The organism is Pseudomonas laurylsulfatiphila (assembly GCF_002934665.1).
Classification (GTDB): domain Bacteria; phylum Pseudomonadota; class Gammaproteobacteria; order Pseudomonadales; family Pseudomonadaceae; genus Aquipseudomonas; species Aquipseudomonas laurylsulfatiphila.
In genome coordinates this window covers 517,001-574,050 of record NZ_NIRS01000003.1, presented here as the reverse complement: position 1 = coordinate 574,050, position 57,050 = coordinate 517,001, and the positions used below count along the sequence as shown (strand labels likewise).

Here is a 57,050-nt window from a genome sequence, read left to right as displayed (position 1 = left end):
CCTTTGCCGAAGGGCAGGGCAGGGGCCGGAACGGTGAAGATGCCATCCTGCTCGCTCAAGGATGATCCGGGGATCAGCAAACTGTGGCGAATGCCCGGCTTGATACCCAGGCGACGGTGCTTTGCATCCAGATAAGTGCGCACGCCACCGCTGGCAGGGGCGTAGAACATGGTGATGTCAGCGATATGCACGATGAACGATCCTCCGGTCCCGGTACTCCCTTGGTTGACCTTTATGAAGGATAGATGTTCGGTTGGGGTTGTGCGGGAGGGATGTCAGCGGGTTTTGTAGTGTTTGACAGGCCGCCTTCGCGGGCAAGCCCGCTCCTACAGGCGTCAAAATACCTGTAGGAGCCGGCTTGCCGGCGATGAGGCCAGATCAGGCGTTAGATCCTGAAACTGCCCACCAACTGCTTCAACCGCGCCGCCTGCTGCTCAAGGTCCGAGCACGCGCGCAAGGTCGATTGCAGGTTTTCCACGCCTTCCTGGTTCAGCGTGTTGATCTCGGTGATGTCGACGTTGATCGACTCCACCACGGCGGTCTGTTCTTCGGTCGCGGTGGCCACCGACTGGTTCATGCCGTCGATTTCCCCGATACGCAAGGTCACGCTGTTCAGACGTTCGCCCGCGAGGTTGGCGATTTCCACACTGTCCTGGCTGTGGCGCTGACTGTCGCTCATGGTGCTCACCGATTCCCGGGCTCCGACTTGCAGCTCCTCGATCATGGTTTGCACCTGTTGCGCCGATTCCTGCGTGCGGTGTGCCAGGTTGCGCACCTCGTCCGCCACCACGGCAAAACCCCGACCGGCTTCACCGGCACGGGCGGCTTCAATCGCGGCATTGAGTGCCAGCAAGTTGGTTTGCTGGGAAATGCTGGTGATCACTTCGAGAATCTGCCCGATGTTCACCGTTTTACTGTTCAGCGATTCGATGTTGGTGCTCGAGGCGCTGAGCATGCTCGACAGTTGATTCATCGCCACGATGCTGCGGTCCACTACTTGCTGGCCGTCTTCGGCCAGGCTGCGGGCATCGCTGGCCTGGCTCGAAGCCTGAGCGGCGTTGCGGGCGATTTCCTGGGCAGCGGCGCCGAGCTGGTTAATGGCGGCCGCGACACTGCTGGTGCGCGAGGCTTGCTGGTCGGAGTTGAACATCGACGAGTTGGAAGCCGCGACCACGCGCAACGCCACTTCGTTGACTTGCCCGGTGGCCGAGGACACTTCGCGGATCGAGCCGTGAATGCGCTCGACGAAACGGTTGAACGCGGTGCCGAGGGTGCCGAATTCGTCATTGTTCTGGATGGTCAGGCGTTTGGTCAGATCGCCTTCGCCGTCGGCGATGTCGGCCATGGCGCGGGTCATGACGTGCAACGGCTGGATCAGGATGCGAATCAACATGCCGAGGAGGGCGATGATGATGGCCACGGCAATGATGGTTGCAACCACAGCCGAGGTGCGGAACTCGCTGAGCATCGAGTAGGCTTTTTCCTTGTCCACCGACAGACCGATGTACCAGTTGACCGAAGGCAAGCCCTTGATCGGGGTAAAGCTGACGATGCGGGTCTTGCCGTCGACGTCCACTTCGCTGAAGCCGTTGCCGATGCGCGGGGTATCTTTCGGATACGCCTCGCTCAGGGACTTCATCACCAGCGCTTTGTCCGGGTGAACCAGGATCTTGCCGTCGGCGCTGACCAGAAACGCGTAGCCCATGCCATCAAAGTCGCGGGCGCTGAGGGTCGCGATCAGGGTTTGCAGGCTCAGGTCGCCACCCACCACACCGACGCTCTGTCCGGCTTTTTTCGAAGCCGTGGCCATCGAGATGATCAGTTGACCGGTTGCCGCATCGATGTAGGGTTCGGTCAGGGTCGGCGTACTGCTGTTTTCGGCGCCTTTGTACCAGGGGCGAACACGCGGATCGAAACCGTCCGGCATCTTCGCGTCCGGACGAATGGTGAAGTGCCCGGTGGCGTCACCCAGGTAGGACGCCATGAAAGTCGACGTCAGGGTTTTCTGCTCAAGCAGGCTGGCGACATTGGCTTGTTCGGGGTTGATGGCGATGTTTTGCGAGAGGTTCTCGATCAGCAAAATACGCCCGGCCAGCCAGGTCTGGATGTTGTTGGCGGTGACGTCACCCATCTCGTTGAGATAGTTATCGAGGTCCTCGCGGATGGCATTGCGCTGCAAATAGTCGTTGTACAGCGTGAACGAGGCGAAGGCGGCAATAACAATGAGGGCGGCGGCAAGCAGGATTTTATGGCTGAAACGCAGATTTTTGTTCATGGCTTGGGGTTCCGCTAAGGTCTTAATGTCCAGCGCGTGCTTTTATAAAGGAACGCACGACGGGCAAGGTTGAAAGCAATTGAATTTTCCGACTCTCCTTAGGGAAATTTCCTACCAGATCGTGTCTGACTGCTTTGTCGTTATCTCTATCGGCCGTGTAGGACCAAAGATTAATCATGGGTGACCAAATGCCTGACTCACTGCAACTCGTTATCGGCGCCGACCTCAAGGGGCAGCCGATTGCCCAGGCCATGCGCCTGGCGAATCGCCACGGTTTGATCGCGGGCGCGACCGGCACCGGAAAAACCGTGACGTTGCAACGAATGGCCGAAGCTTTCAGCGATGCCGGCGTGGCGGTGTTCGCCGCCGACATCAAGGGAGACCTGTGCGGCCTCGGTGCCGCGGGCAACCCTCAGGGCAAGATCGCCGAGCGGATTGCCGGGATGCCGTGGCTCAACCACAAGCCTCAGGCTTATCCGGTGACGTTGTGGGACGTACAGGGTCAGTCCGGTCATCCTTTACGCACAACCTTGAGTGAAATGGGGCCGCTGCTGTTGGGCAGCCTGCTGGAACTGACCGACAGTCAGCAGTCGGCGTTGTACGCGGCGTTCAAGGTGGCGGACCGCGAAGGCCTGTTGTTGCTCGATCTCAAGGATCTGAAGGCGTTGCTCAATCACCTGCGGGACCACCCCGAGTTGCTGGGCGACGATGCGGCATTGATGACCACCGGCTCCAGCCAGGCGCTGCTGCGACGTCTGGCGACCCTGGAGCAACAGGGCGCCGAAGCCTTGTTCGGCGAACCGGCGCTGCAACTCGAAGACATCCTCCAACCCACTGCCGATGGCCGCGGGCGTATCCATTTGCTGGATGCCAGCCGTCTGGTGCATGAAGCGCCGAAAGTCTACGCGACGTTCCTGCTGTGGCTGCTGGCCGAGCTGTTCGAGCAACTGCCGGAGCGTGGCGATGCCGACAAACCCTTGCTGGCGCTGTTCTTCGACGAGGCCCACTTGTTGTTCAACGGCACGCCCCAGGCATTGCGTGATCGCCTGGAACAAGTCGTGAGGCTGATTCGTTCAAAAGGCGTGGGTGTGTATTTCGTCACCCAGTCGCCGGGTGACCTGCCGGATGATGTGCTGGCTCAGTTGGGCTTGCGCATCCAGCATGGTCTGCGTGCGTTTACCGCCAAGGAGCAAAAGTCCCTGCGCGCAGTGGCCGAAGGTTTCCGGCCGAATCCGGCGTTCGATACGTTGTCGGTGTTGACCGAACTTGGGATCGGCGAAGCGCTGGTCGGCACGCTGCAGGAAAAAGGCACCCCGGAAATGGTGCAGCGGGTGCTGGTCGCGCCGCCGCAATCGCGGATCGGGCCTTTGACCGGTGCCGAGCGTACGGCGCTGATTGCCGGTTCGCCGTTGCAGGGGCGTTATGACAAGCCGATTGATCGCGAATCGGCCTATGAAGTGCTGATGGGGCGCAAGGGCCTGGCGCCCGAGCCCGAGGCGGAGCAGGGCAAACAGGAACCGAGTTTCACCGAACAGGCCGGGGAATTCCTCGGCACGGCAGCAGGGAAGGCGCTGAAGTCGGCGATGCAACAGGCGGCGAACCAGCTTGGCCGACAGTTGGTGCGCGGCTTGATGGGCTCATTGCTGGGCGGCAGCAAACGCCGCTAGTGAGTGGACACAATCTAACTGTGGGGGCGAGCCTGCTCGCGAATCGGTGTGTCAGGCAACATCATTGTTGAATGTTATGCCGCCTTCGCGAGCAGGCTCGCTCCCACAGAGGGCGCCTATGAGGTTTTGGTCTTGGAGTGCGCCGCCAGTCGCTCCAGCGCTGCCCGCAGATTCGGGTCGCTGATCCCGTCGGCCGTAGCCTGGATGGTCGCGGCCGCATCGTCCGACAGATCCATGGTATGCCCGACCGCGCCCCGCTGGACGGTCGGTGGCTGCACCTTGAACAGGATTCGCGTCAAGTTGGCAAACTCGTCGAACAGTTGCAGTTGCCGCTGCAGGCGCTTCTGCTGGTAGCGCAGGCGGGTTGCCCAATGACCGTCGGTGACAATCAGCAACAAACTGCCTTCGCGCCAGGACGCTACGTGGCAATGCTCGCGCGCGGCGGGTTGCAATTGGCTTTCGAGCAAACGTTGCAAATGGCCCAGGCGTTGAGCGTGGCCCAGAATGGCTTTCAGCGGCTTGGCTTCGCGTAATAGAACGGCGGGTACTTTGGCCGTAAGTGGGCGAAATGCCATGATCAGACACCTGAAGTAACAGAGGCGCCATGGTAGCAGAAAGCACCGGATGCACCCGCCCATTGCTTTTGTGGGTGCTTTACCCATTAAATCAACAACTAACTTCTGCCTTGAACGGCTTGAAGTTGAGCAAAACGCCCCTATTTTAAGTGAGCCCCGTCAAAGCGCTGTGCCAGCATCGTGGAATATCGCCACTTTCCTCACCACCGTTTCCGGGTAGAATGCTCGTTCGCATGCGGCCATGAGGGCTGCACGGGCGACTCACGGGGCCGCCCTCCATCCCTTTAGTGTGGAAGATCCTGCCGATATGTTTGCGCCTTTGTTAAAGAAACTTTTTGGAAGCAAGAACGAGCGTGAAGTCAAGCGCATGCTCAAGACGGTGCAACTCGTCAATGCCTTCGAAGAGCAAATGGTGGCCCTTTCGGACGATCAATTGCGTGCCAAGACCAGCGAGTTCAAGGCCCGCATCGCCAAAGGGGAATCCCTCGACAAACTGCTGCCAGAAGCCTTTGCGGTCGCCCGCGAAGCCGGCAAGCGTGTCATGGGCATGCGCCACTTCGATGTCCAGCTGATCGGCGGCATGACCTTGCATGAAGGCATGATCGCGGAAATGCGTACCGGTGAAGGCAAGACCCTGGTGGCAACACTGGGCGTTTACCTCAACGCGCTGTCCGGCAACGGCGTGCACGTTGTGACAGTGAACGACTACCTGGCCCGCCGTGACGCCAACTGGATGCGCCCGCTGTATGAATTCCTCGGCCTGACGGTCGGCGTTGTCACGCCGTTCCAGCCGCCGGAAGAGAAACGTGCTGCCTACGCCGCCGACATCACCTACGGCACCAACAACGAATTCGGGTTCGATTACCTGCGCGACAACATGGCGTTCAGCATGGAAGAAAAATTCCAGCGCGAACTCAATTTTGCCGTGATCGACGAAGTCGACTCCATCCTCATCGACGAAGCCCGTACGCCGCTGATCATCTCCGGTCAGGCCGAGGACAGCTCCAAGCTGTACATCGAGGTCAACAAGCTGATCCCGCAGCTCAAGCTGCACGTTGAAGAAGTCGAAGGCGAAGTGACCCAGGCCGGTCACTACACCGTCGACGAGAAGACCCGTCAGGTCGAACTCAACGAAGCCGGTCACCAGTACGTCGAAGAAACGCTGACCCGCATCGGCCTGCTGGCTGAAGGCGAAAGCCTGTACTCGGCGCACAACCTGAGCCTGCTGACTCACGTCTACGCCGGCCTGCGCGCGCACAAGCTGTTCCATCGCAACGTCGAATACATCGTGCAGGACGGTCAGGTCGTACTGGTCGACGAACACACCGGCCGTACCATGCCGGGTCGCCGTTTGTCCGAAGGCCTGCACCAGGCCATCGAAGCCAAGGAAAACCTGAACATCCAGGCCGAAAGCCAGACGCTGGCGTCGACCACCTTCCAGAACTACTTCCGTCTGTACAGCAAACTGTCCGGCATGACCGGTACGGCCGACACCGAAGCGTTCGAGTTCCACCAGATCTATGGCCTGCAGGTCATGGTGATTCCGCCGAACAAGCCGCTGGCCCGTAAAGACTACAACGACCTGGTGTTCCTGACCGCCGACGAGAAATACGCGGCAATCGTGGCCGACATCAAGGAAAGCATGGCCGCCGGTCGCCCGGTGCTGGTGGGTACCGCCACCATCGAAACCTCCGAGCACATGTCCAACCTGCTCGTGAAGGAAGGCATCGAACACAAGGTTCTGAACGCCAAGTTCCACGAAAAGGAAGCCGAGATCATTGCCCAGGCCGGTCGCCCGGGCGCACTGACCATCGCCACCAACATGGCCGGTCGTGGTACCGACATCCTGTTGGGCGGTAACTGGGAAGTGGAAGTGGCTTCCCTGGAAAACCCGACCCCTGAGCAGATTGCCCAGATCAAGGCCGACTGGCAGAAGCGTCACCAGCAAGTGCTCGAATCGGGTGGTTTGCAGGTGATTGCGTCCGAGCGTCACGAATCGCGCCGTATCGACAACCAGCTGCGTGGTCGTGCCGGTCGTCAGGGCGACGCCGGTTCCAGCCGTTTCTACCTGTCGCTGGAAGACAGCCTGATGCGCATCTTCGCCTCTGACCGGGTGAAGAACTTCATGAAGGCACTGGGCATGCAGCCTGGCGAGGCGATCGAGCACCGCATGGTGACCAACGCCATTGAAAAGGCCCAGCGCAAGGTTGAAGGCCGCAACTTCGACATCCGCAAGCAACTGCTCGAGTTCGACGACGTCAACAACGAACAGCGTAAAGTGATCTATCACATGCGTAACACGTTGCTGGCCGCCGACAACATCGGCGAGACCATCGCTGACTTCCGTCAGGACGTGCTTGACGCCACCGTCAGCGCACACATTCCTCCGCAATCGCTGCCTGAACAGTGGGACGTGGCCGGTCTGGAAGCTGCGTTGCAGAGCGACTTCGGTGTGACGCTGCCGATCCAGCAATGGCTCGACGAAGACGATCACCTGTACGAGGAAACCCTGCGCGAGAAGCTCATGAACGAGCTCATCGCGGCGTACAACGAGAAAGAAGACCAGGCGGGCGCCGAAGCGCTGCGCACCTTCGAGAAGCAAATCGTTCTGCGCGTTCTGGACGACCTGTGGAAAGACCACCTGTCGACCATGGATCACCTGCGTCACGGTATCCACTTGCGTGGTTATGCCCAGAAGAACCCGAAACAGGAATACAAGCGCGAGTCGTTCACCCTGTTCTCCGAGTTGCTGGACTCGATCAAGCGCGACTCGATCCGCGTGCTGTCCCACGTTCAGGTTCGCCGCGAAGATCCTATCGAGGAAGAGCAGCGCCTGCGCCAGGAAGCCGAAGCATTGGCCGCTCGCATGCAGTTCCTGCATGAAGAAGCTCCAGGCCTGGACCAACCGGAAGTGCTGGGCGAAGAAGTCGATGTGGCGCTCGCCGCTGCCCCGGTTCGCAGCGAGCATAAGCTGGGTCGCAATGAGCTGTGCTACTGCGGTTCGGGCAAGAAGTTCAAGCATTGCCACGGGCAGATCCAGTAAAACCCGTTTCAATCGCTGAAATACCCGCGCCGCGACCGGCTTCTGCCGTCGCGGCGTTTTACCATTCGAACCACCGTCTTCCTGAAACGGTGCTGACATCATTTATAAAGGAGCGCATTCATGGCTGTTGGTCTTGGTCCTTTGCCAACGTTGCACCCGGTTGCCGGTTTTGAACTCGGTATCGCCTCGGCTGGCATCAAGCGCCCGGGGCGCAAGGATGTTGTGGTCATGCGCTGTGTTGAAGGCTCCACGGTAGCCGGCGTGTTCACCCTGAACGCCTTTTGCGCCGCCCCGGTGATCCTGGCCAAGCAGCGCGTACAAGGCCCTGTGCGTTACCTGCTGACCAACACCGGCAATGCCAACGCCGGTACCGGCGAGCCAGGCCTGGCCGCCGCCGAACGCACTTGCGCCAAACTGGCCGAACTGACCGGTGTCGATGCCAGCCAGGTGCTGCCGTACTCCACCGGTGTGATCGGCGAACCGTTGCCTGTGGAGAAAATCGAAGGCGCGCTGCAAGCGGCCCTTGACGACCTGTCGATCCACAACTGGGAAGCTGCCGCCACCGGCATCATGACCACCGACACCCTGCCCAAAGGTGCCAGCCGTCAGTTCCAGCACGACGGCGTGACCGTCACCGTGACTGGCATCAGCAAAGGCGCCGGCATGATTCGCCCGAACATGGCGACCATGCTCGGTTACATCGCGACCGACGCCAAAGTCTCCCGCGATGTGTTGCAAAACCTGATGCTCGATGGCGCCAACAAGTCGTTCAACCGCATCACCATCGATGGCGATACGTCGACCAACGACTGCTGCATGCTGATCGCCACCGGTCAGGCTGCGCTGCCGGAAATCACCCGCGCCGAGGGCGAACTGTTCGCCAAGTTGAAGCAGGCGGTGTTCGAAGTGTGCATGGACGTGGCCCAGGCCATCGTTCGCGACGGCGAAGGCGCGACCAAGTTCGTGACCGTTGAAGTCAACGGCGGCGGCAATCACCAGGAGTGCCTGGATGTCGGCTACACCGTGGCTCACTCGCCGCTGATCAAGACCGCGTTGTTTGCTTCCGATCCGAACTGGGGCCGTATCCTGGCCGCCGTTGGCCGTGCCGGTGTGCCGAACCTGGACGTCAGCAAGATCGACGTGTTCCTCGGTGACGTGTGCATTGCCAGCCGTGGCGCGCGCGCCGCGACCTACACCGAAGCCCAGGGCGCGGCGGTGATGCAGCAGGAAGAAATCACCATTCGTATCGAGCTGGGTCGTGGCGATTGCAGCGAAACCATCTGGACCACCGACCTGTCCCACGAGTACGTGAAGATCAACGCCGAGTACCGTACGTAAGATCGGGTCGACCCGATCGCGGGCAAGCCCGCTCCCACAGTGACCGCGTTGAACACAACCTTTGTGTACGCCGCTGAACCTGTGGGAGCGGGCTTGCCCGCGATGACGGATGACCAGACGCTAGAGATTTTGGCCTGTCCCCCCTCATCAAAAGGTCCCGAACATGAGCCTGCACCTGATCATCGGCGACAAACTGCTTTCTTCCTGGTCCCTGCGCGGCGCCCTGGCTCTGGATCTGACCGGCGCGGCCTACACCGAAGAACTGATCAAACTGAACCAGCCGGACACCCGCGAGCGTCTGCTCAAGCATTCGCCGACCGGGAAGGTCCCGCTGCTGAAGACCGAGCACGGCACCATCGCTGACTCTCTGGCGATTGCCGAATACCTGGCAGAACGGTTCCCCGACGCGAACCTGTGGCCCAAAGACACCGCCGCCCGTGCCCAGGCACGTTCGGCGTGCGCGCAGATGCACAGCGGATTCTTCGCCATGCGTGGCAACATGCCGTTCGACCTGAGCCATGACGCCCCTTTGTCGCCGGTCCCGGCTGACGTTCAGGGCGACATAGAACGCATGTCGGCACTGTGGGCCGAGTGCCGTGCTGTCGCGACCGAGAGCGGTCCGTACCTGTTTGGCCGCCTCACGTTGGCCGACGCGTTCTTTGCACCCATCGCCGTGCGCCTGCGCACCTATCGGGTGAAGCTGTCCGCGGCTGACGAAGCCTATGTTGAAACCCTCTACCAATGGCCGGCGTTCAAGGCCTGGCAGAAGGCCGGACTGGAGGAGTTGGAAAAGTGAAGCGAGTCCATGTCGCCGCCGCCGTCATCCGCGATGGCAGTGGCCAGATCCTGATCGCCCGCCGTGCCGATTCACAGCACCAGGGCGGCCTGTGGGAGTTTCCCGGGGGCAAGGTCGAGGCCGACGAGTCGGTCGAAACCGCACTGGCCCGCGAGCTCCATGAAGAGCTGGGCATCGTGGTCGACGCGGCGCGCCCGCTGATCAAGGTTCGGCACGATTACCCGGACAAACAGGTGTTGCTGGATGTCTGGGAAGTCTCGGCGTTTAGCGGCGAGCCCCATGGCGCCGAAGGCCAACCGCTGGCCTGGGTGTCGCCCCGGGATCTGTCGGGTTACGAGTTCCCGGCGGCCAATCAGCCGATCGTCGCGGCGGCCCGATTGTCATCGCAGTACCTGATTACCCCGGAAGATCTGGAAACTCCGGCGTTGTTGCGTGGCATCCAGAAGGCCATTGCCGGTGGTATCAAGCTGATCCAGTTGCGCGCACCGAACGGTTACGACCCCAAGTATCGCGACCTGGCTGTCGATGCGGTGGGCCTGTGTGCCGGCAAGGCACAATTGATGATCAAGGGGCCGTTCGAGTGGTTGGGCGATTTCCCGTCCGCGGGTTGGCACATCACTTCGGCGCAGTTGCGCAAATACGCAGCGGCTGGTCGACCGCTACCGGCATCGCGCTGGCTGGCGGCCTCGTGCCATAACGCTGAAGAGCTGGCGCTGGCCGAACAGATGGGCGTGGATTTCGTGACCCTGTCGCCGGTTCAACCCACTCTGACGCATCCTGGCGCGGAGCCGTTGGGTTGGGAGCAGGCGTCGAGCTTGATCGAGGGCTTCAGTAAGCCGGTGTTCCTGCTGGGTGGTGTTGGCCCGGCCGAGGTCGAGAAAGCCTGGGCGGCGGGTGCGCAGGGTGTGGCGGGGATTCGGGCATTCTGGCCTGAGGCCTGATTCTGTGCTGTAGCTTCTGACGCCTTCGCGAGCAGGCTCGCTCCCACAGGTTTTGTGTGCGCCACAAATCCACTGTGGGAGCGAGCCTGCTCGCGATGAGGGCCTGACAGGCGCCGGCTAAACCTCAGGCTTCGCCGCAGGCTGCCAAAGAATCTCGGCCACGCCCTGACGCTTGGCAATTAGCCGCGCCACCACAAACAACAAATCCGACAACCGATTGATGTACGCCAGGCCAACCCCGGCCAACGGCTCAATCGCGTTCAATTGCTGACACCGCCGCTCGGCACTGCGCGCCAGACTACGGCAAACATGCGCCTGGGCAATCAGCGCTGAACCGCCGGGCAAGATGAAGTTTTCCAGTGGTCCCAGCTCTTCATTCCACACATCGATCGCCGCTTCCAGGCGCTCGATTTCCGCTGCATTCAACGCCTGATACACCGGCATTGCCAGCTCACCGCCCAGATCAAACAAGCGATGCTGGCAAGGCGCCAAAACCTCGATCACCTCCTGCAAGCCTGCAAAAGTATCCGTTTGTGCCGCCAACCCGGCCAGCAACACGCCCACCTGACTGTTGAGCGTATCGACTTCGCCAATGGCCTCGATCCGTGGGTGATCCTTGGGGACGCGACGGCCATCGCCCAGCCCGGTCTCGCCTTTGTCGCCAGTGCGGGTGTAAATCTTCGACAAACGAAAGCCCATGGTTACCTCGATAGCAGATTGAGTTCTTGCGCGACAGGTGTTGTGCTCGCCAGGGGCAGGCGCAAGGTGAAGCAAGTGCCTTGGCCCAGGGTCGATTGCACTTCCATCTGCCCCTTGTGGTTATTGGTGATGATGAAGTACGACACCGACAGCCCAAGGCCGGTGCCCTGGCCGATTTCCTTGGTGGTGAAGAAGGGTTCGAAGGTCCGTTTGCGCACGCTTTCACTCATGCCGATGCCGTTGTCCTCGACCTGGATTTCCGCCCACGGCGGGTTCAGCCGGGTGCGCAGAATGATCCGCCCCGGCTCGCTGTCGTCTTCGCGCTGGTGAATGGCTTGCGCAGCGTTTTTCAACAGGTTGAGCAGTACTTGCTCCAGTTCGTTGGCGGTGCCGGGGACCGGGCCCAGCGCCGTGTCGAATTGACGAATGATGGCCTGGCCCTTGAAGTCGAAGCCGATCGCCAGGTCGAAATCGTTGCCGGCGATTTCCACCGCCTGATCAATCAGGGCGGGCAGATCGCACGGGGCCATCTGGCGGGTGCTGCGACGGCTGAAACTGAGCATGTGGGTGACGATTTTGGCGGCCCGGGCACCGGCCTGCTGGATGCCATCGAGCAACTGTGGAACTTCGCGGATTTTCAGATACTGATTGACCGTCGCCAGTTCGATGCCGGCCTGTTCGGCCACTTCAAGGTTTTTCGGCAGGTCGGGGGACAGGCGTCGGCGAATGTTTTGCACGTTGTGCAGGATCGCACCCAGCGGGTTGTTGATCTCGTGGGCCATGCCGGCGGCAAGACCGCCTACCGACAGCATTTTCTCCGACTGCACCATCATTTCTTCCAGGGACAGGCGCTGGGTGATGTCGTCGATCCGGATCACTACGCCACGGCCGGCACCGCCCATCAGCGGATAGAACGTCAGGGCGTAGTGGCGGGGCTCGTCGTCCTTTATCCAGGTAACACGTTCGATTTTGGCCACCGTATGCTGTTCGACCGTTTCCTTGAGTTGCGGCAAGAACGGCTTGAGCGGTTCGAAGGCGAGGAAGATGGGCTGGTTCAGGGCTTCATCCAGGCGTGTGCCGGACAGGGCGCTGGCTTCCTGGTTCCATTGAGTCACGTAGAGCTGTTCGTCGAGGGCGATCAGCGCCGACGGCATGGAGTCAATGATGCTGTTGAGGTAGTTCTGGAAGCCGGTGAGCTTTTTCTCGATCTTGCTGCGCACCTGGACTTCAAGCTCCAGCTTGCGGTTGGTATGACGGGTTTCTTCCGCCAGGCCCTGGGCCTGGTCGTAAGCGGCCTGGGAGTCGTCCCGAGCCCGCTTGAGTTGCTGCTCCCTGGCTTCGATCCGCGAGAGCATGGTGTTGAACGCCTCGGCGAGGCTGCCGATTTCATCGTGGTTTCCTCGCGAAGCGCGCAGTGCGTAGTTTTCTTCACGGGTGACCTGTCGCGACAACTCTTCGAGCTGGTGGATCGGCCGGGTGATCAGGCGCTTGATCTGGCGGGCAATGATCAGCCACAACAGCACGCTGAAGATCAGAATGCCTAGGCTGGCCGTCAGGGTCCCCGTGTAGAACGCCACTGGCAGTTCACTGCTGGCGACCAGCAGCAAGTGTCCCGGTGCCGCGCCGGGGCGGGGCAGGGTGATGACTTGATTGGTGCGAAACTCGGTGGCCTGCCAGTCTTCGATATGCCGGAAACGCTTGGGCAGCTCCAGGTTGTCGCCATGCTGCAATTGCGCCAATCGCTCACCCTTTTCGTCATACAGGGCTGCCGCGCGCAACGGCGAATAGCTGTTGAGTTCATTCAGCAGGCGCTCGGCGCTTTGCGGTGACGCCAGGGCTTCGGAGGCCAGGCTCGGGTTGGATACCAGCCGGCCGATGGTCTGCAGGGCCTGGGGCGCCATGCTTTCCTGGGAGATGTAGTACGCGGCGCTGATAAAGGTCAGGTTGGCAACCAGCAGGACGGTGACCATCAGTACCAGCAGGGCGGCCAGCAGTTTCTGGCCGACGGGCAGGTTTTCAAGGCGCTGGCGCAATGGCATTGGATTCATCGCAAACAAGGAACAAGTGGCCAGCGTAGCCGCTGCTCAGTCGCTGGGCAATCCAAGGCTTTGCAGGCGAGCGATCAACCTTGATTCAAGCTGCTTGAGGTGAGGCAGGTTCAGTTGATGTCGCCCGGCCACTTTGCAGGCGTAGCCCAGCAGGTAGCTGATTTCCGTGCGGCGCTGGCTCGTGACGTCCTGATGCATCGACGAGTAGTTGGCCGCGGTGGCGTGAATCACCCGTTCGACTTCCTGCTGAAGGTTTTCGGCCGCCGCCGGCTGACCGCAACGCTCAAGCAACTCCACCAGTTCACCGCACAGGGTGGCCACTTCGCACTGATGTTGCTGCAAACCGCCGTTGCGGCAATCGTGCAGCACCGTCAGCGGGTTGATCGCGCAGTTGAGGGCCAGCTTGCGCCACAGCCTGGTCAGAATATCGGTGCTCCACTCGTGAGGGATGCCGGCAGTGCTCAAGTCATCGAGCCAGATTGGTGCGACCGGATGGCGCGCATCCCCCAGCCAGGTGAAGCCATGTCCAGCAAACACCACCCGCCAATCGCCATCGCGGAAGGCGCCTTCGGTGCTCGAGGCATAGATGCAGCGTGCCTGAGGAACCTGTGCGGCCACCGCGTCCTGACTGCCCAGGCCATTTTGCAGCAGGATCAGTTCGGCGTCGGGAGCCAGGCGTGACGCCAGTCGGGCCACCGCGCTTTCGGTATCGTAGGCCTTGCACGCCACTAGCAGGCGGTTGATCGGCTGGCGGCTGTCCGCTGTTTCGGCGGGCACGGCGTAGTGTTGCGCCTGGCCGTGTTCCACCAGTGTCAATCCGCCTGCAGCCTCATAGGCCTGTAGCCTCGCGGTGTCTCGCAGGATCAGCCTGACCGGCACGCCAGCCCGTGCCAGGCGTGTGGCCCATAAAGTGCCGAGGCTGCCGGCGCCGAGTACATGCCAGGTGGTGGACATCAGCTTTTTGCTCTGTTTAAGGCGTGCATCGGCAGCTCACAGTGAATGATGGGAAAGACCCGTTATAATCAGCGCGGATTTTAACCGCAAGCCAGGCGCGCTCCATCGGTGCGCCTTTAAATTTGGAGAGATTACATGCCGTCGTTCGACGTGGTATCCGAACTGGACAAACACGAAGTCACCAACGCGGTCGAGAACGCCGTCAAGGAACTCGATCGTCGTTATGACCTGAAAGGCAAAGGCAGCTTCGAGTTCAAGGAAAAAGACCTGACCGTCAACCTGACCGCGGAAGCGGATTTCCAGCTCGAAGCGATGATTGAGATCCTCAAGCTGGCTCTGGTCAAGCGCAAAATCGACGTGCAGTGCCTCGAAGTCAAGGATGCCTTCGCGTCGGGCAAGCTGATGAAGCAGGAAGCCGTCCTCAAGGAAGGCATCGACAAGGAACTGGCGAAGAAAATCGTCGCTCACGTCAAAGATGCCAAGCTCAAGGTCCAGGCGGCCATTCAGGGCGAGCAGGTTCGTATTACCGGCAAGAAGCGTGATGACCTGCAAGAAGCCATTGCTGTGCTGCGGGCCAAGGAGTTCGGTATGCCGCTGCAGTTCAACAACTTCCGCGACTGACCTTGAAAGCGGGAACCTCTTGGCGTTTGTGACGTCGGAGGCCCGAGCAACGGCAGAAACGATTGAACCCGTCGCGGTTCGATCTTTCTGCCGCTTTTTTTTACGCATGCCGCATAGCCGGAAAACAGGAGAAAGTAGATGGACTTAAGCGCTGAGGTAGACAACCTGGTCAAGGTATCCCAAACCTGGATCCCGATGATCATGGAATACGGCAGTCGCGTACTGCTGGCGGTCATCACCCTGGCCATCGGCTGGTGGCTGATCAACAAAGTCACGAAAAAGCTCGGCGGTCTGATTGCATTGCGCAATGCCGACCTGGCGTTGCAGGGTTTTATCAGCAGCCTGGCGAACATCATCCTCAAGATCCTGCTGGTCGTCAGCGTGGCCTCGATGATCGGTGTGGAAACCACTTCGTTTGTGGCGGCGATTGGTGCGGCGGGCCTGGCCATTGGCCTGGCTTTGCAGGGCAGCCTGGCGAACTTCGCCGGCGGCGTGTTGATTTTGCTGTTCCGTCCGTTTCGTATCGGTGACTGGATCGAAGCTCAGGGGGTTGCCGGCACCGTCGACAGCATCCAGATTTTCCATACCGTACTGCGCACCGGTGACAACAAGACCATCATCGTGCCTAACGGTAATCTGTCGAACGGCATTATCACCAACACCAATCGCCAGCCGACCCGCAAAGTGGTGTTTGATGTAGGCGTCGATTATGAAGCGGACTTGCAAAAAGCCCGGCAAGTGTTGCTGGAGTTGGCCAAGGATCCGCGTGTATTGACTGACCCGGCACCTCAGGCAGTCATTTCGACATTGGGTGACAGTTCTATCACTGTTTCCCTGCGTGTCTGGGTGAAGACAGCGGATTATTGGGATGTGATGTTCATGTTCAACGAACTGTCCCGTGATCGTTTGAGAGAGGCTGGCATCGATATTCCATTTCCACAGCGGGTTATTCGCGTGGTTCAGGAGTCCGCAGTGCAGTGATAGACCTTGTCATACATGCCTGACTTTTCGGTCAGGCATGTAGGGCGATTGTTCAATAATTGAACAATATGCGCGGACAACAAAAAAGGCCCATCCGAAGATGGGCCTTTTGTTTTGTTACCGCAAACTAACTGGATGCGATTACAAAACCGACAGCGGGTAGTCGACGATGAAACGGAACTCTTTCACGTCGCCTTCACCTTCGTCAGCATTAGCGAAGTGCCATGCTTGACGAATACGGAAGGACAGGTCTTTTGCCGGGCCAGTCTGAACAACGTACTTGGCTTCGAAGTTGGTTTCGTTGTGCTTGCCGTCTTCGCCATACAGGCCAGCGTAAGGGCTGCCAGCTGGAGTTTTGGTGCCGTCGATGTCCCAGCCTTTAACGTAACGGGTCATGAAGCTCAGACCTGGAACGCCGTACTCAGCCATTTTCAGGTCATAACGAACCTGGGCAGACTTCTCGCCAGGGGCGTTGAAGTCAGAGTACTGGATGGAGTTGGCGAGGAAGATCGAGTCGCCGCCGCGGTTGTTTTTGCCCACACCGATGTAGTCGAACGGAGTGTCACCGTTAACCTTCTGGAAGGCGAGGGTGATGGTGTGCGCTTTCATGAACGAGAAAGCGGCTGCCAGGGAGTAAGCAGTGTTGCTGATCTCGCCGGCTTTGGCATCACCAGTGTCTTTGGTGTTGTAGATGTTACCGTCCAGGTTCAGCGACTCGTTGCCACCCAGCGGAATGGTGTAGTTCAGGTTGGCGTAGTACTGGTTCCAGATGTCTTCCAGCTTGGCGCCGTACAGCGATGCCGACAGGTTGTCGGTGATGCCGTATTTGCCACCGAAGTAGTCGATGGAGTTGGCTTCTACGCCAGCGTAGGTTGCAAACAGGCCGCCGTCACGAGCGTTACGGTCCTGGCTGGTCGCCGAGTAGAAGTGACCGGCTTCGAGGTCAAGGTCTTTGACTTCGCTGCTTTGCAGTTGGATACCGCTGGCAGTTTGAGGAAGGATACGGGAACCGCCAACAGCGAACACTGGAGCAGTGCTTGGCTGCATGTCGCCGACTTTCAGCTCGGTTTTCGATACGCGGAATTTAACAGCGCCGCCGGCTTTGCCCTGGCTGTTGTTAACTTCGCCATCGGCGTCGCGGCTCATGTTGCCGGTGCCGCCGGTGCCGTCACCGCCGTCCAGTTTGATTGCCAGGTAACCGAAAGCGTCAACGCCAACACCGATCAGGCCTTGGGTGTAACCGGAGCTGAAATTGCCCCAGATGCCTTGGGTCCAGTCTTTCTGGTCGGTAGCGCCATCTTTACGGTCACGGTTGAAGTAGTAGTTGCGAACCAGCAAGTTCAGAGAGCTGTCTTCAACAATACCTTTGGCTTCAGCCTGGTCACTTACGAAAGGGGCGGCCGTAGCCAATTGGGTACTGGCTGCTGCTGCAACTGCCAGTGCGATCATGCTCCACTTCATCACGCGCATCGTGATTTGCTCCTTTGGTTTTAGAAGAGTACTGCCGTCCCACCTGTTTTATTATCTGGGCGGCTCTTTCTTTTTGTGTCGGCGCAAACTTATATCACGCCGACAATGTTGGCGATACTTGCGTATCTAACCTTTCGCGTTCTTTACGACCATGTCGCAAACAGCGAGGTAGATGTCGCAAATTTCGAGCTCCGACGCAACCGGGCTGACAACTTTAATGCTGTTTTCTGAGCCTGGGTGTCGGTAAAAAGAGTCCTGGTGAAACGTTTGAATCTCCATCGGGCTACCTTGCCACTGTCTTTTTTGCCTGAATGCCCCCCACTTCCAGCGGGTGTCACTCAGGTGATGTTGGGTATGTATGCAACAAGCGTGCACAAAATCACGTTTTTTTGCGGTTTTTTCAAATTGACGCTCTGGCGCTGTAAAAACCTCATAAAACCGGGGGGTTCAAGCGCCTTTGGTTTGGGCTTGACGCTTTGCCTCGCATCATGTTGCACCCTTCTGGTCGACTGCCTGACAACCAAAAATGTTACCGGTTCACCCCGCCAGTGAGTAAATGGCGGATGTCGAAGCATTCAGCGTAGACCCACTGTGCGGTTTTGGTGCAAAAAAATTTTAACATTGTGCTGAACTCATTCCTGTTGATCGAGTGTCTGGCACGAACTCTTCGTTGTTTATCAGTCATTTCGGCTTTTTTTTCGGCCGGCCGGTTCTGTGGTGGTGCGCGGCGTCGAAAAGTGTCTCATTCGGGGGCGGGCTGTCAGCTTTTCGCTGGCACTCGTGGCGTCTGTGCAAGGTTCGCCGTGAAGCGTGCGCCGTTCACAGGTATGCTGCCGTCCGGTCGCTTGGTGCGCCGCTCCTCTGGATGGGCGCTAAGCTGAAAAATGATGACCCGGCGGGAGTACGCGCAGTGTTCGCTCTAGATCCACGACTTCAACAAGACACGTTACCGATCGGGGACTTTCCGCTCTGCCGGTTGCTGTTGTCCAACGACTCGAACTATCCCTGGTTCATCCTGGTACCTCGTCGTGAGGCTATCAGCGAGATATTTCAGTTGGATGTCGCAGACCAGCGACAGCTTTGGCAGGAGACGACGGCGCTTTCGCAAGTGCTCAAGGACTCGTTCGATGCGGACAAGTTGAATGTCGCGGCGCTGGGCAATGTCGTCAGCCAGTTGCACATGCACGTGATCGTGCGCAAGCGTGAAGATGCCGCGTGGCCGGCGCCAGTTTGGGGTAGGCATCCGGCAAAACCCTACAGTTCGGAGCAGATTGCCGCCATTCGCGAGCGTTTGCGCCTGATATTGACCGATGACTTTACGTTTCTGGAGGGCTGAACCATGAGCCTGGAAGAACGCGTTACCGATCTTGAAAGCCGCCTGGCCTTTCAGGATGACACCATCCAGGCATTGAATGATGTGCTGGTTGCGCAGCAGCGGGTGGTCGAGCGTCTTCAACTGCAAATGGCTGCGTTGCTCAAGCGGCAGGAGGAAATGGTCGGCCAGTTCGAATCGTTCGAAGAGGAAGCGCCACCGCCGCACTACTAAGTAACTGCAGTAAGCACCTGCAGTAAGCAACATGCAGGCATGAAAAAACCGCGTACAGCCTGGCTGTACGCGGTTTTTTTCAGCCTTGAATCAGCGGCGTGGCAGTGCGGCGATCACATCTTCGGCTTGCAGGCCCTTGTCACGATTCATGACAGAGAACTCCACGCGCTGGCCTTCTACCAGGACGCGGTGGCCTTCACCGCGAATGGCCCGGAAGTGGACGAAGATATCGTCGCCGGAGTCGCGGGAAATGAAGCCGAAGCCTTTGGACGTGTTGAACCACTTGACGGTGCCGGTATCGCGGTTGCTCATGTCGTAGCTTGGCGAGGCAGCGACCGGTGACGATTTGTAGAAGCTGATGCCCAGGTGCAGGGCAACAGCGATCAGGGCTGCGACCAGACTGAACAGAACGGCAGGTTGACCGGCGATGACAGGCATCGGCGCGATCAGCGTCAGAGTCTGCAGTACTACCGCCAGAGCCAGCAGGACGCTGACCAGGTTTTGCAGTTGGTGGCGCGGACCTTTGTTCCAGTAAGGGATGACAGGTGCAAGCGTGAGATTGAGCAGGCCGAAAAAGGCCAGGTACAGCGCGTCAGGTTGTTGCAGGTAAGGCAAGGCTTCAGGGTGCAGGCTAGGGATGAAGGACAGCAGCAAGGCTGCTGCGCCTATCAACAGATGGACGATTTTCAACATTTTGATTAACTCACGTTAAGACAGCTCACAAGGAAGAGCTGATGGCGCACGGTTCGCTTCAAGACAATAAAGAGGCGCTGGACACGTGCCCGGTATCAGCCTATGCGCCATGCCCGGAAAAATAGGCACTGGCGACACGCTGTCTATTTAACAGCAAAGCCGCAGGCTACTCAAATCAGGGCGTCCGGCGGCTCTTTGGCGGTGATTTGCCGCAGGTTGCCCGAAGTTCCGCGGCTGCGGTAAGGCAGGTGACTTGCTGGTCCGCGTATGCAGGCGCATGAAAAAGTGGCGTGGATGCTTGGGCTCTTCTTTCCTACGTCATTCCATAGGGTGTTTCTGAAGGAGGCTTCGTTTCGCTGCGTGGGAAAACGTCCGGCGTAGGACGATCTCCAGGGTCTGCCAACAGTTGTTGGCTTATCCTACGTCGAGGGTCATAAAGTCGGCTGGAAAATACCTTTGCACCTGCGTTTTTATAAGTCGACACAAAGTTGCGCTTTAAGAAACCAGGATGGCAAAGGAGTGTCAGCGTTATGGTTTATGAAAGGCAAGAAGAGGGGCGATGCGGTTCGCACAGGGATGTAAGGGTTGATCCGTTTGTTCGCGAATTCGATATGGGATTGGCCCAGCCCTTGTCCCGCTCCGTACGATTGAATGGCTTTGCTACCTGTTTGCGGCTTGAGCAGGTTTATTGGGATATTTTGGGAGCAATGGCCCGGGCCAACGGTTGTTCGGTCAGTAGTCTGTTATCACATGTGGATCGCGAAGTTCACTTGCGTCATGGCGGAGTAAGGAATTTCAGTGGATTGGTGCGGGTCGTCTGTGTCGTACACAGCCTCAAGAAAGGGGGGTACATCGTCACTGCCTAGTCTGGGCGGTGAAAACGGCAGAGTGTCGGTCTGTGCAGTCTTACGGCTGCACAGGCCGCATTTAATGGATATAATCCCGCTCTTTGCCGCGAAACCCTGCGTGTGCGGTAGCAATCTGATCGCCGAGACAACCTCCATGCCGATGTACGATTATCAATGTGCTTCCTGTGGTCATCAGTTGGAAGCCATTCAAAAGATCAGCGATGCACCGCTGGTCGACTGCCCTGCCTGTCAGGCGCCAGAGCTTAAGAAATTGCTGTCCATGCCGGGCTTTCGCCTCAGCGGCACGGGTTGGTACGAAACCGATTTCAAGACCGGTTCCAAGAAGAACCTGGCCGGCGGCGACAAAGCTGACTAAGGTCCTGAACCTGAATTGAACGACACACGCGAGCTCTTGCATCACCCGGCGACTTTTTAAAGGCGGGGCTGCTGTAGGATCTCCAACCGAATTTCGAATTACGAGAAGTGAAACCACGACCATGATGCGCAGCCATTATTGCGGCCAACTGAACGAAAGCCTGGACGGCCAGGAAATTACCCTTTGCGGATGGGTTCACCGTCGCCGTGACCACGGTGGGGTGATTTTCCTCGATATCCGTGATCGTGATGGTCTGGCACAGGTCGTGTTCGATCCGGACCGCGCTGAAACCTTCGCTGCGGCCGATCGCGTGCGCAGCGAGTACGTCGTGAAGATCACCGGCAAGGTTCGCCTGCGTCCGGCCGGTGCGACCAACGCCAACATGGCGTCGGGCATGATCGAAGTCCTCGGCTACGAGCTGGAAGTGCTGAACGAATCGGAAACCCCGCCGTTCCCGCTGAACGAATTCTCCGACGTCGGTGAAGAAACCCGTCTGCGCTATCGCTTCCTCGACCTGCGTCGCCCGGAAATGGCCGAGAAGCTGCGTCTGCGTTCGCGCATGACCACCAGCATCCGTCGCTTCCTGGACGAGAACGGCTTCCTCGACGTAGAAACGCCGATCCTGACCCGTGCCACCCCGGAAGGCGCGCGCGACTACCTCGTGCCGAGCCGAACTCATGCCGGTTCGTTCTTCGCCTTGCCGCAATCGCCGCAGCTGTTCAAGCAACTGCTGATGGTGGCCGGCTTCGACCGTTACTACCAGATTGCCAAGTGCTTCCGCGACGAAGACCTGCGGGCCGACCGCCAGCCGGAATTCACCCAGATCGACATCGAGACCAGTTTCCTCGATGAAAAAGAGATCATGGGCCTGACCGAGCAAATGATCCGCAACCTGTTCAAGGAAGTGCTGGGTCTGGAATTCGGCGAGTTCCCGCATATGACCTTCGAAGAAGCCATGCGCCGCTACGGTTCCGACAAGCCAGACCTGCGTAACCCGCTGGAACTGGTTGACGTGGCCGACCAGCTCAAGGAAGTCGACTTCAAGGTGTTCAGCGGCCCGGCCAACGACCCGAAATGCCGCATCGCCGCCCTGCGCGTGCCTGGCGGCGCGAGCATGCCGCGCAAGCAGATCGACGACTACACCAAGTTCGTCGGCATCTACGGTGCCAAGGGCCTGGCGTACATCAAGGTCAACGAGCGCGCCAAAGGCGTCGAAGGCCTGCAGTCGCCAATCGTGAAGAACATTCCTGAAGCCAACCTCAACGTGATCCTCGATCGCGTGGGCGCGGTCGACGGCGATATCGTGTTCTTCGGCGCCGACAAGGCGAAGATCGTCAGCGAAGCCCTGGGTGCGCTGCGGATCAAGCTCGGCCACGACCTGGACCTGCTGACCTGCAAGTGGGCGCCAATGTGGGTCGTCGACTTCCCGATGTTCGAAGAAAACGACGATGGCAGCTTCACCGCCTTGCACCACCCGTTCACCGCGCCGAAGTGCACCCCGCAAGAGCTGGAAGCCAACCCGGCTGGCGCTCTGTCCCGTGCCTACGACATGGTGTTGAACGGCACTGAACTGGGTGGCGGTTCGATCCGTATCCACCGCAAAGAGATGCAACAGTCGGTGTTCCGTCTGCTGGGCATCAACGAAGTGGAGCAGGAAGAGAAATTCGGCTTCCTGCTCGACGCCCTGAAATACGGCGCTCCGCCGCACGGTGGCCTGGCCTTCGGCCTGGACCGTCTGGTGATGCTGATGACCGGCGCCCAGTCGATTCGTGAAGTGATCGCCTTCCCGAAAACCCAGAGCGCGGCCGATGTCATGACCCAGGCGCCGGGCCAGGTGGATGCCAAGGCATTGCGCGAGTTGCACATTCGTTTGCGTGAAACGCCTAAGGCCGAGTAAGGCTGACCCGAAGGGCGCATCTGCGGATGCGCCCTTTCTTTATAGGCAGAGCTGTTCAAGATTTTTGTTTGCCGGCCGGCGCAATACAGCGCGGCGGGCAATGTTTCAAAGAGAATTCGGAGCGAGTTATGGCAGGTCATTCCAAGTGGGCGAACATCAAGCACCGCAAAGAACGTCAGGATGCCAAGAGGGGCAAGATCTTCACCAAGTGGATTCGTGAGCTGACCGTCGCTGCCCGTCAGGGTGGTGGTGATCCAGGCTCCAATCCGCGTCTGCGCCTGGCCCTGGACAAGGCCCTGGGTGCCAACATGAGCCGTGACATCATCGATCGTGCCATCGCCCGCGGTACCGGCGCTGCCGATACCGACGACGTGGTCGAGCTGACCTACGAAGGTTACGGTCCGGGCGGCGTGGCGGTGATGGTCGAATGCATGACCGACAACCGTAATCGCACCGCCGCCGCTGTTCGTCATGCGTTCAGCAAGTGCGGTGGCAACCTCGGGACTGACGGTTCGGTGGCCTATCTGTTCGAACGCAAGGGGCAGATCTCTTTCGCTGCCGGCGTTGACGAAGACGCGCTGATGGAAGCGGCCATGGAAGCCGACGCCGATGACGTGGTGACCAACGAAGACGGTTCGATCGATGTGTTCACCTCGTTTGCCGGGTTCTATTCCGTGCGTAACGCACTGGAAGCGGCGGGTTTCAAGGGTGACGACGCGGAAATCGTCATGCTGCCGACCACCAGCGCCGAGCTTGATCTGGAAGGCGCCGAGAAGGTCCTTAAGCTGATCGACATGCTCGAAGACCTGGATGACGTGCAAAACGTCTACTCCAACGCGGAAATCCCGGAGTCGGTGGCCGCGCAGCTCGGTTGATGTACCGATAAAGATCGCCGCCCTGTAGGAGCTGCCGAAGGCTGCGATCTTTTGATCTTCGCATCTAAAATCAAAAGATCGCAGCCTTCGGCAGCTCCTACACGGTTATCCTCAGGCAACCGCGAATTCCTTTTGCAGGCGTTATGACTTTAATTCTTGGTATCGACCCCGGTTCGCGCATCACCGGTTACGGTGTGGTGCGTGATACCGGCCGTGGCTGCGAGTACGTCGCCTCCGGTTGTATCCGCACCGGTGCCGGCGAGCTGCCTGAGCGACTGCAGATTGTCTATCGCGGGGTGCGGGAAATCATTCAGACCTATCATCCGGTGACCATGGGGATCGAAAAGGTGTTCATGGCGCGCAACGCCGATTCCGCCCTGAAACTGGGGCAGGCCCGTGGCGCCGCGATCGTGGCAGGCGCCGAGGAAAGCCTGGAAATTGCCGAGTACAGCGCAACCCAGGTCAAGCAGGCGGTGGTCGGTACCGGCGCGGCCAACAAGGAGCAGGTGCAGATGATGGTCATGCACATGCTCAAGCTGACCAGCAAGCCGCAGATCGATGCTTCGGACGCCCTGGCCATTGCCATTTGCCATGCGCATACCCGCTCCAGTCTGCTGCCCCATGGGCTCGGGGCGGCACGCAGTCGTGGCGGGCGCCTGCGTCTCTGATAGCATCAGCAATCATTTTCATGGAGTGAGGGCGTTTCGCCTGGGTTGTCGGCGCTACTCCCTTGCTCTATCAGTCGCTGGCCCAGAGCTGGCCAACGCTCAAGGATTTGTAACGTGATTGGACGTTTGCGCGGCACCCTGGCTGAGAAGCAGCCTCCACACTTGATTCTGGATGTAAACGGCCTGGGTTATGAACTCGAAGTGCCGATGACGACCCTTTATCGCTTGCCGTCGGTCGGTGAGCCGCTGACGTTGCACACTCATTTGGTCGTGCGTGAAGACGCACAGTTACTCTATGGTTTTGTCGGCAAGCGTGAGCGCGACTTTTTCCGCGAGTTGATCCGCCTCAATGGTGTCGGGCCGAAACTGGCGCTGGCCTTGATGTCGAGCCTGGAAGTCGACGAACTGGTTCGTTGCGTACAGTCCCAGGACACTTCGGCACTGACCAAGGTGCCAGGTGTGGGCAAGAAAACCGCCGAGCGTTTGCTGGTGGAACTCAAGGATCGCTTCAAGGCCTGGGAAACCGTACCGGCCATGTTCGCCCTGGTGCCGAACCAGCCGGATGGACCGGCCCCGGTGAACACTGCTGAAAATGACGCCGTCAGCGCCTTGATTTCCCTGGGCTACAAGCCGCAGGAAGCCAGCAAGGCGGTGTCTGCGATCAAGGAGAAAGGTTTGAGCAGTGAGGACATGATCCGCCGCGCCTTGAAGGGAATGATCTAAGTGATTGAAGCTGATCGTCTGATCGCTGCCACGCACAGCCCGCGTGAGCGCGAAGAAGTCCAGGACCGTGCCATTCGCCCGGTCAGCCTGGCAGAATACATTGGCCAGCCGACCGTTCGCGAGCAGATGGAGTTGTTCATCCAGGCGGCTCGCGGTCGTAACGAGTCCCTGGATCACACGCTGATCTTCGGGCCACCGGGCTTGGGCAAGACCACCCTCGCCAACATCATCGCCCAGGAAATGGGGGTATCGATCAAGAGCACTTCGGGGCCGGTGCTGGAGCGTCCGGGTGATCTCGCAGCTCTGTTGACCAACCTTGAGCCTCACGATGTGCTGTTCATCGACGAAATCCATCGCCTGTCGCCGATCGTTGAAGAAGTGCTATACCCGGCCATGGAGGACTTCCAGCTCGACATCATGATCGGTGAAGGTCCGGCCGCGCGGTCGATCAAGCTGGATCTGCCGCCGTTCACCTTGGTCGGCGCAACGACGCGGGCGGGGATGCTCACCAACCCGTTGCGTGACCGTTTCGGTATCGTTCAGCGTCTTGAGTTCTACAATAACGCCGACCTGTCGACGATTGTCAGTCGTTCGGCGAGCATCCTCGGTTTGCCGCTTGACCCGGAAGGCGCCTTTGAGATCGCCCGCCGCGCCCGTGGCACGCCACGAATTGCCAACCGACTGTTGCGCCGGGTGCGTGATTTCGCCGAAGTTCGTGCCAAGGGGCATATCACCAAGCCGATTGCCGACCTGGCGCTGAACCTGCTGGACGTCGACGAACGCGGCTTCGATCACCAGGACCGGCGTCTGTTGCTGACCATGATCGAGAAGTTCGATGGCGGGCCGGTCGGGGTCGACAGTCTGGCCGCCGCCATCAGCGAAGAGCGTCACACCATTGAAGACGTACTTGAGCCTTACCTGATCCAGCAGGGTTACATCATGCGCACGCCAAGGGGGCGAGTGGTGACGCGGCATGCCTATCTGCATTTCGGTTTAAACATTCCGTCACGATTGGGCGAAATGCCCGTGGCAGACGAGTTCCTCGGTGCCAGTGACGATTAATTAACATTGCGTGCTGATTTTTTCGGGCAATGTAGGGTCCCAGCACCGTACTTTCGCAAGAAAGCCGCAGATCAATGAAAAACAGTTGCCTGGCCGGATTGGCAACCTGAGGAGTAAGCACTAGAGTATGCGCGCGCAAAACGGGCTTGAGCCTTTCGCACATCGTTGTCGCGTTTATTACGAGGACACCGATGCGGGCGGCATCGTGTATTACGTCAATTACCTCAAGTTTATGGAACGGGCTCGAACCGAGCGGCTGCGAGACCTGGGCTTTGCCCAATCGCAACTGGCAGGGGAGGACCTGTTGTTCGTCGTGCATTCCAGCGAAGCGCGCTACCACGCGCCGGCGCGACTGGACGACGAACTGCTGGTAAGCGCTGAAGTAATCGAATTGAACCGTGCCAGCCTGCGCTTCAAGCAGCAGGTCAGGCGGGCAACGGATAATGTGCTGCTCTGCGAAGGGCAGTTTCTGGTGGCCTGTGTGCGCACTGAAAGTTTGAAACCCCGGGCCATTCCCGAAGCTCTACGAGCGGCCTTTGCCGACGTGAGCGGCGCGGGTACACACTCAAAGCAGGAGATAAAGCGTGGAAGCTAACGTCGTCGACCATTCCTCCATGTGGAGCCTGGTCAGCAATGCCAGTATCGTGGTGCAACTGGTAATGCTGACCCTGGTAGCCGCATCGGTGACCTCGTGGATCATGATCTTTCAGCGCAGCAACTTGCTGCGTGCCGGTCGACGTGCCCTGGAGAGCTTTGAAGAGCGCTTCTGGTCGGGTATCGACCTGTCCAAGCTGTACCGTCAGGCGGGCAGCAACCCGGACCCCGATTCGGGTGTCGAGCAAATCTTCCGTGCCGGTTTCAAGGAATTCTCCCGCCTGCGCCAGCAGCCAGGCGTTGACCCGGAAGCGGTCATGGAAGGCGTGGCCCGTGCCATGCGCGTTGCGATTTCCCGCGAGGAAGAAAAGCTCGAGCAGAGCCTGCCCTTCCTCGCCACTGTCGGTTCCGTCAGCCCCTACATCGGTCTGTTCGGTACCGTCTGGGGGATCATGAACTCCTTCCGTGGCCTGGCCACCGCCCAGCAAGCGACCCTGGCCACTGTGGCCCCGGGCATTGCCGAAGCACTGATCGCCACGGCCATCGGTCTGTTCGCGGCCATTCCAGCCGTTATCGCTTACAACCGTTTTGCTGCTCGCAGCGAAACCCTGCTGGGCCGCTACTACACCTTCGCCGACGAGTTCCAGGCGATCCTGCACCGCAAAGTGCACACCAGCGAAGAATAAGCAGGTAATTCCCAATGGCTTTAATCGCTCGAGCTCGCAAAAAGCGCAAGCCGGTCGCCGAGATGAACGTGGTGCCCTACATCGACGTGATGTTGGTGCTGCTGGTCATCTTCATGGTGACTGCGCCGATGCTCAATCAGGGCGTGAAAGTTGATCTGCCCAAGGTTTCCAGCGAAGCCTTGCCGCAGGACAACAACACCCAGGTCCTGACCATTTCCATCAAATCCGACAAGACCTACTACTGGAACCTTGGCAGCGAAGTCGACACGGACAAGCAGCAGGACCGGGCCATGACGTTGCCGCAGATGACTGACGCCGTGACCAAGATCATTCGCGTCGGCAATGAAAACGGCAAGCACACCCAGGTCTTCATTCGCGGCGACAAATCCGTCGATTACGGTTCCGTCATGGGGGCCATGGGCGGGTTGCAGAAAGCCGGGGTCGGTAATGTTGGCTTGATTACCGAGGCGCCCTGATGCAGCAACAGCGAGAGCCGTCCGCCTCGGAAAGCTACTTCTGGCCTAGTGTCTGGGCGATTGGCTTGCACGTGCTGGTGTTCGGCATGTTGTTCGTCAGTTTTGCCTTTACCCCGGAGCTGCCGCCGGCCAAGCCGATTGTCCAGGCGACCTTGTACCAGCTGAAATCGAAAAGTCGGGCGACCACCCAGACCAATCAGAAGATTGCCGGTGAGGCGCAGAAATCTGCTGCGCGTCAGACCGAAGTCGAGCAGATGGAGCAGAAAAAGGTCGAGCAGGAAGCGGTGAAGGCTGCGGAACAAAAGAAAGAAGAGGCGGCTCAAAAGGCCGAGGAAGCCAAGAAGGCCGACGAGGCGAAGAAAGCGGACGAGGCGAAAAAGGCTGATGAAGCCAAGAAAGCCGACGACGCGAAGAAAGCCGCGGAAGCCAAGAAGGCAGAAGAGAAACAATTGGCTGATATAGCCAAGAAGAAATCTGAAGAAGAAGCCAAGAAGGCTGCTGAAGAAGAGGCCAAGAAAGCGGCCGCTGAAGAAGCCAAGAAAAAGATCGTCGAAGACGCGAAGAAGAAAGCCGCGGAAGACGCCAAGAAGAAAGCCGAGGCTGAGGAGGCGAAGAAGAAAGTCGCCGAGGAAGCGAAGAAGAAAGCTGCTGCCGATGCTGCGAAGAAGAAATCGCAGGACGCGGCGCGTAAATCCGCCGAAGACAAAAAGGCTCAGGCCCTGGCAGATTTGCTTTCCGACACGCCGCAGCGTCAGCAGGCCTTGGCCGATGAGCAGGGTGACGAAGTCGCCGGCAGTTTCGATGACCTGATTCGTGCGCGTGCAGCGGAAGGCTGGGCTCGTCCACCTTCGGCACGCAAAGGCATGACGGTCGTGTTGCAAATCGGCATGTTGCCGGACGGTACGGTGACCTCGGTCAGCGTCTCCAAGTCCAGTGGCGACGGTCCGTTTGACGCTTCGGCTGTTGCAGCAGTGAAGAATATTGGACGTTTGACAGAAATGCAGGGAATGAAGCCGAGTGATTTCGCTCCGTATCGTTCATTCAAGATGACATTCACACCTGAGGATCTAGCCTTGTGAGAAACCTTCTTCGAGGAATGCTGGTCGTTATCTGCTGCATGGCAGGGATGGCGATGGCAGATGAGAAAAACATTCTGGTTACCAGCGGCAGCGATCGGGCGACCCCGATCGCCGTTGTACCGTTCGGCTTCCAGGGCGGTAGCGTGCTGCCGGACGACATGGCGGAAATCATCGGTAACGACCTGCGCAACTCGGGTTACTACTCGCCGATTCCAAAGCAGAACATGATCAGCCAGCCGAGCCAGGCCGGCGAAATCATCTTCCGTGACTTCAAGGCACTGGGTGCCCAGTACGTCATGGTCGGCAGCATTGTTCCGGCGGGCGGTCGCCTGCAGGTGCAATATGCACTGTTCAACGTAGCCACCGAGCAGCAAGTGCTGACCGGCAGCGTGTCGGGCGGTGTCGATCAGTTGCGCGACATGGCGCACTACATCTCTGACCAGTCGTTCGAAAAACTCACGGGTATCAAGGGTGCCTTCTCGACTCGCCTGCTGTACGTAACGGCCGAGCGTTTCTCCGAGAACAACACTCGCTACACCCTGCAGCGTTCGGACTACGACGGTGCCCGCGCCGTGACCCTGCTGCAATCGCGTGAGCCGATCCTTTCGCCGCGTTTCGCACCGGATGGCAAGCGCATCGCTTATGTCTCCTTCGAGCAGAAGCGTCCGCGTATCTTCATGCAGAACATCGACACCGGTCGCCGTGAGCAGATCACCAACTTCGAAGGCCTGAACGGTGCACCTGCCTGGTCGCCGGATGGCAATCGCCTGGCGTTCGTGCTGTCCAAAGACGGCAACCCGGACATCTATGTGATGAACCTGGGCTCGCGTCAGATCAGCCGTGTCACCAACGGTCCTGGCATCAACACCGAACCGTTCTGGGGCAAGGATGGCTCGACCATCTACTTCACTTCCGACCGTGGCGGCAAACCGCAGATCTACAAGACCAGCGCCGGTGGCGGCGGTGCCGAACGCGTAACTTTCGTCGGCAACTACAACGCCAACCCTAAATTGTCGGCTGATGAAAAGACGCTTGTCATGATTCACCGTCAGGATGGCTTCACCAATTTCAAGGTGGCGGCCCAGGATTTGCAGCGCGGTAGTGTAAAAATCCTCACTGATAGCACTCTGGACGAGTCGCCTACTGTCGCGCCCAACGGCACCATGGTAATCTACGCCACCCGCCAGCAGGGCCGGGGAGTCTTGATGCTCGTGTCCATAAATGGACGCGTAAGGCTCCCGCTTCCTACCGCACAAGGCGAAGTCAGAGAACCTTCCTGGTCCCCTTACCTGAACTGACGCGGCGCTATACGTTTTACTTAACACACTGGGGTTCATTAGGAGTTTCACGATGGAAATGCTGAAGTTTGGTAAATTTGCTGCGCTGGCACTGGCCATGGCTGTAGCTGTAGGTTGCTCGTCCAAAGGCGGCGACAATGCCGGTGAAGGCGCGGTAGATCCAAACGCTGGTTACGGCGCAAACACTGGTGCAGTTGACGGCTCCCTGAGCGAAGAAGCTGCACTGCGCGCTATCACCACTTTCTACTTCGAATACGACAGCTCGGACCTGAAGCCAGAAGCCATGCGCGCTCTGGACGTTCACGCCAAAGACCTGAAAGCAAACGGCGCTCGCGTTGTTCTGGAAGGCAACACCGACGAACGTGGTACTCGTGAGTACAACATGGCACTGGGCGAGCGTCGTGCGAAAGCCGTTCAGCGCTACCTGGTACTGCAAGGTGTTTCCCCAGCTCAGCTGGAACTGGTTTCCTACGGCGAAGAGCGTCCAGTTGCTACCGGCAACGACGAGCAGTCCTGGGCTCAAAACCGTCGCGTCGAACTGCGTAAGTAATTCGTCATGCGAACGTGCCGTCGTGCTGTAACTGTTCTGGCTCTCAGCCTCGCGCCGCTTGCGGTGTGGGCTGCGGTTCCTGTGGTCGATAATGACTCCGGCTATAACAATAGCGGGAGCAGTTATCCGCCTGCAGGTTACGGTACGAACGGCGCCTATGCCGGGGGAGGGGTTTCGACCCCTGTCTCGGCACAGGGCCAGCTGTTCAACCAACTGCAACAAATGCAGGAGCAGATCTCGCGCCAACAGGGTGTGATCGAAGAGCTGCAAAATGATGTAGCGCGCATGAAGCAGGAAAACCTGGAGCGATACCAGGATCTTGATCGGCGCATAGGAACCGGCGTTGCACCAGCCGCGACTCCTGAAAATTCTTCCACCGGTGGTGACTTGAACGCCCCCGGTGCAGCCGCAGGTGCAGCAGCTGGCGCAGCCGCCGCCCAAGCACCTGCCGCGGGTAGCGAACCGGCAGATCCGGCGAAGGAAAAGCTCTATTACGATGCTGCCTTCGACCTGATCAAGGCCAAGGATTTCGACAAGGCCAGCCAGGCTTTCGCCGCATTCCTGCGCAAATACCCGAACAGTCAGTACGCGGGCAACGCCCAGTACTGGCTGGGCGAAGTGAACCTGGCCAAAGGCGATCTGCAAGGTGCAGGTCAGGCGTTTGCCAAGGTTTCGCAGCTGTATCCCAAGCACGCCAAGGTGCCTGATTCGCTGTACAAGCTCGCTGATGTAGAGCGCCGTCTCGGTCATACCGACCGGGTCAAAGGCATTCTGCAGCAGGTGGTGTCCCAGTATCCGGGCACTTCCGCTGCTCAGCTGGCGCAGCGTGATCTGCAGAAAATGTAAGGCGGCTTGAGCCGTTTCAAAGAAACCCGCGCTTGTCGCGGGTTTTTTCGTTAGAATTCACCCCCTTTTTCTGAAACACGCTTTTTGGGATCTGCGCATTGCCGGGGTTCCTTGAAGTGCCTGACGGAGGCGGACAGCCTGTTTAGCTGTTACGCCCGTGGCGACTATGCAAGACACATTGAGAATCACCGAAGTTTTCTACTCGTTGCAGGGTGAAACTCGGACTGCCGGCCTGCCCACTGTTTTTGTGCGCCTGACCGGTTGCCCGTTGCGTTGCCAATACTGCGACAGCGCCTACGCGTTCACCGGCGGAACCATTCGCACCCTCGACGACATCCTCGAGCAGGTCGCCGGTTTCCGCCCGCGTTATGTCTGTGTCACGGGCGGCGAGCCCCTGGCGCAACCCAACGCCATTCCCTTGCTCAAGCGCTTGTGCGATGCCGGTTACGAAGTGTCCCTGGAAACCAGTGGCTCTATCGATATCTCGCCGGTAGATTCCCGGGTCAGTCGTGTTGTCGACCTGAAAACCCCGGGTTCGAAGGAAGCGCACCGCAATCGCTACGAAAACATCGAGCTGCTCACGCCCAACGATCAGGTGAAATTTGTCATCTGCTCGCGGGAGGACTATGACTGGTCCGTTTCCAAGCTGATCCAGTACGGTCTGGACCAGCGCGCCGGCGAAGTCCTGTTCTCGCCAAGCCACCATGATCTCAATGCCCGGGAACTGGCGGACTGGGTGGTGGCGGACAACCTGCCAGTGCGTTTGCAATTGCAGCTGCATAAATATCTATGGAATGACGAGCCGGGGCGCTGAAATGACTGAACAACTCAACACTGCTGAAAAACGTGCGGTCATCCTGCTGTCCGGTGGCCTGGACTCGGCGACCGTGGTCGCCATGGCGCGCGCAAAAGGCTACAGCTGCTACACCATGAGCTTCGATTACGGCCAGCGTTCTCACGCCGAACTGCATGCCGCCGAGCGTGTGGCGCGGGATCTGGGTGTGGTCGAGCACAAGGTGATCGGCCTGAACCTGAACGGCATGGGCGGCTCGGCGCTGACCGACAGCAGCATCGATATTCCGGAAGAGTTGGGTGAGGGCATTCCTGTCACTTACGTGCCTGCGCGTAATACGGTGTTCCTGTCCCTGGCCCTGGGCTGGGCTGAAGTGCTCGGTGCGCGGGACATCTTCATCGGCGTCAATGCGGTGGATTACTCCGGTTACCCGGACTGCCGTCCCGAGTTCATCGAATCGTTCGAGCGCATGGCCAACCTGGCAACCAAAGCCGGTGTGGAAGGCAATGGCTTCCGCATTCAGGCGCCGCTGCAAAACCTCAGCAAGGCGCAGATCGTCCAGGCGGGCGTGAAGCTTGGCGTGAACTACGGGCTGACCGTTTCCTGCTATCAGGCCGACGATGATGGCCGTGCGTGCGGCAAATGCGACAGCTGCCGACTGCGCGCAGAAGGCTTTGCGGCGGCCGGAATCAGCGATCCAACACCTTATTTTTGATTATTTTCAAAAAAGGTGTTGAATAGTCCTTAAAAATCAGTATTATACGCGCCACCACACAGCGGGTCGTTAGCTCAGTTGGTAGAGCAGTTGGCTTTTAACCAATTGGTCGTAGGTTCGAATCCCACACGACCCACCATTTTTAGCAGTTTTAAAAGTCTGGAAGGCCCACGCAAGTGAGGATTTCCGGATTTTTTTTTGCCTGCGATTCAAGTCCGCCTCGCTCCGGGCTGCTGCGCAAGGCGCAGATCAGAATCATCTTTTGCATCTGTCGGATATTCTGTAGCCTTGCGCAGCTTCAACGCTGTCCGTGCCTGATGAATACTCACTTTCCCGGCGGTACCCTGAAGGGTCCGGAGCCGGGTGTATACTCGACTTTCGCGCGAATGCGCCTGCAGGTCTTGCGAACATGACGCAGATATCCGAACGCCTTCTGGTTCAAGCCCACCTCGACGCCAAACAGCCCAAACCGCTGACCGCCGATGAAGAGGCTTACTACCGTGCCGCCATCGCTGCCGAGCTCAAGGCTCAGGACGCGGTGCTGGTGGCCCACTTCTATTGTGACCCTGTCATTCAGGCGCTGGCCGAAGAGACGGGGGGCTGTGTCTCCGACTCGCTGGAGATGGCCCGCTTCGGCAATGCCCATCCGGCCAAGACCGTGGTCGTCGCCGGCGTGAAGTTCATGGGGGAGACTGCCAAGATCCTCAATCCGGAAAAACGCGTGCTGATGCCGACCCTCGAAGCGACCTGCTCGCTCGACCTGGGGTGCCCGGTGGACGAGTTTTCCGCGTTCTGCGATCAGCACCCGGAGCGCACGGTCGTGGTGTACGCCAACACTTCCGCTGCGGTAAAAGCCCGCGCGGATTGGGTGGTGACTTCAAGCTGTGCGCTGGAAATCGTCGAAAGCCTGATGGACAACGGCGAGACCATCATCTGGGGGCCGGACAAGCACCTGGGTACTTACATCCAGCGCCAGACCGGTGCCGACATGCTGCTGTGGGACGGTGCCTGCATCGTTCACGAAGAGTTCAAGTCCAAGCAGCTTGAAGACATGAAGGCGCTGTACCCGGATGCGGCAATTCTGGTGCACCCGGAGTCGCCGACGTCGGTGATTGAACTGGCTGACGCCGTGGGCTCCACCAGCCAGTTGATCGCGGCGGCACAGAGCCTGCCGAACAAGACGCTGATCGTTGCCACCGACCGCGGCATCTTCTACAAGATGCAGCAGCTGTGCCCGGACAAGGTCTTTATCGAAGCCCCGACGGCGGGTAACGGCGCGGCGTGCCGCAGTTGTGCACATTGCCCGTGGATGGCCATGAACACCCTTGAGCGCACGCTCAAGGCGTTGAAAGAAGGCGCGAACGAGATCTTCGTCGACCCGGCGCTGATCCCGCAGGCGATTCGACCGCTCAAGCGGATGCTGGACTTCACCCAGGCGGCGCGAATGAAACTGGCCGGGAACGCCTGAGATCTACCAGCTAGTAGCAAAAACTGTGGGAGCGAGCCTGCTCGCGATAGCGGTCTGACAGTCACATACGTGTTGACTGATAAGCCGCCATCGCGAGCAGGCTCGCTCCCACAGTGGTTTTTGTACGACTGAATTACTTGGTCTTCTTCGGAATCCGCACCAGTTGCGTGTTGGAATACATGTCATGCCAGCTGCGTTGCTGTTTGTCGAACAGCGACCAGAAGAACCCAAGGCCAACACACAGCAAGGAAGCGATCGACACCACAAAGCGCAACAGCGCCTGCCACAGGCTGATGGATGAGCCGTCGGCGTTCTGTACGCGAATGCACCAGACCTGCATGCCCAGGGTCTGACCCGACCAGGTCCAGAATTTGGCGAAGAAGCCGAACAGTACGAACAGCAGGACTGTGGAGAGCAGGGGATCGCCGTCCAGCGCGCCGGCTTCGGTCAGGGTGCGCATCCTTTCTTCGCCGATGATCGCCATCTGGATCATCTTGTAGAGGCCGCTGGTGACGATCAGCAGGGCGGTGCATAGCAGGAAATCATAGAACATGGCTGCCAGACGACGACCCAGGCCAGCGGCAGGAAAGTCGCCCTGGGGGGTAAGCAGGTGTTTCGACATGGCAGGCTCTCGGCGAAAAAGAAGCCATTTTACGGATTTACGCGCACAAAAAAGCCCCTGATGTCAGCATCAGGGGCTTTTTCGTTACAGAAGATTAGGCTTCTGCTTGTACTTCGTCAGCCTGCATGCCTTTCTGGCCTTGCACAGCGATGAAAGTCACTTTCTGGCCTTCTTTCAGGCTCTTGAAGCCGTTGCCCTGGATGGCGCGGAAATGCACGAACAGATCCGGACCGCTTTCAGGAGTGATAAAACCAAAACCTTTCTCGTCGTTAAACCACTTGACGGTACCGCTCTGACGTTGGGACATTTCTTATTTCCTTTGACGCAAAAAATTAATGACAGTCTCCTTCTCATGAAAGAGTACTGGGGCTGGTTGCAGGAGAGTAAGAAGACGTCGAACGGGATGTAGCTAACTTGTAGGCTACTGCCCAGGTCACGATTCCAAGCGACCCATGCAAACACAGTGAACAAACTCTACGCCAACTACGGGAGAAAAAACAAGCCCTGTGAAGGCCCCGTATTTCCTCAGGTTGATGGCAAAGTCAGTCCACTAGTGGGGCCTTATACGCTAGCGCTGTTCAAATGTTTTCGATCGTTATAAGCAAAGTTCATAATCGAAGCTTAGAGCCAAACAATGCACTATTTTATGGCGGTTGCGTTACACATTAGTGCACAGTTAACGCAACCGCGTTACTTATAGGAACATTCAATCAGCCGCGATAGTAGCGTTGTGGAACAAATGGCATTTTGCTTACAAGCAAAGGTACCTTTTTCCCACGCACAATCGCCCAGACGGGTGTGTCCAGTGCGATATGGGCGCTGTCGACATAACCCATGGCCAGCGGCCCGCCCAGGGTCGGTCCGAAACCGCCGCTGCAGACGCTACCGATGATGTCGCCGGCTTCGTTGACGATCTCCGCACCCTCGCGCACTGGTGTGCGTTCCTGCGGTAACAGGCCGACGCGTTTGCGGCTGACACCTGCCTGTTGCTGGGCGAACACGGTTTCGGCGCCAGGGAAGCCGCCGGCCCGTGCGCCATCGGCACGACGCGGCTTGGAGATCGCCCACAGCAGGCTCGCTTCGATCGGGCTGGTCTCGGTGTTCATGTCATGCCCGTACAGGCACAAGCCCGCCTCCAGGCGCAGCGAGTCGCGGGCGCCAAGGCCGATGGCGGCCACTTCCGGTTCGGCCAGCAGGGCGCGAGCCAGGGCTTCGGCGTTGGCGGCGGGGACGGAAATTTCGAAACCGTCTTCGCCGGTGTAACCCGAGCGGCTGACAAAACAGTCCACGCCCAGCAGCTTCACGCGGGCGAACTGCATGAAGGTCATCTTGGCCACTTCAGGTGCCAGGCGCGCCAGTACCGTCACGGCTGCCGGACCTTGCAGGGCGAGCAATGCGCGTTCCTCGAACAGCGGCTCAATCGTGCACTGCTCACCGATGTGCTTGCGCAGGTGGGCCAGGTCCTGATCCTTGCAAGCGGCGTTGACCACCAGGAACAGTTCGTCGTTGCCCAGGTTGGCGACCATCAGGTCATCGAGGATGCCGCCCGTCGCATTGGTGAACATCGCGTAACGCTGCATGCCCACCGGCAGGTCGATGATGTCCACCGGCACCAGGGTTTCCAGGGCCTTGGCGGCAGCGGCGCCGGTCAGGCGGATCTGGCCCATGTGCGAGACATCGAACAGCCCGGCCTGGTCGCGGGTGTGCTGGTGTTCTTTCATCACGCCCAGCGGATATTGCACCGGCATGTCATAGCCGGCGAACGGCACCATGCGCGCGCCGAGTTCGATGTGCAGTGCGTGCAACGGGGTTTTCAACAGTTGTTCGGTGGACATATTCAGCTCCTGAAGAAGGGTGCAGATGAGCGCGCATCAGCACTCGATAATGTTGACCGCCAAACCGCCACGGGCGGTTTCCTTGTATTTGCTTTTCATGTCGGCGCCGGTCTGGCGCATGGTGCGGATGACCTTGTCGAGGGAAACGAAGTGTTGCCCGTCGCCGCGCATGGCCATGCGCACGGCATTGATGGCCTTGACCGAACCCATGGCGTTGCGCTCGATGCAAGGCACCTGTACCAGCCCGCCAATCGGGTCGCAGGTCAGCCCGAGGTTGTGTTCCATGCCGATTTCCGCGGCGTTCTCCACTTGTTGCACGCTGCCGCCGAGCACTTCGCACAAGGCGCCGGCGGCCATCGAGCAGGCGACGCCGACTTCACCCTGACAGCCGACTTCGGCGCCGGAAATCGAGGCGTTTTCCTTGTACAGAATGCCGATGGCGGCGGCAGTGAGCAGAAAACGCACCACCCCGTCGTCATTCGCGCCGGGGATGAAGCGCATGTAGTAATGCAGCACCGCCGGAATGATCCCGGCCGCACCATTGGTGGGGGCCGTGACCACGCGTCCGCCGTTGGCGTTTTCTTCGTTGACGGCCAGGGCGTACAGGTTGACCCAGTCCAGCACTGAAAGCGGATCGCGCAAGGACGATTCAGGGTTGCTGCACAATTGCCGATGCAGCGCTGCCGCCCGGCGTTTGACCTTCAAGCCACCGGGCAGGATGCCTTCATTACGGCAACCGGCGGCGACGCAGTCCTGCATGACCTGCCAGATCTTCAACAGGCCGGCGCGGGTTTCCGCTTCCGGGCGCCAGGCACTTTCGTTGGTCAGCATCACCTGGCTGATCGACAGGCCGTATTTGGCGCAATGAGCGAGCAGGTCCTTGGCGCTTTTGAAGGGGAAGGTCAGGGGCGTGGCGTCTTCGACGATGCGATCGGCGCCGGCAGCGTCCTCATCGACCACGAAACCGCCGCCGACCGAGTAGTACTCGCGGCTGCGGATTTGCAAACCCGCCGCATCGAAGGCGCGAAAAATCATGCCGTTGGGGTGATAGGGCAAGGGTTTGCGAATCATCGCCAGGTGTTCTTTCTCGTTGAACGCAATGCTGTGTTCGCCGAGCAGGTTCAAGCGTGCGTTGCTGCGAATCTCTTGAAGGCGCGCAGCGACGGTTTCGGTATCCACGGTGTCCGGGTGTTCGCCTTCCAGGCCCAGCAGCACAGCCTTGTCACTGCCGTGGCCTTTGCCGGTGGCGCCGAGCGAGCCGTACAGCTCGACCTTGACGCAGGTGGTGGCCGTCAGCAGCCCTTCACGACGCAGGCCTTCGACGAAACGCGCAGCGGCGCGCATCGGGCCGACGGTGTGGGAGCTGGAGGGGCCGATGCCAATCTTGAACAGGTCGAACACGCTTAACGACATGGTGGTTCTCCGGTTTCTTGTTATAGGAATTCACGGAATCGGAAGGTTGGCGCAATTCACTGTGGGAGCGAGCTTGCTCGCGATGACGGTCTGACATTCACCATAGATGTCGACTGAAAGACCGCTATCGCGAGCAAGCTCGCTCCCACAGGGGACTGTGGTGTTTTTGCAAAAGGGGGGCGGGATCAACCGCCCCCTCATTGGTTTAAGCGTAGCTTTCGATCGACGGGCAGGCGCAGACCAGGTTGCGATCGCCAAACACGTTGTCGACGCGACCGACCGGCGGCCAGTACTTGCCTTCGATCAGCGACGCAACCGGGTAAACCGCTTGCTCACGGCTGTACGGGTGCGACCACTCGCCGACCAGCTCCTTGGCGGTGTGCGGAGCGTTTTTCAGCGGGTTGTCGTCCTTGTCCAGGGTGCCGTTTTCCACTGCGCGGATTTCTTCGCGGATGCGGATCATGGCGTCGCAGAAGCGGTCCAGTTCTTCCTTGGATTCGCTTTCGGTCGGCTCGATCATCAGCGTGCCGGCTACCGGGAACGACATGGTCGGCGCATGGAAACCGAAGTCGATCAGGCGCTTGGCGACGTCATCGACACTGATGCCGCTGCTGTCTTTCAATGGACGCAGGTCGAGGATGCATTCGTGCGCCACCAGGCCGTTGCTGCCGGTGTACAGCACTGGATAGTGCTCTTCGAGGCGACGGGAGATGTAGTTGGCATTGAGGATCGCCAGCTGCGAAGCACGCTTGAGGCCCGCGCCACCCATCATACGAATGTACATCCAGGTGATCGGCAGAATGCTCGCGCTGCCGAACGGTGCCGCGCAAACGGCGCCTTCCTTGCGCTCCATCTGCGCGTGGCCCGGCAGGAACGGCGCCAGGTGCGATTTCACACCGATCGGGCCGACGCCCGGGCCGCCACCGCCGTGGGGGATGCAGAAGGTCTTGTGCAGGTTCAGGTGCGACACGTCGCCGCCGAACTTGCCCGGTGCGCAGAGGCCGACCATGGCGTTCATGTTGGCGCCGTCGATGTACACCTGGCCGCCGTTGTCATGAACGATGCCACAGATTTCGCGGATGCCTTCTTCGAACACGCCGTGGGTCGACGGGTAGGTGATCATCAACGCGGCGAGGTGCTCGCGGTGCTCGATGGCCTTGGCGCGCAGGTCTTCGATGTCGACGTTGCCGCGGGCATCGCACGCGGTCACGACCACACGCATACCGGCCATCTGAGCGGTGGCCGGGTTGGTGCCGTGGGCCGACGACGGGATCAGGCAGATGTCGCGGCGGTCTTCGCCACGGCTCTGGTGGTAGGCACGGATCGCCAAGAGACCTGCGTATTCACCCTGGGAACCGGCGTTCGGTTGCAGCGAAACCGAATCGTAGCCGGTCGCTGCGCACAGCATGGCTTCCAGTTCGTCGGTCAATTGCTGATAGCCGGCGCTTTGCTCGGCCGGGGCGAACGGGTGCAGAGCACCAAACTCGGCCCAGGTCACCGGGATCATTTCGCTGGCGGCGTTGAGTTTCATGGTGCACGAACCCAGCGGGATCATGGTGCGGTCCAGCGCCAGGTCCTTGTCCGCCAGTTTGCGCAGGTAGCGCATCAGCTCGGTTTCCGAGTGATAGCGGTTGAACACCGGATGGCTGAGGATCGGCGACTGACGTACCAGCGCGGCCGGGATGGCGCTCTGTACCGAGGCGGCGAGGGCGGCGAACTCCGGCAGGGCCTTGCCGTCGGACAGCAGGCTCCACAGGGTTTCAACGTCGGCCTGAGTGGTGGTTTCGTCCAGGGACAGGCCCAGGCGTTCGCCATCGACCACGCGCAGGTTGATGCGCTGGGCGTGCGCCTTGTCGTGCAGGGCGGCGGTTTGAGCACCGGTCTTCACGGTCAGGGTGTCGAAGAAGTTCGCTTGCTCGACGTTCAGACCCAATGCGCTCAAGCCTTTTGCCAGGATCGCAGTCAGGTGGTGCACGCGATTGGCGATCTGCGTCAGGCCTTTCGGACCGTGGTACACGGCGTACATGCTGGCGATGTTGGCCAGCAGCACTTGCGCGGTGCAGATGTTCGACGTGGCTTTCTCGCGACGGATGTGTTGTTCGCGGGTCTGCATGGCCAGGCGCAGGGCCGGGTTGCCGAAACGGTCTACGGAAACACCGACCAGGCGGCCCGGCATGTCACGCTTGAACGCGTCCTTGGTGGAGAAGTACGCCGCGTGCGGGCCACCGAAGCCCAGCGGCACGCCGAAGCGCTGTGCGCTGCCGATGGCCACGTCGGCACCGAATTCGCCCGGTGCGGTCAGCACGGTAAGGGCCAGCAGGTCAGCGGCCACGGCCACGAGGGCGTTGGCGGCGTGGAAGCGTTCGGTCAGCTCGCGGTAGTCGAACACGTCACCGTTGCTTGCCGGGTATTGCAGCAGGGCGCCAAAGAACGGCGTCACGTCGGTCAGTTCACGCTCGTCGCCAACCACCACGTCGATGCCCAGAGGCTCGGCACGGGTGCGCAGTACGTCGAGGGTCTGCGGGTGGCAATGCACGGAGGCGAAGAACTGATGGCTGCCTTTGTTCTTGCTCAGGCGTTTGCAGAAGGTCATGGCTTCGGCAGCGGCGGTGGCTTCGTCGAGCAGCGAGGCGTTGGCGATCGGCAGGCCGGTGAGGTCGCTGATCAGGGTCTGGAAGTTCAGCAGCGCTTCGAGACGGCCCTGGGAGATTTCTGGCTGGTACGGGGTGTAGGCGGTGTACCAGGCCGGGTTTTCCAGCAGGTTGCGCAGGATCGGCGACGGCGTGTGGGTGCCGTAGTAGCCCTGGCCGATGAAGGTCTTGAACAGCTTGTTTTTGCTCGCGATGGACTTGATCAAGGCCAGGGCATCGGCTTCGCTCAAGCCGTCTTCCAGGCCGAGGACGCTGGTGCCCTTGATGCTCTCGGGAATCACTCTGGCGCTCAGGGCTTCCAGGGAGTCGAAACCGAGGCTGTTGAGCATGGCTTGCTCGTCACCGGCACGGGGGCCGATGTGACGGGCGATGAATTCATTGGCGGTGGTCAAATTGATCTGGGTCATGTCAGTGCTCCTCAGGCTTCGGCTTGGGCTTTGATCAGGCGGTCGTAGGCGTCCTGGTCCAGCAGTTGGCCGACAGCGTTGGCATCGGCAGGTTTGAAACGGAAGAACCAGCCTTCGCCCAGCGGATCTTCGTTGACCAGCTCAGGGCTGCTGTCCAGCGCCGGGTTCACTTCCAGCACTTCGCCGTCCAGCGGCATGTACACGCCGCTGGCAGCCTTTACCGATTCCACGGTGGCGGCTTCGGCGCCTTTGTCGTAGGACTGCAGCTCAGGCAGTTGAACGAAAACCACGTCGCCCAGGGCGTTCTGTGCGAAAGCGGTGATGCCGACCGTGACGCTGCCGTCAGCTTCGGTGCGCAGCCATTCGTGATCTTCAGTAAAACGCAACTCGCTCATGGAAACTCCTAAGGGGCCAGACTCGTCTGGTGGACGCGATTGAATGCTTGGGCGATGCCCTGGTTATGGAGAACTACATAGCAAGAACGCGGCCAACGTTGTTTTTATTGTTATTGATCAATGATTTAGGCGGTTTTGACAAAGGCTGAAATTCATTCGTTGTAGCGAAATCGATACGGCATATGTCAATGATAAAAGCCGAGGTGGATCAAAGCCTTGCACAGCCGTGATCGGAGAGGGGTGTAGCGATATCGTTCCGCTGTAGCGCTTTCAGTACAGGTGGAGGTCGTTTTTGGCGCAATTTTCAGATCAGCTGCTAACCCTGTGGGAGCGAGCCTGCTCGCGAAGGCGTAGTGTCAGGCAATATTGAAGTGACTGATCCACCGTATTCGCGAGCAGGCTCGCTCCCACAATTGTTCGGTGTCAGGTCTCAGGCTTTGCCGGGAATGCCGTACTTGCGCAACCGATGGGCAATCGCGGTGTGGGAGGTTTGCAGGCGGGTCGCCAGTTGCCGGGTCGAGGGATAGCTGACGTAAAGTTTTTCCAGCAGGGTCTTCTCGAATGCGTCCATGGCCTGTTCCAGGCTGTCGACGTCATGGTCGCCCTGGCGGGCCACCGAAGTGCCGGCGATGTCGAGGTCGCCAATGTCCACCAGGCTGCTTTCGCAAATCGCCGCGGCGCGGAAGATCACGTTTTGCAATTGCCGCACGTTACCCGGCCAGCGGTTGCCCAGCAGCGCCGGATAAGTGCCTGGCGCCAGGCGACAGATCGGACGCTGGATCTGCGCACAGGCCTGCTGCATGAAGTAGCGGGCCAGCAGCAGGATGTCCTGGCCGCGCTCGCGCAATGGCGGCACTTCAACATTCAGGACGTTGAGGCGATAGAACAAGTCTTCGCGGAACAGGCCTTCGCTGACCATTTTTTCCAGGTCGCGGTGGGTGGCGCTGAGGATTCGTACGTTAACCTTGACCTCACGGTCACCGCCGACCCGGCGAAAACTGCCGTCGTTGAGGAAACGCAGCAGCTTGGCTTGCAAATACGGTGACATCTCGCCGATTTCATCGAGAAACACCGTGCCCTGGTTGGCCAGTTCCATCAGCCCTGGCTTGCCGCCGCGTTGCGCGCCGGTGAAAGCGCCGGGAGCGTAGCCGAACAGTTCACTTTCGGCGAGGTTCTCGGGCAATGCTGCGCAGTTCAACGCCAGAAAGGGTGAACTGTGTCGGGCGCTGATGGCGTGACAGGCACGGGCTACCAGTTCCTTGCCGGTGCCGGTTTCGCCCTGGATCAGCAGCGGTGCATCGAGGGCAGCCACCCGCTGGGCGCGTGCCTTGAGGGTGCGGATCACCGGGGACTCGCCCAGCAGTGCATCGAAACCTTCGGCGTGGTCATGGTGCAGTGCGGAAAGACGTTCACCGATGCGGTTCGGCTGGTACAGGGTCAGCAGGGCGCCGGCGTCGGTGATCGGTGTGGCGTCGAGCAGGAAGGTCTGGCCATTGACGATGATTTCCCGCAGCGGCAGGCGAAAGCCGTGTTCGAGCAGGGCGTCGAGCAAGGCCGGGTCGGCAAACAGCTCGGCCACGCTTTCGCCATTCGGTTCGCGGCCGTACAGGGCGATCAACGCCGGGTTGGCCAGCAGCACCTTGCCGTCGCTGTCCAGTGCCAGCACCGGGTCGGTCATGGCGGCCAGCAATGCGTCGAGCTGCAAGTGCCGACGCTGGCCGGGCAGGATGTCGACCACTGTCACCGCTTGCACGCCACGCACGCTGAACAGGGCATCGCGAAGTTCTTCGAGGACTTGCGGGCTCAGGGTCGGGGCGTCGATATAAACATTGGGCGGGACCATTTCCACCGCATCCAGGTTCAGATTGCGCCCGCCAAGCAGGGCCAGGACTTCCTGGGTGATACCGACGCGGTCGATGAAGCTGACGTGGATACGCATGGGGCGGTTTCGGGTTCTGCAGTGCGGAGGGTGGCAAGTATGCCTTGGGGCGGGCTAATGGTGAAATCCTGCGCGGACTTCAATAGGTCGATGATCCCTTTGTGGGAGCGAGCCTGCTCGCGAAGGCGTCGTGTCAGGCATCATTGATCGTGACTGATACACCGCTTTCGCGAGCAGGCTCGCTCCCACTTGGAAATGTGGGCTACTCGAATTTCTCGAGATCTATCGGGTCGCCGGATTTCATATTCAGTTGTTTGCGGATGTCTTCGAACATCAGGTCGTAATGTTCGTGTGACGAACCAATGGCGATTTTTTCTTTGGGAATGCCATATTTCTCGGCGATTTTCGTCACATTGCTGGCGAAGTTGTAGGCTTCCTCCTTGGGCAGGAAGAAGGGCTCCTTCAGGTCCTTGCCCTGAATGCTGCCATGCATGGTGAACTGAATGCCTTTTTCCCCTTTGGGGTTCTTGCTGACTTCATAGTCGAGGTGGATGTTGTAGCTCACATCATCCTTGTTCAGCGCATGGCGCTCGATGTGCAAGTGACCTGGATCAAACGTTGCCATAAACGCCTCTCTCTACAAGTAAGTAATGCCGGCGGTCGCCGTGCTGATGCGCGTACCGGCCTTGCCCTGGACGATCGCTTCGATGTCCGCGAGCGAGCCGATCACCGCCACTTTTCCAGTATGGCGCGCGAATTCGCAGGCTGCCTGCACCTTCGGTCCCATGGAGCCGGCGGCGAAGCCGAGTTTTTCCATTTCGTCGGGGTGCGCCTGGGCGATGGCTTTCTGCGTGGGTTTGCCAAAGTCGATGAAAGCGGCGTTGACGTCGGTGGCGATCACCAGCAGATCGGCTTCAAGCTGTTCGGCCAGCAGCGCCGAGCACAGGTCCTTGTCGATGACCGCTTCGACGCCCTCGAGTTTGCCGGGCGAGGTATACATGGTCGGAATGCCGCCGCCGCCGGCGCAGATCACGATGCTGCTTTTTTCCAGCAGCCATTTGATCGGACGGATTTCGAAGATGCGCTTGGGTTTCGGGCTGGCGACCACGCGGCGGTACTTGTCGCCGTCGGGAGCAATAGCCCAGCCTTTTTCGGCGGCGAGTTGTTCCGCCTCGGCCTTGCTGTAGACCGGGCCGATGGGCTTGGTCGGGTTCTTGAAGGCCGGGTCATTGGCATCGACTTCGACCTGGGTCAGCAGGGTCGCGAAGGGCACTTCGAAGTCCAGCAGGTTGCCCAGTTCCTGTTCGATGATGTAGCCGATCATGCCTTCGGTCTCGGCGCCGAGCACGTCCAGCGGGTAGGGCGAAACCGAGGTGTAGGCCGCGGCCTGCAATGACAGCAGGCCGACCTGGGGGCCATTGCCGTGGGCGATGACCAGTTGGTTGCCGGGATGGATCTTGGCGATCTGTTCGGTGGCGATCCGGATGTTGGCGCGCTGGTTGTCAGCGGTCATCGGTTCGCCGCGGCGGAGCAGGGCATTACCGCCCAGAGCAACGACGATACGCATGGTGCTAGTCCTTCTAAGCAGGGGAGAAGTGGATGACTCGATCCATTGTGGGAGCGAGCCTGCTCGCGAAAGCGGTGTGTCAGTCAACATCAACTTTGAATGTCAGACCGCTTTCGCGAGCAGGCTCGCTCCCACATTGACCGGGATCCGGTCTTTAAAGGTCAGCCAGCGTCGACACCAGAATCGCCTTGATGGTGTGCATGCGGTTTTCCGCTTGCTCGAAGGCGATGCAGGCCGGCGACTCGAACACGTCATCGGTCACTTCGATGCCGTTGCTCAGGTGCGGGTACTGCTCGGCAATCTGCTTGCCGACTTTGGTATCACAGTTGTGGAATGCCGGCAGGCAGTGCATGAACTTGGTGCGCGGGTTGCCGGTGGCTTTCATCAGTTCGGCGTTGACCTGATACGGCAGCAGTTGCTGGATGCGTTCGGCCCAGGCTTCAACCGGTTCGCCCATCGACACCCAGACATCGGTGTGGATGAAGTCGACGCCCTTGACCGCCGCTTTCGGGTCTTCGGTGAGGGTGATGCGCGCGCCGCTTTCTTCACCGTACTGTTTGCAGCGGGCGACCAGGTCGTCCGCCGGCCACAGGGCTTTTGGCGCGCAGATGCGCACGTCCATGCCGAGCTTGGCGCCGATCAGCAACAGCGAGTTACCCATGTTGTTGCGCGCGTCGCCGAGGTAGGCGTAGCTGATTTCGTGGATCGGTTTGTCGGCGTGTTCACGCATGGTCAGCACGTCGGCGATCATTTGTGTCGGGTGATACTCGTCGGTCAGGCCGTTGAACACCGGTACGCCGGCGAACTTGGCCAGCTCCTCGACGATTTCCTGCTTGAAGCCACGGTACTCGATGGCGTCGTACATGCGCCCGAGCACGCGGGCGGTGTCCTTCATGCTTTCCTTGTGGCCGATCTGCGAGGAGTTCGGGTCGATGTAGGTGACGTTGGCGCCCTGGTCATAGGCTGCAACTTCGAACGCGCAGCGGGTGCGGGTCGAGGTTTTTTCGAAGATCAGCGCGATGTTGTTGCCCTTGAGATGCTGCTGTTCGGTGCCGGTGTACTTGGCACGCTTGAGGTCGCGGGACAGGTCGAGCAGGTAGCGCAATTCGCGAGGGGTGTGGTGTTCCAGGCTCAGCAGATTGCGGTTATGGATATTGAACGCCATTTTGGATCTCCTAAGGTGTCGGTTATCCCCTTGGGCCGTGCATGCCCCTGGGTAGAGGGCAGCGCGGGCCAAGGCTAAGAGGTTAGTAGTCGATCGGATCGCGGATGATCGGGCAGGTCATGCAATGGCCGCCGCCCCGTCCCCGGCCGAGTTCGCCGGCGCTGATGGTGATGACCTCCACCCCGGCCTTGCGCAGCAGGGTATTGGTGTAGGTATTGCGGTCGTAGCCGATGACCACGCCCGGCTCCACGGCCACCACGTTGTTGCCGTCGTCCCATTGCTCGCGTTCGGCGGCGAAGCTGTTGCCGCCGGTTTCCACTACGCGCAACGCTTTGAGGTTGAGGGCCTGGGCCACGGTGTCGAGGAAGTTGGTTTCTTCGCGACGGATGTCGATGCCGCCTGCCTTGCTTTCATCGGGACGCAGGGTGAAGGCGACAATCTGGTTCACCACTTCCGGGAAGATCGTGACGAGGTCGCGATCGCAGAAGCTGAACACGGTGTCCAGGTGCATTGCCGCGCGGGATTTCGGCAGGCCGGCGACTATCACTTTCTCGACGGCTTTGTTTTTGAACAGGTTCACCGCCAATTGGGCAATGGCCTGCCGCGATGAGCGTTCGCCCATGCCGATCAACACCACGCCGTTGCCGATCGGCATCACGTCACCGCCCTCAAGGGTGGCGTTGCCGTGGTCCTTGTCCGGGTCGCCGTACCAGATCTGGAAGTCGGCGTTGGTGAACTCGGGGTGGAATTTATAGATGGCGGTGGTCAGCAGGGTCTCCTGACGGCGCGCCGGCCAGTACATCGGGTTGAGGGTAACGCCACCGTAGATCCAGCAGGTGGTATCGCGGGTGAACTGGGTGTTGGGCAGCGGCGGCAGGATGAAGCTGGAGTGGCCGAGGAAGTCGCGGAACATCTCGATGGCCTTGCCGCCGAAACTGGTCGGTAAGTCGTCGCCCGATACGCCGCCGATCAGGAACTCGGCGATGTGACGTGGCTCCAGGCTACGCAGCCACGACGCGGTTTCGTTGATCAGGCCCAGGCCCACCGAGTTGGCGGTGATCTTGCGTTCCAGAATCCAGTCCAGGGCTTCGGGAATGGCGACGATGTCGGTCAGCAGGTTGTGCATTTCCAGCACATCGACGTTACGTTCGCGCATCTTGGTGACGAAGTCGAAGTGGTCGCGCTTGGCCTGGGCCACCCACAGCACATCATCGAACAGCAGTTCGTCGCAGTTGTTCGGGGTCAGCCGCTGATGGGCAAGTCCTGGGGAGCAAACCATGACTTTGCGCAGTTTGCCGGCTTCGGAATGGACGCCGTACTTAACTTTTTCCGTGGTCATTACAGTGATCCTCCAGATGACAAAACAATTGCATTACAGGGTCAGGAAGCCGTCGTAGAGACCGTAGGCCGCCACCACGGCGCCGACGACCACCGCAGCGAAAATCAGCTTCTCGACGTTGGTGAAAACCGGTTTGTTGATTTCCAGCTTGGCCTTGGCGAACAGGATCACGCCGGGGGCGTAGAGCAGGGCGGACAGCAACAGGTATTTGGTGCCGCCGGCGTACAGCAACCAGATCGCGTAGACCAGGGCTACGACGCCGATGATGAGGTCTTTCTGCCGACCGCCGGGCGCGCCCTCGTAGGTTTCGCCCCGCACGGCCAACAGCAGTGCGTAGGCCGCCGACCACAGGTACGGCACCAGGATCATCGAGGTGGCGAGGTAGATCAGCGACAGGTAAGTACTGGCCGAGAACAAGGTGATGATCAGGAAGATCTGCACCATGGCGTTGGTCAGCCACAGGGCATTGACCGGTACATGGTTGGCGTTTTCCTTGCGTAGGAACGCCGGCATGGTGTGGTCCTTGGCAGCGGCGAACATGATCTCCGCACACAGCAGCACCCACGACAGCAAAGCCCCCAGCAGCGAGATGATCAGGCCGACGCTGATCAGCACTGCGCCCCAGTGGCCGACCACATGCTCCAGCACCGCCGCCATCGACGGGTTCTGCAATTTGGCCAGTTCCGGCTGGGTCATGATCCCCAGCGACAGCACGTTCACCAGCACCAGGAACAGCAGCACGGTGACAAAGCCGATCACGGTGGCTTTACCCACGTCGCTGCGTTTTTCCGCCCGGGCCGAAAAGATGCTCGCGCCTTCGATACCGATGAACACCCACACGGTGACCAGCATCATCTTGCGCACCTGGTCCATCACGCTGCCCAGGTCCGGGTTTTTCAGGCCCCAGATGTCAGCGGTAAAGATGTCCAGTTTGAAGGCGAACAACGCGATCAACATGAACAGCACCAGCGGCACGATCTTGGCGACGGTGGTCACCAGGTTGATGAACGCCGCTTCCTTGATGCCTCGCAGTACTAGGAAATGCACGGCCCAGAGCAGCACCGAGGCACCGATCACGGCAGCAACGGTATTCCCCTCCCCGAATAGCGGAAAGAAGTAGCCGAGCGTGCTGAATAGCAGAACGAAGTAGCCGACGTTGCCTAGCCAGGCACTGATCCAGTATCCCCAGGCGGACGAGAAGCCCATGTAGTCGCCGAAACCGGCCTTGGCGTAAGCGTAGACACCGCCGTCCAGGTCGGGTTTGCGATTGGCCAGGGTCTGGAACACGAATGCCAGGGTGAGCATGCCGACGGCGGTGATTGCCCAACCGATCAGAATGGCGCCGACATCGGCACTGGCGGCCATGTTTTGCGGCAAGGAAAAGATCCCGCCACCAATCATCGAACCGACGACTAATGCAACCAGTGCGCCGAGTTTGAGTTTTCCGGGAGCTTCAGACATTGCATGACTCCAATGCAGGAGAAGAGAGGCCAGCAGATTAATTCCGTTGGTTATCCAATCAGCTGACTTGGATCACTAAATGAGAGCGTTCCCAGTTTGTTGGCGGAGTGCCATCATTTCAAGGCGGCTGCTTGTAATGCCTGATTTAGAGCCTTTGAGTGGATTATTTCAGTTATTTTGTATTCTGTTTCGAATTATGACGCTAGTTGGTTTTTCAGAATTCGCCAATCTTCCTCATGGGTTTTTTGTACGAAATGGATGTATTGGAAAAGCGTATACAACAAATAATTATATCGGCGCCTTTAATAGCCATTTTGTGCAAGTAAAAAGACATGGGTTGGCGTTATCCAATAAACGTTATTACGCTTCAACAGTTTAGTTGACGCCCGATATGTGACGATCTCGCGGCAGTTGTCGCCCCCCGAAAAAATGGAGATGCAACGATGTCGCAATCACCGAGCAAGCTTCGCCTGAGCGCATTGATCGCCCTGGTGGTGGGTTCGATGATCGGTGGCGGGATCTTTTCCCTGCCGCAAAACATGGCGGCCAGGGCCGATGCCGGGGCAATCCTGATCGGTTGGGCGATCACTGCGGTCGGCATGCTGACCCTGGCGTTCGTGTTCCAGACCCTGGCCAATCGCAAGCCGGAACTGGAGTCCGGGGTGTATGCCTATGCCAAGGCCGGGTTCGGCGACTACATGGGCTTCTCGTCCGCCTGGGGGTACTGGATCAGCGCCTGGCTGGGCAACGTCGGCTACTTCGTGCTGCTGTTCAGCACCCTTGGCTATTTCGTTCCGGTCTTTGGCGAAGGCAACACGCCGATCGCCATCGCCTGCGCTTCGGTGCTGCTCTGGACCGTGCATTTTGTGGTGATGCGCGGGATCAAGGAGGCGGCGTTCATCAACCAGGTGACCACCGTGGCCAAGATTGTGCCGTTGATCATGTTCATCGTGATTGCCGCCGTGGCGTTCAAGGCGGACATCTTTACCCTCGATATCTGGGGGCGTAACAACCCGGAATTCGGCAGTGTGATGGATCAGGTTCGGCACATGATGCTGGTCACCGTGTTCGTGTTCATCGGTATCGAGGGGGCCAGTGTCTATTCGGCCCGGGCGGAGAAACGTTCCGACGTGGGCCGGGCGACGGTGATCGGGTTCATTGGGGTATTGGCACTGTTGGTGCTGGTGAACGTGCTGTCGCTGGGGATCATGACCCAGCCGGAACTGGCGAAACTGCAGAACCCCTCGTTGGCGGCGGTGCTTGAGCATATCGTCGGCCCCTGGGGGGCATTGCTGATCAGCGTCGGCCTGGCGATCTCGCTGTTGGGTGCGTTGCTGTCCTGGGCGCTGCTGTGCGCCGAAATCCTGTTCGCCACGGCGAAAGACAAGACCATGCCGGCATTCCTGACCAGGGAAAATGCCAACCGTGTGCCGGTCAATGCAATGTGGCTGACCAACTCGATGATCCAGTTGTTCCTGCTGATCACGCTGTTTTCCGCCGGCACCTACACCAGTCTGATTTATCTGGCGTCATCGATGATTCTGGTGCCGTACCTGTGGTCGGCGGCCTATGCGGTGTTGTTGTGCGTGCGCGGGGAAACCTACCAGCAGGCAACCGCCGAGCGCAGCAAGGATTTGCTGGTTGGCGTCATTGCCTTGAGTTACGCGGTGTGGTTGCTGTACGCCGGCGGCCTGAAGTATTTGCTGCTGTCGGCGTTGCTGTATGCGCCGGGTGTGATCCTGTTTGCCAAGGCCCGCCATGAACAGGGCATGCCATTGTTCACGACTTTCGAGAAAGGCATTTTCACCGCAGTTATCAGCGGTGCCGGGCTGGCGGCTTATGGGCTGTATAGCGGGTTGCTGAGTCTGTGAAGCTGTTGCTGGCGTATCAGCCACCCTATGACTGGCCGGCCATGCTGGGATTTTTGTCGGCACGGGCGATTGCAGGACTGGAAACGGTTGCTGATGGCGCCTACTCGCGCAGCATTGATCTGAAGGGGATGCACGGCAGCTTTTCTATCCGGCCTGCCAAGTCTGATGCCCTTGAGCTGACGCTGGACTTTCCCGACCCAAGCGCCGTGCCCGACATCGTCGCGAGCGTGCGGCGGATGTTCGATCTCGATGCCGAACTCGCCCCGATCCATCGGCATTTAGCGCTTGATCCGCTGATGGCGCGGTTGATTGCCGAGCGTCCCGGGCTGCGTGTGCCGGGGGCGTGGGACGGGCTGGAACTGGCGATCCGCGCGGTGCTGGGGCAGCAGATTACGGTGGCAGCGGCGATTCGCCTGGCGGGGAAACTGGTGGCGCAATATGGCGTGCCACTGGGTAAGCCGTTAGCGGGGTTGAGTCATGTGTTCCCCACGGCTGACGTGTTGGCGCAGGCCGATCTGGCTGCGTTGGGCATGCCGAAAAGCCGGGGCCGGACCTTGTCGGGTGTGGCCCAGTCATTGCTCGATGACCCGCGATTGTTCGAGCCCGGTCGGGAGGGGGGCGTAGCGCGGTTGCTGGCGTTGCACGGGATTGGTGACTGGACGGCGCAGTACATTGCGTTGCGACAGTTGCGGGAGATGGATGGATTTCCCAATGGCGATGTGGGGCTGGTCAATGCGTTGGCGGCACTGGAGGGTGGGCCGGTGACGGCGAAGCAGTTGCTGTTGCGGGCGCAAGCGTGGCGGCCCTATCGAGGGTATGCGGCGCAGGTGCTGTGGACTTCGTTGAGTCGGGTGGATTGAGTCGATCCGGGCTTTGTGTTGTTGTTTCTGGCGCCATCGCGAGCAGGCTCGCTCCCACAGGTGACCGAGTTCCAGCTGATGACCACGATCAAATGTGGGAGCGAGCCTGCTCGCGAAGGCGATCTGAAAGTCACCACCACTGCGCGGGATGTGAACCCAGTTCCGTTGCTGGCAGCGCCCATTGCAACGGCGTCGCCGTGATCTTCAGCGGCACCTGCAACCGATGCGCCGGCCCCCACGGTGTTTGCTCCAAGAGCATCCCTTGATCCTGCGCATCTTCCGCGCGTAAAGCCTCACCCGTCCCAGGCCCCTGCTCGATCAACAACTTCGCCGTCCGCGCCAACGACAATCGCGCCGAGCCACCTGTACCGTCGCTCAACCGTTGCGCCAACAACCGGATCGCACTAGCCGCCATCAAATACCCGGTGGCGTGATCGAGTGCCTGCACCGGCAACGGCGTCGGCTTGTCCGCCGACTTCCAGCGCATGCCGGCTTCGGCAATGCCACTGCTCATCTGTACCAGGCTGTCGAAGCCCCGACGATTTTGCCAGGGGCCACTCCAGCCATAGGCGTTGAGGCAAACATCAATCAAGTCCGGGTTCAACGACCGGCGTTGATTCGTGCCCAAGCCAAGTCGCTCCAGCGCATCGGCACGATAGCCATGGAGCAGAATGTCGGCGTCCTTGAGCAGGGATTCGAATACGCCGCGGTCGGACTTGTCGTTCAGATCAAGACGCGCGCAACGTTTTCCCAACGTGACTTCCGGCACCACTCCCGGCTCGTTCCAGGTCGGCGGATCGATGCGCAGGACATCGGCGCCCAGGCCTGCCAGAAAGCGGCTGGCGATGGGGCCTGCCAGTACCCGGGTCAAGTCCAGCACCTTGATGCCGGCCAGGGGGCGAGCCACTGAACCTGTCCACGGTTTGTGGCTCTGGCTTGGGTGGTCGGCGAATAGAACCAAGGGTTCGGCATTCACTGCCTGGCCTTGAGGATGGACCTGCCATTGATCCCAGGGGCGCATTTCGGCGGCACAACCACCGGCATCGACCACCGCCTGTTCCAGCTCGCTTTTCGCCCATTGCGCCACTTTGCCGGCCATCGCCGGGCGGTCGGCACAGGCACCGAGCACGCGTTCGGCAGCGGCGCGGTGATGAGGCGCGTTGGTGTGCAGGCGAATCCAGCCGTCGCGGGTGGCGTAGTCACCGGCCACCGGGTCCCACAGCGGCGGAACGCTCCAGCCTATCGGGCGAATCGAGGTCGCGAACCAGAAGGACGCGAGGCGTCGATCAACTTCAAGCTCGGGCCGGCGTCCGGTCTGTTGGTGCAGCAGTTCGCTGGCGGCCTGGCCGGCGACGGCGATGCTCGCGCAAGCCAGCTCGGTGACGGCAAATGCCGAGGGCAGGGCGCCCGTGGCGGTGAACGAGATCGGGGTGTTGGGCAAGCCGAGCGCGGCTTGAATGGACGTGAGTAAACCAGTCATCGAAGGCCCTCCGGAGCGAGAGGCCGAGCATAGACCAAAAAAACCGCAGCCCAGATGAATTCCTTTGTAGGAGCTGGCTTGCCAGCGATGGCGGACTGGCATTCAACACCTTGTCGACTGAAAGATCGCTATCGCTGGCAAGCCAGCTCCTACAGGGGGCGGCGGGGTTATACGCGGAACTGATCCATCAACTTCATCTGGTGGGTGGTCAGGGTGTTGAGCTGGCTGCTGATCTGCGCCGACTCGGTGGCCTGGCCGGTCAGGGTTTCGGTGACGGTGCGGATCGCCGAGACATTGCGGTTGACCTCTTCGGCGACGGCGCTTTGCTGCTCGGCGGCGCTGGCGATTTGCAGGTTCATGTCGCTGATCACGGTGACCGCGTCGCTGATTTTGCTCAGGGCCTGGACCGCCTGCTGAATCTGCCCGGCGTTGCTGTGGGCCTGGGTCTGGCTCGAGTGCATGGTGGCGACCACACCGCGGGTACCGGACTGAATGCGCTCGATCACCAGGCGAATTTCCTCCACCGAGTCCTGGGTGCGTTTGGCCAGGTTGCGCACTTCATCGGCGACCACCGCAAAGCCGCGACCGCTTTCGCCGGCGCGGGCCGCTTCAATCGCCGCGTTGAGGGCCAGCAGATTGGTTTGCTCGGCGATGCTGCGGATCACTTCCAGCACCGAGCCGATCTGTTCGCTGTTCACCGCCAAGGCTTCGACTTCGGTCACGGCCTTGCTGACTTCGTCGGCCAGTTGATTGATGTCGCGGGTGCTGCGCTCGATGATTGACATGCCGTCGCGGGCCGACTGGTCGGCACCCTTGGCGGCGTTGGCCGCGTTCGAGGCGCTGTTGGCGACATCATGGGCCGTGGCGCTCATCTCGTTGGACGCGGTGGCGACCTGGTCGATTTCGCGGAACTGCACCTGCATGCCTTCACTGGTCTGGCGGGCGATTTCCGAAGACTGGTCGGCCGTGCCACGGGCATCGGTGATGCTTTGCTTGATCTGCGCGATGGTCGGTTGCAGCTTGTCGAGGAAACGGTTGAACCAGCTCACCAGTTCGCCCAGTTCGTCCTGCTTGCTGTAGTGCAGGCGCTGGGTCAGGTCACCGTCGCCACTGGCGATCGCCTTGAGCATTTGCGCCACGCTGTTGATCGGTCGGGTCACGCCGGACGCGGTGAGCCACATCAGCAGCAGGCCGATCACACCGGCCATCACCGCCACAGACAAGGCCTTGATCGTGCCGCTTTGCTGGGCATCGTCGAGTACCGCTTGCAGCTTCACCGAGTCGGCCAGCAACACTTGTTTGGGCAAGTCGATCACCACGGCCCAGGCCTTGGCATCGGCAATCGGGCTGACCGGGTACACCGCACGGATCAGGTCGCCTTGCTGGAGAATCTTCGGCGCACCGCTGCCAAGCAGTTGCAGGATGTCCTTGCCGTCGGCACCCAGGGTGTCGCCGATGCTCTTGCCGACCTTGCCGGCATCGACACTGTAGGCGGCCAGCACGCCAGTGCCGGAAACGATGAGCATGTGCCCGGCACTGTTGAACAGGTCGCGCTGAGAGTCGACCGCCGCCGCTTGCAGGGCGTCGAGGGCGATGTCGATACCGACCACGCCGATGGACTTGCCATCCACCAGCAGCGGGACGGAAATGGTGGTCATCAACATTTCCTTGTTGCCGACCGTATCGGCATAGGGGTCGAGCAGGCAGATGCGCTTGCTGTCCCGCGGGCAGGTGTACCAGACGTTGTACGGATTGCCGCTGAGGTTCAGGGTAGTTTTGGTCATGTCCTCTTCGACCATGATCGTGTTGAGGGCATCACCCCCGGCGCGGCTCCAGTACGTAGCGAAACGACCGGCCTCGTTGGATTGACGGGCGGCGTCGTTGACGAACTCGCTGTCCTTGCCGTCCAGGCCGTTGGGTTCGAACGCCAGCCAGATGCCCAGCACTTTGCCGTTGCGCTCGAAGGCGGTTTTCAGGCTCTGGTTCAACTCTTCACGCAAGGCGCCGGGCTCGAGCGAGCGCTTGGCGGCCAGGTTGCGCATGTCCTTGATCTGATCCGCCAGGGCGGTCACCACCGTCAGGGTTTCACCGAAGGTCTTCTGCACCCGCACCGCCTGCTCGGCGGCCTTGGCCTGGAGCAGGTCCTGCACACTGGTAGTGAGCGTTCTGCTGCTGGAATCGCTGACCAGATCATCGTTCTGATTGGTCTGGTAGATGTTCATGCCCACTATCAGGGCGACTACCCCCAGCAGGCACAGACCGGACAGCAGGACGATTTTCAGGCGGATGGACAGTGAGTCGAACATAGGGCGAACTCGCGAATGGATGAAGTGTTGGCTGTGAGCCGTTGCGGCTCACTCGCTAAATCCATTTAGCGCCGATCAATGCACATCGGCGTGAAGGCCAAGTTACATGAATGGGCTACCGACGAACGGTAGTGGTTGAACGTTTGCGCAGAAAAATGTGCCGAAAATGGGGGTAAAAAGAGGAAAAAGCGCGGGGTGAATTCAGGAGGGTTGCGGCAACGATTCCGGCCGTGACCAGATCCACAGGTTGCCCAGCCCCATCCCGGCAATCGCCAGGTAGATCGGCCAGCCGTGATCGAGCATCACCAGCATGAGACCGGCGCATACCAGCATGCTGACGGTGGCACTGACCTTGGCCCTGCGCGCGATGACCTTGCCGTTGCGCCAGTTAAGGAGGATGGGGCCGAACAGCCGGTGGTTTTCCAGCCAGGCACTCAGGCGCGGCGAACTGCGGGTCGCGGCCCAGGCGGCCAGCAGGATGAACTCGGTGGTCGGCAGACCGGGAATGACGATCGCGATCAGGCCGATGCCGAGGCTGACATAGGCCAGCAGGCCGAAGAGGAGGCGGGAGAGTCTGGAAGAGGCGGGCATGGGCTCAAGGCAACATGTGAGGCGAATCGAAATTTTACAGACTTGCTTCGTCCAATGTGGGAGCGAGCCTGCTCGCGATAGCGGAGTATCAGTCGACATAAATGTTGAATGTCAGACCGCTTTCGCGAGCAGGTTCGCTCCCACAGGGGTGGTGGTGTATCAGGCGACTTCTGGTGCGCTGGCGTAAGCCTGCTCCAGCAACACCGTGAAGCGGTTGAACGCGTCGAGGGCGCCTTTCTCTACTTCGGCTTCTTCCAGGGCGCTGAACTCAAGGCCGTCCAGGGTTTTGACTAAGCGCTTCCAGCCTTCCGCGCGGCCGCCGGCCGGTTCGCCGAGGTGACGGGCACCGAAGGTTTCGCTCAGGCCAAGGCCCACGGCACGCTTGATCAGGAACGCTGCGCCGAGCTTCGAACCTTCGGAGACGAAGATCCAGCCCAGGGCCTCGGCCTTGGTCGGGCTCTTCAGGGCACCGGCGACAGGTGCCGGTACGTCGGTGTCCAGGTCCGCCAGGTCGGCCTTGGCCGCATCGACGCGGCAGCGGGCCGGCAGGTCCGGGACGATGGTGGTCAGTTCGGCATCGTTGTACAGCGACACCAGTTCCGACTGG

At 59.8% G+C, this 57,050-nt stretch carries 52 protein-coding genes, 1 tRNA gene and 2 pseudogenes (2 of these 55 running past the window's edge); 29 read left to right on the top strand and 26 right to left on the bottom strand.

Features of this window, described 5'->3' with window-relative positions; translation table 11 throughout:
- From CD175_RS13125 to CD175_RS32245, 3 genes and pseudogenes are all read right to left on the bottom strand, one after another.
- Positions 1-191 carry the start of an N-acetylglucosaminyl phosphatidylglycerol synthase gene (locus CD175_RS13125; protein WP_104449226.1) on the bottom strand. Its footprint begins 922 nt before the window's first position, so only the first 191 of its 1,113 coding nucleotides appear in the window; the start codon lies at positions 189-191; the stop codon falls past the left edge of the window.
- A 194-nt stretch (positions 192-385) separates the two neighbouring features.
- Complete coding sequence (locus CD175_RS32250; RefSeq protein ID WP_428608872.1) at positions 386-1,150, bottom strand: methyl-accepting chemotaxis protein; 765 nt, start codon at positions 1,148-1,150, stop codon at positions 386-388.
- A 93-nt stretch (positions 1,151-1,243) separates the two neighbouring features.
- A pseudogene (locus tag CD175_RS32245) lies at positions 1,244-2,275 on the bottom strand (HAMP domain-containing protein); the annotation flags it as partial.
- 188 nt (positions 2,276-2,463) lie between these two features.
- On the opposite strand from CD175_RS32245, the gene CD175_RS13115 reads away from it, so the two are divergent.
- Positions 2,464-3,942 carry a helicase HerA-like domain-containing protein gene (locus CD175_RS13115; protein WP_104449438.1) on the top strand — a complete coding sequence of 493 codons (1,479 nt, stop codon included), beginning with the start codon at positions 2,464-2,466 and terminating at the stop codon, positions 3,940-3,942.
- Positions 3,943-4,058: 116 nt separating this feature from the next.
- Here the strand turns inward: CD175_RS13115 and CD175_RS13110 are convergent, their stop codons facing one another.
- A complete protein-coding gene (locus tag CD175_RS13110) occupies positions 4,059-4,517 on the bottom strand; it encodes a DUF721 domain-containing protein (protein ID WP_104449225.1) in 459 nt (152 codons plus the stop codon).
- A 307-nt stretch (positions 4,518-4,824) separates the two neighbouring features.
- Between CD175_RS13110 and secA the strand changes: the two genes are divergently transcribed.
- The 4 genes from secA (at position 4,825) to CD175_RS13090 (ending at position 10,635) form a co-directional block, all read left to right on the top strand.
- Complete coding sequence (gene secA / locus CD175_RS13105; RefSeq protein WP_104449224.1) at positions 4,825-7,560, top strand: preprotein translocase subunit SecA; 2,736 nt, start codon at positions 4,825-4,827, stop codon at positions 7,558-7,560.
- A 120-nt stretch (positions 7,561-7,680) separates the two neighbouring features.
- Positions 7,681-8,898 (top strand): bifunctional glutamate N-acetyltransferase/amino-acid acetyltransferase ArgJ, encoded by a 1,218-nt coding sequence (gene argJ, locus CD175_RS13100; protein WP_008015779.1) that lies wholly within the window; start codon positions 7,681-7,683, stop codon positions 8,896-8,898.
- A 163-nt stretch (positions 8,899-9,061) separates the two neighbouring features.
- A complete protein-coding gene (locus CD175_RS13095) occupies positions 9,062-9,694 on the top strand; it encodes a glutathione S-transferase family protein (RefSeq protein WP_104449223.1) in 633 nt (210 codons plus the stop codon).
- Positions 9,691-10,635, top strand: coding sequence for a Nudix family hydrolase (locus CD175_RS13090; RefSeq protein ID WP_104449222.1), 945 nt, complete (start codon positions 9,691-9,693; stop codon positions 10,633-10,635). Before CD175_RS13095 ends, CD175_RS13090 begins: the two co-directional genes overlap by 4 nt.
- Positions 10,636-10,752: 117 nt before the next feature.
- Here CD175_RS13090 and CD175_RS13085 read toward each other — a convergent pair whose 3' ends face one another.
- Genes CD175_RS13085 through CD175_RS13075 form a run of 3 tightly spaced genes read right to left on the bottom strand, consistent with a single transcriptional unit; the run spans position 10,753 to position 14,336 of the window.
- Complete coding sequence (locus CD175_RS13085; protein ID WP_104449221.1) at positions 10,753-11,334, bottom strand: cob(I)yrinic acid a,c-diamide adenosyltransferase; 582 nt, start codon at positions 11,332-11,334, stop codon at positions 10,753-10,755.
- A 2-nt stretch (positions 11,335-11,336) separates the two neighbouring features.
- A complete protein-coding gene (locus CD175_RS13080) occupies positions 11,337-13,373 on the bottom strand; it encodes a sensor histidine kinase (protein ID WP_104449220.1) in 2,037 nt (678 codons plus the stop codon).
- Between the two features lie 45 nt (positions 13,374-13,418).
- A complete protein-coding gene (locus CD175_RS13075) occupies positions 13,419-14,336 on the bottom strand; it encodes a putative 2-dehydropantoate 2-reductase (protein WP_104449219.1) in 918 nt (305 codons plus the stop codon).
- 135 nt (positions 14,337-14,471) lie between these two features.
- On the opposite strand from CD175_RS13075, the gene CD175_RS13070 reads away from it, so the two are divergent.
- Together CD175_RS13070 and CD175_RS13065 are read left to right on the top strand one after the other, a co-directional pair.
- Positions 14,472-14,957: a YajQ family cyclic di-GMP-binding protein gene (locus CD175_RS13070; RefSeq protein ID WP_007977344.1), complete on the top strand. Its 486-nt coding sequence runs from the start codon at positions 14,472-14,474 to the stop codon at positions 14,955-14,957.
- 138 nt (positions 14,958-15,095) lie between these two features.
- Positions 15,096-15,938, top strand: coding sequence for a mechanosensitive ion channel family protein (locus tag CD175_RS13065; protein WP_104449218.1), 843 nt, complete (start codon positions 15,096-15,098; stop codon positions 15,936-15,938).
- 141 nt (positions 15,939-16,079) lie between these two features.
- Here the strand turns inward: CD175_RS13065 and CD175_RS13060 are convergent, their stop codons facing one another.
- Positions 16,080-17,408 carry an OprD family porin gene (locus CD175_RS13060; protein ID WP_104449217.1) on the bottom strand — a complete coding sequence of 443 codons (1,329 nt, stop codon included), beginning with the start codon at positions 17,406-17,408 and terminating at the stop codon, positions 16,080-16,082.
- 910 nt (positions 17,409-18,318) lie between these two features.
- On the opposite strand from CD175_RS13060, the gene CD175_RS13055 reads away from it, so the two are divergent.
- Together CD175_RS13055 and CD175_RS13050 are read left to right on the top strand one after the other, a co-directional pair.
- On the top strand, positions 18,319-18,744 hold the full coding sequence (locus CD175_RS13055; RefSeq protein WP_104449437.1) for an HIT domain-containing protein: 426 nt from the start codon (positions 18,319-18,321) through the stop codon (positions 18,742-18,744).
- A gap of 3 nt (positions 18,745-18,747) precedes the next feature.
- Complete coding sequence (locus CD175_RS13050) at positions 18,748-18,954, top strand: SlyX family protein (RefSeq protein WP_007977339.1); 207 nt, start codon at positions 18,748-18,750, stop codon at positions 18,952-18,954.
- 90 nt (positions 18,955-19,044) lie between these two features.
- On the opposite strand, the gene CD175_RS31900 is transcribed toward CD175_RS13050, so the two are convergent.
- Positions 19,045-19,647: a cold-shock protein gene (locus CD175_RS31900; RefSeq protein WP_095965394.1), complete on the bottom strand. Its 603-nt coding sequence runs from the start codon at positions 19,645-19,647 to the stop codon at positions 19,045-19,047.
- A 530-nt stretch (positions 19,648-20,177) separates the two neighbouring features.
- Here CD175_RS31900 and CD175_RS13040 point away from each other — a divergent pair.
- The 18 genes from CD175_RS13040 (at position 20,178) to nadA (ending at position 34,601) form a co-directional block, all read left to right on the top strand.
- Positions 20,178-20,513 (top strand): ribbon-helix-helix domain-containing protein, encoded by a 336-nt coding sequence (locus CD175_RS13040; protein WP_104449216.1) that lies wholly within the window; start codon positions 20,178-20,180, stop codon positions 20,511-20,513.
- Between the two features lie 136 nt (positions 20,514-20,649).
- Positions 20,650-20,871: an FmdB family zinc ribbon protein gene (locus tag CD175_RS13035; protein ID WP_032829812.1), complete on the top strand. Its 222-nt coding sequence runs from the start codon at positions 20,650-20,652 to the stop codon at positions 20,869-20,871.
- Between the two features lie 121 nt (positions 20,872-20,992).
- Entirely contained in the window at positions 20,993-22,768 is a 1,776-nt protein-coding gene (gene aspS / locus CD175_RS13030; RefSeq protein ID WP_104449215.1) for an aspartate--tRNA ligase, read from the top strand.
- 128 nt (positions 22,769-22,896) lie between these two features.
- A complete protein-coding gene (locus tag CD175_RS13025; protein WP_007977329.1) occupies positions 22,897-23,643 on the top strand; it encodes a YebC/PmpR family DNA-binding transcriptional regulator in 747 nt (248 codons plus the stop codon).
- Between the two features lie 143 nt (positions 23,644-23,786).
- Complete coding sequence (ruvC, locus tag CD175_RS13020) at positions 23,787-24,311, top strand: crossover junction endodeoxyribonuclease RuvC (RefSeq protein ID WP_104449214.1); 525 nt, start codon at positions 23,787-23,789, stop codon at positions 24,309-24,311.
- 114 nt (positions 24,312-24,425) lie between these two features.
- Positions 24,426-25,034 carry a Holliday junction branch migration protein RuvA gene (ruvA, locus tag CD175_RS13015; RefSeq protein ID WP_007995640.1) on the top strand — a complete coding sequence of 203 codons (609 nt, stop codon included), beginning with the start codon at positions 24,426-24,428 and terminating at the stop codon, positions 25,032-25,034.
- Complete coding sequence (gene ruvB, locus CD175_RS13010; protein WP_015096600.1) at positions 25,035-26,096, top strand: Holliday junction branch migration DNA helicase RuvB; 1,062 nt, start codon at positions 25,035-25,037, stop codon at positions 26,094-26,096.
- A 127-nt stretch (positions 26,097-26,223) separates the two neighbouring features.
- On the top strand, positions 26,224-26,691 hold the full coding sequence (gene ybgC, locus CD175_RS13005; protein ID WP_007990726.1) for a tol-pal system-associated acyl-CoA thioesterase: 468 nt from the start codon (positions 26,224-26,226) through the stop codon (positions 26,689-26,691).
- On the top strand, positions 26,681-27,376 hold the full coding sequence (tolQ, locus tag CD175_RS13000; protein ID WP_007995636.1) for a protein TolQ: 696 nt from the start codon (positions 26,681-26,683) through the stop codon (positions 27,374-27,376). Before ybgC ends, tolQ begins: the two co-directional genes overlap by 11 nt.
- A 23-nt stretch (positions 27,377-27,399) precedes the next feature.
- Positions 27,400-27,852 carry a protein TolR gene (gene tolR, locus CD175_RS12995; protein WP_162130292.1) on the top strand — a complete coding sequence of 151 codons (453 nt, stop codon included), beginning with the start codon at positions 27,400-27,402 and terminating at the stop codon, positions 27,850-27,852.
- Positions 27,852-28,931 carry a cell envelope integrity protein TolA gene (gene tolA / locus CD175_RS12990; RefSeq protein ID WP_102698374.1) on the top strand — a complete coding sequence of 360 codons (1,080 nt, stop codon included), beginning with the start codon at positions 27,852-27,854 and terminating at the stop codon, positions 28,929-28,931. Before tolR ends, tolA begins: the two co-directional genes overlap by 1 nt.
- A 17-nt stretch (positions 28,932-28,948) precedes the next feature.
- Positions 28,949-30,229, top strand: coding sequence for a Tol-Pal system beta propeller repeat protein TolB (gene tolB, locus CD175_RS12985; protein WP_162831820.1), 1,281 nt, complete (start codon positions 28,949-28,951; stop codon positions 30,227-30,229).
- A 52-nt stretch (positions 30,230-30,281) separates the two neighbouring features.
- On the top strand, positions 30,282-30,779 hold the full coding sequence (gene pal, locus CD175_RS12980; protein ID WP_003178634.1) for a peptidoglycan-associated lipoprotein Pal: 498 nt from the start codon (positions 30,282-30,284) through the stop codon (positions 30,777-30,779).
- Between the two features lie 6 nt (positions 30,780-30,785).
- Positions 30,786-31,625 carry a tol-pal system protein YbgF gene (gene ybgF / locus CD175_RS12975; RefSeq protein ID WP_104449213.1) on the top strand — a complete coding sequence of 280 codons (840 nt, stop codon included), beginning with the start codon at positions 30,786-30,788 and terminating at the stop codon, positions 31,623-31,625.
- 166 nt (positions 31,626-31,791) lie between these two features.
- A complete protein-coding gene (gene queE / locus CD175_RS12970) occupies positions 31,792-32,439 on the top strand; it encodes a 7-carboxy-7-deazaguanine synthase QueE (RefSeq protein ID WP_104449212.1) in 648 nt (215 codons plus the stop codon).
- Position 32,440: 1 nt separating this feature from the next.
- Positions 32,441-33,133: a 7-cyano-7-deazaguanine synthase QueC gene (queC, locus tag CD175_RS12965; RefSeq protein WP_104449211.1), complete on the top strand. Its 693-nt coding sequence runs from the start codon at positions 32,441-32,443 to the stop codon at positions 33,131-33,133.
- A gap of 63 nt (positions 33,134-33,196) precedes the next feature.
- Positions 33,197-33,272, top strand: a tRNA-Lys gene (locus CD175_RS12960).
- 270 nt (positions 33,273-33,542) lie between these two features.
- On the top strand, positions 33,543-34,601 hold the full coding sequence (nadA, locus tag CD175_RS12955; protein ID WP_007995624.1) for a quinolinate synthase NadA: 1,059 nt from the start codon (positions 33,543-33,545) through the stop codon (positions 34,599-34,601).
- Between the two features lie 133 nt (positions 34,602-34,734).
- Here the strand turns inward: nadA and CD175_RS12950 are convergent, their stop codons facing one another.
- From CD175_RS12950 to arcD (CD175_RS12890), 12 genes are all read right to left on the bottom strand, one after another.
- Positions 34,735-35,223, bottom strand: a complete 489-nt coding sequence (locus CD175_RS12950; protein WP_104449210.1) for an RDD family protein — start codon at positions 35,221-35,223, stop codon at positions 34,735-34,737.
- A gap of 94 nt (positions 35,224-35,317) precedes the next feature.
- Positions 35,318-35,530, bottom strand: a complete 213-nt coding sequence (locus tag CD175_RS12945; RefSeq protein WP_007977299.1) for a cold-shock protein — start codon at positions 35,528-35,530, stop codon at positions 35,318-35,320.
- Positions 35,531-35,933: 403 nt separating this feature from the next.
- Positions 35,934-37,058: a glycine cleavage system aminomethyltransferase GcvT gene (gene gcvT, locus CD175_RS12940; protein ID WP_104449209.1), complete on the bottom strand. Its 1,125-nt coding sequence runs from the start codon at positions 37,056-37,058 to the stop codon at positions 35,934-35,936.
- A gap of 36 nt (positions 37,059-37,094) precedes the next feature.
- Positions 37,095-38,471: an L-serine ammonia-lyase gene (locus CD175_RS12935; protein ID WP_007977293.1), complete on the bottom strand. Its 1,377-nt coding sequence runs from the start codon at positions 38,469-38,471 to the stop codon at positions 37,095-37,097.
- Positions 38,472-38,676: 205 nt separating this feature from the next.
- Positions 38,677-41,529 carry an aminomethyl-transferring glycine dehydrogenase gene (gene gcvP / locus CD175_RS12930; RefSeq protein WP_104449208.1) on the bottom strand — a complete coding sequence of 951 codons (2,853 nt, stop codon included), beginning with the start codon at positions 41,527-41,529 and terminating at the stop codon, positions 38,677-38,679.
- 11 nt (positions 41,530-41,540) lie between these two features.
- Positions 41,541-41,924, bottom strand: a complete 384-nt coding sequence (gcvH, locus tag CD175_RS12925) for a glycine cleavage system protein GcvH (RefSeq protein ID WP_104449207.1) — start codon at positions 41,922-41,924, stop codon at positions 41,541-41,543.
- 430 nt (positions 41,925-42,354) lie between these two features.
- Positions 42,355-43,863 carry a transcriptional regulator GcsR gene (locus CD175_RS12920; RefSeq protein WP_104449206.1) on the bottom strand — a complete coding sequence of 503 codons (1,509 nt, stop codon included), beginning with the start codon at positions 43,861-43,863 and terminating at the stop codon, positions 42,355-42,357.
- A 202-nt stretch (positions 43,864-44,065) separates the two neighbouring features.
- Positions 44,066-44,428 (bottom strand): DUF5064 family protein, encoded by a 363-nt coding sequence (locus tag CD175_RS12910; protein ID WP_104449204.1) that lies wholly within the window; start codon positions 44,426-44,428, stop codon positions 44,066-44,068.
- Between the two features lie 12 nt (positions 44,429-44,440).
- A complete protein-coding gene (arcC, locus tag CD175_RS12905) occupies positions 44,441-45,370 on the bottom strand; it encodes a carbamate kinase (RefSeq protein ID WP_104449203.1) in 930 nt (309 codons plus the stop codon).
- Positions 45,371-45,524: 154 nt separating this feature from the next.
- Complete coding sequence (locus CD175_RS12900; RefSeq protein WP_007974406.1) at positions 45,525-46,535, bottom strand: ornithine carbamoyltransferase; 1,011 nt, start codon at positions 46,533-46,535, stop codon at positions 45,525-45,527.
- 82 nt (positions 46,536-46,617) lie between these two features.
- Positions 46,618-47,874 (bottom strand): arginine deiminase, encoded by a 1,257-nt coding sequence (gene arcA, locus CD175_RS12895; protein WP_015096588.1) that lies wholly within the window; start codon positions 47,872-47,874, stop codon positions 46,618-46,620.
- Positions 47,875-47,907: 33 nt separating this feature from the next.
- The gene (arcD, locus tag CD175_RS12890) at positions 47,908-49,335 is read right to left on the bottom strand and encodes an arginine-ornithine antiporter (RefSeq protein WP_104449202.1); all 1,428 of its coding nucleotides are present in this window, start codon (positions 49,333-49,335) and stop codon (positions 47,908-47,910) included.
- 443 nt (positions 49,336-49,778) lie between these two features.
- On the opposite strand from arcD (CD175_RS12890), the gene arcD (CD175_RS12885) reads away from it, so the two are divergent.
- Both arcD (CD175_RS12885) and CD175_RS12880 read left to right on the top strand, forming a co-directional pair.
- A complete protein-coding gene (gene arcD / locus CD175_RS12885) occupies positions 49,779-51,206 on the top strand; it encodes an arginine-ornithine antiporter (RefSeq protein WP_104449201.1) in 1,428 nt (475 codons plus the stop codon).
- Positions 51,203-52,066, top strand: coding sequence for a DNA-3-methyladenine glycosylase family protein (locus CD175_RS12880; RefSeq protein WP_104449200.1), 864 nt, complete (start codon positions 51,203-51,205; stop codon positions 52,064-52,066). Before arcD (CD175_RS12885) ends, CD175_RS12880 begins: the two co-directional genes overlap by 4 nt.
- Before the next feature lie 130 nt (positions 52,067-52,196).
- Here CD175_RS12880 and CD175_RS12875 read toward each other — a convergent pair whose 3' ends face one another.
- The 5 genes and pseudogenes from CD175_RS12875 to CD175_RS12860 form a co-directional block, all read right to left on the bottom strand.
- The gene (locus CD175_RS12875) at positions 52,197-53,546 is read right to left on the bottom strand and encodes a CoA transferase (protein WP_104449199.1); all 1,350 of its coding nucleotides are present in this window, start codon (positions 53,544-53,546) and stop codon (positions 52,197-52,199) included.
- A gap of 167 nt (positions 53,547-53,713) precedes the next feature.
- Positions 53,714-54,469 (bottom strand): methyl-accepting chemotaxis protein, encoded by a 756-nt coding sequence (locus tag CD175_RS32115; RefSeq protein ID WP_376739137.1) that lies wholly within the window; start codon positions 54,467-54,469, stop codon positions 53,714-53,716.
- Positions 54,470-54,571: 102 nt separating this feature from the next.
- Positions 54,572-55,588: pseudogene (locus tag CD175_RS32110) on the bottom strand (methyl-accepting chemotaxis protein); the annotation flags it as partial.
- A 465-nt stretch (positions 55,589-56,053) separates the two neighbouring features.
- On the bottom strand, positions 56,054-56,443 hold the full coding sequence (locus CD175_RS12865; RefSeq protein ID WP_104449197.1) for a YbaN family protein: 390 nt from the start codon (positions 56,441-56,443) through the stop codon (positions 56,054-56,056).
- 159 nt (positions 56,444-56,602) lie between these two features.
- Positions 56,603-57,050, bottom strand: partial view of a biliverdin-producing heme oxygenase gene (locus CD175_RS12860; protein ID WP_104449196.1) — the 3' portion only. The gene runs 161 nt beyond the window's last position; 448 of the gene's 609 nt are visible here — the last part of the coding sequence; its start codon lies off the right edge, out of view — the gene reads right to left on this strand; it ends in the stop codon at positions 56,603-56,605.

Bases quoted from the DNA above. Each gene is read 5' to 3' on its own strand.
- CD175_RS32250 (WP_428608872.1), bottom strand. From the start codon at position 1,150: ATGTTCAACTCCGACCAGCAAGCCTCGCGCACCAGCAGTGTCGCGGCC.
- CD175_RS13115 (WP_104449438.1), top strand. From the start codon at position 2,464: ATGCCTGACTCACTGCAACTCGTTATCGGCGCCGACCTCAAGGGGCAG.
- CD175_RS13110 (WP_104449225.1), bottom strand. From the start codon at position 4,517: ATGGCATTTCGCCCACTTACGGCCAAAGTACCCGCCGTTCTATTACGC.
- secA (WP_104449224.1), top strand. From the start codon at position 4,825: ATGTTTGCGCCTTTGTTAAAGAAACTTTTTGGAAGCAAGAACGAGCGT.
- argJ (WP_008015779.1), top strand. From the start codon at position 7,681: ATGGCTGTTGGTCTTGGTCCTTTGCCAACGTTGCACCCGGTTGCCGGT.
- CD175_RS13095 (WP_104449223.1), top strand. From the start codon at position 9,062: ATGAGCCTGCACCTGATCATCGGCGACAAACTGCTTTCTTCCTGGTCC.
- CD175_RS13085 (WP_104449221.1), bottom strand. From the start codon at position 11,334: ATGGGCTTTCGTTTGTCGAAGATTTACACCCGCACTGGCGACAAAGGC.
- CD175_RS13080 (WP_104449220.1), bottom strand. From the start codon at position 13,373: ATGCCATTGCGCCAGCGCCTTGAAAACCTGCCCGTCGGCCAGAAACTG.
- CD175_RS13075 (WP_104449219.1), bottom strand. From the start codon at position 14,336: ATGTCCACCACCTGGCATGTACTCGGCGCCGGCAGCCTCGGCACTTTA.
- CD175_RS13070 (WP_007977344.1), top strand. From the start codon at position 14,472: ATGCCGTCGTTCGACGTGGTATCCGAACTGGACAAACACGAAGTCACC.
- CD175_RS13065 (WP_104449218.1), top strand. From the start codon at position 15,096: ATGGACTTAAGCGCTGAGGTAGACAACCTGGTCAAGGTATCCCAAACC.
- CD175_RS13060 (WP_104449217.1), bottom strand. From the start codon at position 17,408: ATGCGCGTGATGAAGTGGAGCATGATCGCACTGGCAGTTGCAGCAGCA.
- CD175_RS13050 (WP_007977339.1), top strand. From the start codon at position 18,748: ATGAGCCTGGAAGAACGCGTTACCGATCTTGAAAGCCGCCTGGCCTTT.
- CD175_RS31900 (WP_095965394.1), bottom strand. From the start codon at position 19,647: ATGTTGAAAATCGTCCATCTGTTGATAGGCGCAGCAGCCTTGCTGCTG.
- CD175_RS13040 (WP_104449216.1), top strand. From the start codon at position 20,178: ATGGTTTATGAAAGGCAAGAAGAGGGGCGATGCGGTTCGCACAGGGAT.
- CD175_RS13035 (WP_032829812.1), top strand. From the start codon at position 20,650: ATGCCGATGTACGATTATCAATGTGCTTCCTGTGGTCATCAGTTGGAA.
- aspS (WP_104449215.1), top strand. From the start codon at position 20,993: ATGATGCGCAGCCATTATTGCGGCCAACTGAACGAAAGCCTGGACGGC.
- CD175_RS13025 (WP_007977329.1), top strand. From the start codon at position 22,897: ATGGCAGGTCATTCCAAGTGGGCGAACATCAAGCACCGCAAAGAACGT.
- ruvC (WP_104449214.1), top strand. From the start codon at position 23,787: ATGACTTTAATTCTTGGTATCGACCCCGGTTCGCGCATCACCGGTTAC.
- ybgC (WP_007990726.1), top strand. From the start codon at position 26,224: ATGCGCGCGCAAAACGGGCTTGAGCCTTTCGCACATCGTTGTCGCGTT.
- tolA (WP_102698374.1), top strand. From the start codon at position 27,852: ATGCAGCAACAGCGAGAGCCGTCCGCCTCGGAAAGCTACTTCTGGCCT.
- tolB (WP_162831820.1), top strand. From the start codon at position 28,949: ATGCTGGTCGTTATCTGCTGCATGGCAGGGATGGCGATGGCAGATGAG.
- pal (WP_003178634.1), top strand. From the start codon at position 30,282: ATGGAAATGCTGAAGTTTGGTAAATTTGCTGCGCTGGCACTGGCCATG.
- ybgF (WP_104449213.1), top strand. From the start codon at position 30,786: ATGCGAACGTGCCGTCGTGCTGTAACTGTTCTGGCTCTCAGCCTCGCG.
- queE (WP_104449212.1), top strand. From the start codon at position 31,792: ATGCAAGACACATTGAGAATCACCGAAGTTTTCTACTCGTTGCAGGGT.
- queC (WP_104449211.1), top strand. From the start codon at position 32,441: ATGACTGAACAACTCAACACTGCTGAAAAACGTGCGGTCATCCTGCTG.
- nadA (WP_007995624.1), top strand. From the start codon at position 33,543: ATGACGCAGATATCCGAACGCCTTCTGGTTCAAGCCCACCTCGACGCC.
- CD175_RS12950 (WP_104449210.1), bottom strand. From the start codon at position 35,223: ATGTCGAAACACCTGCTTACCCCCCAGGGCGACTTTCCTGCCGCTGGC.
- CD175_RS12945 (WP_007977299.1), bottom strand. From the start codon at position 35,530: ATGTCCCAACGTCAGAGCGGTACCGTCAAGTGGTTTAACGACGAGAAA.
- gcvT (WP_104449209.1), bottom strand. From the start codon at position 37,058: ATGTCCACCGAACAACTGTTGAAAACCCCGTTGCACGCACTGCACATC.
- CD175_RS12935 (WP_007977293.1), bottom strand. From the start codon at position 38,471: ATGTCGTTAAGCGTGTTCGACCTGTTCAAGATTGGCATCGGCCCCTCC.
- gcvP (WP_104449208.1), bottom strand. From the start codon at position 41,529: ATGACCCAGATCAATTTGACCACCGCCAATGAATTCATCGCCCGTCAC.
- gcvH (WP_104449207.1), bottom strand. From the start codon at position 41,924: ATGAGCGAGTTGCGTTTTACTGAAGATCACGAATGGCTGCGCACCGAA.
- CD175_RS12920 (WP_104449206.1), bottom strand. From the start codon at position 43,863: ATGCGTATCCACGTCAGCTTCATCGACCGCGTCGGTATCACCCAGGAA.
- CD175_RS12910 (WP_104449204.1), bottom strand. From the start codon at position 44,428: ATGGCAACGTTTGATCCAGGTCACTTGCACATCGAGCGCCATGCGCTG.
- arcC (WP_104449203.1), bottom strand. From the start codon at position 45,370: ATGCGTATCGTCGTTGCTCTGGGCGGTAATGCCCTGCTCCGCCGCGGC.
- CD175_RS12900 (WP_007974406.1), bottom strand. From the start codon at position 46,535: ATGGCGTTCAATATCCATAACCGCAATCTGCTGAGCCTGGAACACCAC.
- arcA (WP_015096588.1), bottom strand. From the start codon at position 47,874: ATGACCACGGAAAAAGTTAAGTACGGCGTCCATTCCGAAGCCGGCAAA.
- arcD (WP_104449202.1), bottom strand. From the start codon at position 49,335: ATGTCTGAAGCTCCCGGAAAACTCAAACTCGGCGCACTGGTTGCATTA.
- arcD (WP_104449201.1), top strand. From the start codon at position 49,779: ATGTCGCAATCACCGAGCAAGCTTCGCCTGAGCGCATTGATCGCCCTG.
- CD175_RS12875 (WP_104449199.1), bottom strand. From the start codon at position 53,546: ATGACTGGTTTACTCACGTCCATTCAAGCCGCGCTCGGCTTGCCCAAC.
- CD175_RS32115 (WP_376739137.1), bottom strand. From the start codon at position 54,469: ATGCAGGTGCAGTTCCGCGAAATCGACCAGGTCGCCACCGCGTCCAAC.
- CD175_RS12865 (WP_104449197.1), bottom strand. From the start codon at position 56,443: ATGCCCGCCTCTTCCAGACTCTCCCGCCTCCTCTTCGGCCTGCTGGCC.